The organism is Agromyces cerinus subsp. cerinus, from assembly GCF_900142065.1.
GTDB classification, from domain to species: Bacteria; Actinomycetota; Actinomycetes; order Actinomycetales; family Microbacteriaceae; genus Agromyces; species Agromyces cerinus.
The window spans coordinates 222254-277286 of the sequence record NZ_FSRJ01000005.1; the positions used below are offsets into that span (position 1 = coordinate 222254).

Annotated in this window: 45 protein-coding genes (1 of these 45 only partly in view); 20 read left to right on the forward strand and 25 right to left on the reverse strand. The window is 70.7% G+C overall.

All coding sequences use genetic code 11. The annotated features are described in order from the left end of the window. From BUR99_RS18445 to BUR99_RS18465, 5 genes are all read right to left on the reverse strand, one after another. On the reverse strand, positions 1 to 1096 hold the 5' portion of the coding sequence (locus BUR99_RS18445; RefSeq protein WP_234980915.1) for an anhydro-N-acetylmuramic acid kinase. 74 nt of this gene lie to the left of the window's left edge; only the first 1096 of its 1170 coding nucleotides appear in the window; the start codon lies at positions 1094 to 1096; its stop codon lies off the left edge, out of view. Further along, positions 1093 to 2004: an N-acetylmuramic acid 6-phosphate etherase gene (murQ, locus tag BUR99_RS18450; RefSeq protein ID WP_074261854.1), complete on the reverse strand. Its 912-nt coding sequence runs from the start codon at positions 2002 to 2004 to the stop codon at positions 1093 to 1095. Before murQ ends, BUR99_RS18445 begins: the two co-directional genes overlap by 4 nt. After that, the gene (locus BUR99_RS18455) at positions 2001 to 2888 is read right to left on the reverse strand and encodes an ABC transporter permease (RefSeq protein WP_084184143.1); all 888 of its coding nucleotides are present in this window, start codon (positions 2886 to 2888) and stop codon (positions 2001 to 2003) included. Before BUR99_RS18455 ends, murQ begins: the two co-directional genes overlap by 4 nt. Continuing rightward, positions 2885 to 3856, reverse strand: coding sequence for an ABC transporter permease (locus tag BUR99_RS18460; RefSeq protein ID WP_074261855.1), 972 nt, complete (start codon positions 3854 to 3856; stop codon positions 2885 to 2887). The genes BUR99_RS18455 and BUR99_RS18460 overlap by 4 nt, the downstream gene beginning before the upstream one ends. Positions 3857 to 3930: 74 nt before the next feature. Beyond that, complete coding sequence (locus BUR99_RS18465) at positions 3931 to 5481, reverse strand: ABC transporter substrate-binding protein (protein ID WP_074261856.1); 1551 nt, start codon at positions 5479 to 5481, stop codon at positions 3931 to 3933. Between the two features lie 190 nt (positions 5482 to 5671). On the opposite strand from BUR99_RS18465, the gene BUR99_RS18470 reads away from it, so the two are divergent. From BUR99_RS18470 to BUR99_RS18480, 3 genes are read left to right on the forward strand one after another with little or no spacing between them, the layout of a single operon-like run. Beyond that, positions 5672 to 6577, forward strand: coding sequence for a MurR/RpiR family transcriptional regulator (locus BUR99_RS18470; protein WP_074261857.1), 906 nt, complete (start codon positions 5672 to 5674; stop codon positions 6575 to 6577). Beyond that, positions 6574 to 7737 carry an MFS transporter gene (locus BUR99_RS18475; RefSeq protein WP_074261858.1) on the forward strand — a complete coding sequence of 388 codons (1164 nt, stop codon included), beginning with the start codon at positions 6574 to 6576 and terminating at the stop codon, positions 7735 to 7737. Before BUR99_RS18470 ends, BUR99_RS18475 begins: the two co-directional genes overlap by 4 nt. After that, complete coding sequence (locus tag BUR99_RS18480) at positions 7734 to 10601, forward strand: FAD-binding and (Fe-S)-binding domain-containing protein (RefSeq protein WP_074261859.1); 2868 nt, start codon at positions 7734 to 7736, stop codon at positions 10599 to 10601. The genes BUR99_RS18475 and BUR99_RS18480 overlap by 4 nt, the downstream gene beginning before the upstream one ends. Positions 10602 to 10625: 24 nt before the next feature. Here BUR99_RS18480 and BUR99_RS18485 read toward each other — a convergent pair whose 3' ends face one another. Then, complete coding sequence (locus BUR99_RS18485) at positions 10626 to 11672, reverse strand: NAD(P)-dependent alcohol dehydrogenase (protein WP_200802771.1); 1047 nt, start codon at positions 11670 to 11672, stop codon at positions 10626 to 10628. Positions 11673 to 11774: 102 nt separating this feature from the next. On the opposite strand from BUR99_RS18485, the gene BUR99_RS18490 reads away from it, so the two are divergent. After that, complete coding sequence (locus BUR99_RS18490; RefSeq protein WP_074261860.1) at positions 11775 to 12464, forward strand: TetR/AcrR family transcriptional regulator; 690 nt, start codon at positions 11775 to 11777, stop codon at positions 12462 to 12464. Positions 12465 to 12483: 19 nt separating this feature from the next. Here the strand turns inward: BUR99_RS18490 and BUR99_RS18495 are convergent, their stop codons facing one another. Continuing rightward, the gene (locus tag BUR99_RS18495) at positions 12484 to 14076 is read right to left on the reverse strand and encodes an ABC-F family ATP-binding cassette domain-containing protein (RefSeq protein ID WP_074261861.1); all 1593 of its coding nucleotides are present in this window, start codon (positions 14074 to 14076) and stop codon (positions 12484 to 12486) included. A gap of 115 nt (positions 14077 to 14191) precedes the next feature. Between BUR99_RS18495 and BUR99_RS18500 the strand changes: the two genes are divergently transcribed. The 3 genes from BUR99_RS18500 (at position 14192) to BUR99_RS18510 (ending at position 17053) form a co-directional block, all read left to right on the forward strand. Further along, on the forward strand, positions 14192 to 14533 hold the full coding sequence (locus BUR99_RS18500; RefSeq protein ID WP_074261862.1) for a hypothetical protein: 342 nt from the start codon (positions 14192 to 14194) through the stop codon (positions 14531 to 14533). Between the two features lie 139 nt (positions 14534 to 14672). Further along, positions 14673 to 15926: a hypothetical protein gene (locus BUR99_RS18505; protein ID WP_074261863.1), complete on the forward strand. Its 1254-nt coding sequence runs from the start codon at positions 14673 to 14675 to the stop codon at positions 15924 to 15926. Between the two features lie 92 nt (positions 15927 to 16018). Further along, positions 16019 to 17053, forward strand: a complete 1035-nt coding sequence (locus BUR99_RS18510; RefSeq protein ID WP_074261864.1) for an NADPH:quinone reductase — start codon at positions 16019 to 16021, stop codon at positions 17051 to 17053. 22 nt (positions 17054 to 17075) lie between these two features. Here the strand turns inward: BUR99_RS18510 and BUR99_RS18515 are convergent, their stop codons facing one another. Next, complete coding sequence (locus BUR99_RS18515; protein ID WP_234980916.1) at positions 17076 to 17711, reverse strand: LysE family translocator; 636 nt, start codon at positions 17709 to 17711, stop codon at positions 17076 to 17078. 102 nt (positions 17712 to 17813) lie between these two features. Between BUR99_RS18515 and BUR99_RS18520 the strand changes: the two genes are divergently transcribed. Next, positions 17814 to 18266 carry an Lrp/AsnC family transcriptional regulator gene (locus BUR99_RS18520; RefSeq protein ID WP_074261865.1) on the forward strand — a complete coding sequence of 151 codons (453 nt, stop codon included), beginning with the start codon at positions 17814 to 17816 and terminating at the stop codon, positions 18264 to 18266. A gap of 78 nt (positions 18267 to 18344) precedes the next feature. Beyond that, positions 18345 to 18812, forward strand: a complete 468-nt coding sequence (locus tag BUR99_RS18525; protein WP_074261866.1) for a VOC family protein — start codon at positions 18345 to 18347, stop codon at positions 18810 to 18812. A gap of 24 nt (positions 18813 to 18836) precedes the next feature. On the opposite strand, the gene BUR99_RS18530 is transcribed toward BUR99_RS18525, so the two are convergent. From BUR99_RS18530 to BUR99_RS18560, 7 genes are all read right to left on the reverse strand, one after another. Further along, positions 18837 to 19274 carry a nitroreductase family deazaflavin-dependent oxidoreductase gene (locus tag BUR99_RS18530; RefSeq protein WP_074261867.1) on the reverse strand — a complete coding sequence of 146 codons (438 nt, stop codon included), beginning with the start codon at positions 19272 to 19274 and terminating at the stop codon, positions 18837 to 18839. A gap of 66 nt (positions 19275 to 19340) precedes the next feature. Beyond that, positions 19341 to 20432, reverse strand: a complete 1092-nt coding sequence (locus tag BUR99_RS18535) for a C45 family autoproteolytic acyltransferase/hydrolase (protein WP_074261868.1) — start codon at positions 20430 to 20432, stop codon at positions 19341 to 19343. Between the two features lie 61 nt (positions 20433 to 20493). Beyond that, positions 20494 to 21321, reverse strand: a complete 828-nt coding sequence (locus tag BUR99_RS18540) for an ABC transporter ATP-binding protein (RefSeq protein ID WP_074261869.1) — start codon at positions 21319 to 21321, stop codon at positions 20494 to 20496. Next, positions 21318 to 22148, reverse strand: a complete 831-nt coding sequence (locus BUR99_RS18545) for an ABC transporter ATP-binding protein (protein ID WP_074261870.1) — start codon at positions 22146 to 22148, stop codon at positions 21318 to 21320. Before BUR99_RS18545 ends, BUR99_RS18540 begins: the two co-directional genes overlap by 4 nt. After that, the gene (locus tag BUR99_RS18550; RefSeq protein ID WP_074261871.1) at positions 22148 to 23080 is read right to left on the reverse strand and encodes an ABC transporter permease; all 933 of its coding nucleotides are present in this window, start codon (positions 23078 to 23080) and stop codon (positions 22148 to 22150) included. The genes BUR99_RS18545 and BUR99_RS18550 overlap by 1 nt, the downstream gene beginning before the upstream one ends. Continuing rightward, positions 23077 to 24024, reverse strand: a complete 948-nt coding sequence (locus BUR99_RS18555) for an ABC transporter permease (RefSeq protein ID WP_074261872.1) — start codon at positions 24022 to 24024, stop codon at positions 23077 to 23079. Before BUR99_RS18555 ends, BUR99_RS18550 begins: the two co-directional genes overlap by 4 nt. Before the next feature lie 27 nt (positions 24025 to 24051). Continuing rightward, positions 24052 to 25695: an ABC transporter substrate-binding protein gene (locus tag BUR99_RS18560; protein ID WP_074261873.1), complete on the reverse strand. Its 1644-nt coding sequence runs from the start codon at positions 25693 to 25695 to the stop codon at positions 24052 to 24054. Between the two features lie 159 nt (positions 25696 to 25854). On the opposite strand from BUR99_RS18560, the gene BUR99_RS18565 reads away from it, so the two are divergent. Then, the gene (locus BUR99_RS18565; protein ID WP_074261874.1) at positions 25855 to 26904 is read left to right on the forward strand and encodes a LacI family DNA-binding transcriptional regulator; all 1050 of its coding nucleotides are present in this window, start codon (positions 25855 to 25857) and stop codon (positions 26902 to 26904) included. Positions 26905 to 26996: 92 nt separating this feature from the next. Next, on the forward strand, positions 26997 to 27533 hold the full coding sequence (locus BUR99_RS18570) for a hypothetical protein (protein ID WP_084184145.1): 537 nt from the start codon (positions 26997 to 26999) through the stop codon (positions 27531 to 27533). Between the two features lie 12 nt (positions 27534 to 27545). Here BUR99_RS18570 and BUR99_RS18575 read toward each other — a convergent pair whose 3' ends face one another. Next, the gene (locus BUR99_RS18575; RefSeq protein ID WP_074261875.1) at positions 27546 to 28667 is read right to left on the reverse strand and encodes an ROK family transcriptional regulator; all 1122 of its coding nucleotides are present in this window, start codon (positions 28665 to 28667) and stop codon (positions 27546 to 27548) included. A 159-nt stretch (positions 28668 to 28826) separates the two neighbouring features. Here BUR99_RS18575 and BUR99_RS18580 point away from each other — a divergent pair, with 159 nt between their 5' ends. Continuing rightward, on the forward strand, positions 28827 to 32036 hold the full coding sequence (locus tag BUR99_RS18580) for a putative Ig domain-containing protein (protein WP_143231716.1): 3210 nt from the start codon (positions 28827 to 28829) through the stop codon (positions 32034 to 32036). A gap of 200 nt (positions 32037 to 32236) precedes the next feature. After that, on the forward strand, positions 32237 to 33511 hold the full coding sequence (ectB, locus tag BUR99_RS18585) for a diaminobutyrate--2-oxoglutarate transaminase (RefSeq protein WP_074261877.1): 1275 nt from the start codon (positions 32237 to 32239) through the stop codon (positions 33509 to 33511). Between the two features lie 60 nt (positions 33512 to 33571). Here the strand turns inward: ectB and BUR99_RS18590 are convergent, their stop codons facing one another. Together BUR99_RS18590 and BUR99_RS18595 are read right to left on the reverse strand one after the other, a co-directional pair. Next, positions 33572 to 35161, reverse strand: a complete 1590-nt coding sequence (locus BUR99_RS18590) for an amidohydrolase (RefSeq protein WP_159441013.1) — start codon at positions 35159 to 35161, stop codon at positions 33572 to 33574. A 30-nt stretch (positions 35162 to 35191) separates the two neighbouring features. Beyond that, positions 35192 to 36538, reverse strand: coding sequence for an MFS transporter (locus BUR99_RS18595; protein WP_074261879.1), 1347 nt, complete (start codon positions 36536 to 36538; stop codon positions 35192 to 35194). A gap of 93 nt (positions 36539 to 36631) precedes the next feature. Between BUR99_RS18595 and BUR99_RS18600 the strand changes: the two genes are divergently transcribed. The 4 genes from BUR99_RS18600 to BUR99_RS18615 all read left to right on the forward strand — a co-directional run bounded on the left by BUR99_RS18600 (position 36632) and on the right by BUR99_RS18615 (position 39958). Then, positions 36632 to 37525 carry a LysR family transcriptional regulator gene (locus BUR99_RS18600; RefSeq protein WP_074261880.1) on the forward strand — a complete coding sequence of 298 codons (894 nt, stop codon included), beginning with the start codon at positions 36632 to 36634 and terminating at the stop codon, positions 37523 to 37525. An 89-nt stretch (positions 37526 to 37614) separates the two neighbouring features. Beyond that, positions 37615 to 38376, forward strand: a complete 762-nt coding sequence (locus tag BUR99_RS18605) for a DsbA family protein (RefSeq protein WP_074261881.1) — start codon at positions 37615 to 37617, stop codon at positions 38374 to 38376. Then, positions 38373 to 39251 carry a cytochrome c biogenesis CcdA family protein gene (locus BUR99_RS18610; protein WP_234980917.1) on the forward strand — a complete coding sequence of 293 codons (879 nt, stop codon included), beginning with the start codon at positions 38373 to 38375 and terminating at the stop codon, positions 39249 to 39251. Before BUR99_RS18605 ends, BUR99_RS18610 begins: the two co-directional genes overlap by 4 nt. A 65-nt stretch (positions 39252 to 39316) precedes the next feature. Next, the gene (locus BUR99_RS18615; protein ID WP_074261882.1) at positions 39317 to 39958 is read left to right on the forward strand and encodes a GntR family transcriptional regulator; all 642 of its coding nucleotides are present in this window, start codon (positions 39317 to 39319) and stop codon (positions 39956 to 39958) included. A gap of 14 nt (positions 39959 to 39972) precedes the next feature. Here the strand turns inward: BUR99_RS18615 and BUR99_RS18620 are convergent, their stop codons facing one another. Genes BUR99_RS18620 through BUR99_RS18645 form a run of 6 tightly spaced genes read right to left on the reverse strand, consistent with a single transcriptional unit; the run spans position 39973 to position 48211 of the window. After that, the gene (locus BUR99_RS18620) at positions 39973 to 41238 is read right to left on the reverse strand and encodes a flavin-dependent oxidoreductase (RefSeq protein ID WP_074261883.1); all 1266 of its coding nucleotides are present in this window, start codon (positions 41236 to 41238) and stop codon (positions 39973 to 39975) included. Between the two features lie 45 nt (positions 41239 to 41283). Beyond that, positions 41284 to 43014: a dipeptide ABC transporter ATP-binding protein gene (locus BUR99_RS18625; protein WP_074261884.1), complete on the reverse strand. Its 1731-nt coding sequence runs from the start codon at positions 43012 to 43014 to the stop codon at positions 41284 to 41286. Further along, positions 43011 to 43871, reverse strand: coding sequence for an ABC transporter permease (locus tag BUR99_RS18630; protein ID WP_074261885.1), 861 nt, complete (start codon positions 43869 to 43871; stop codon positions 43011 to 43013). Before BUR99_RS18630 ends, BUR99_RS18625 begins: the two co-directional genes overlap by 4 nt. Continuing rightward, positions 43868 to 44824 carry an ABC transporter permease gene (locus tag BUR99_RS18635; protein WP_074261886.1) on the reverse strand — a complete coding sequence of 319 codons (957 nt, stop codon included), beginning with the start codon at positions 44822 to 44824 and terminating at the stop codon, positions 43868 to 43870. The genes BUR99_RS18630 and BUR99_RS18635 overlap by 4 nt, the downstream gene beginning before the upstream one ends. Before the next feature lie 48 nt (positions 44825 to 44872). Beyond that, positions 44873 to 46531: an ABC transporter substrate-binding protein gene (locus BUR99_RS18640; RefSeq protein WP_074261887.1), complete on the reverse strand. Its 1659-nt coding sequence runs from the start codon at positions 46529 to 46531 to the stop codon at positions 44873 to 44875. Between the two features lie 18 nt (positions 46532 to 46549). Further along, a complete protein-coding gene (locus BUR99_RS18645; RefSeq protein ID WP_074261888.1) occupies positions 46550 to 48211 on the reverse strand; it encodes an amidohydrolase in 1662 nt (553 codons plus the stop codon). A 184-nt stretch (positions 48212 to 48395) separates the two neighbouring features. Between BUR99_RS18645 and BUR99_RS18650 the strand changes: the two genes are divergently transcribed. Continuing rightward, positions 48396 to 49097, forward strand: coding sequence for a TetR/AcrR family transcriptional regulator (locus tag BUR99_RS18650; RefSeq protein ID WP_074261889.1), 702 nt, complete (start codon positions 48396 to 48398; stop codon positions 49095 to 49097). 3 nt (positions 49098 to 49100) lie between these two features. Here the strand turns inward: BUR99_RS18650 and BUR99_RS18655 are convergent, their stop codons facing one another. Next, positions 49101 to 50087: an AraC family transcriptional regulator gene (locus BUR99_RS18655; RefSeq protein ID WP_074261890.1), complete on the reverse strand. Its 987-nt coding sequence runs from the start codon at positions 50085 to 50087 to the stop codon at positions 49101 to 49103. 139 nt (positions 50088 to 50226) lie between these two features. Here BUR99_RS18655 and BUR99_RS18660 point away from each other — a divergent pair, with 139 nt between their 5' ends. After that, positions 50227 to 51066 carry an NmrA family NAD(P)-binding protein gene (locus BUR99_RS18660; protein WP_074261891.1) on the forward strand — a complete coding sequence of 280 codons (840 nt, stop codon included), beginning with the start codon at positions 50227 to 50229 and terminating at the stop codon, positions 51064 to 51066. Positions 51067 to 51323: 257 nt separating this feature from the next. Next, positions 51324 to 54800 (forward strand): glycosyl hydrolase family 95 catalytic domain-containing protein, encoded by a 3477-nt coding sequence (locus BUR99_RS18665; RefSeq protein WP_084184146.1) that lies wholly within the window; start codon positions 51324 to 51326, stop codon positions 54798 to 54800. The last annotated feature ends 233 nt before the right edge of the window (positions 54801 to 55033 follow it).

Here is a 55033-nt window from a genome sequence, read left to right on the forward strand (position 1 = left end):
GCGTGATGGTGCCGAGGATGCGCGGCGCGCGAGCCCCGGTGCCGCCCGGAACCGTCGCCGGGATGCCGTGCAGGGTGCACCAGCCGATGAGCGCGAAGGCGATGGCCTCCTTGCTGTCGGCCGGCGCGCCGAGCTCGTCGGCCAGCACGACCTCGACCTCGGGCAGCGCGGCGCGGAGCCCGTCGAGGATCAGCGGATTGCGGCATCCGCCGCCCGAGGCCGCGAGGAAGCCGATGCCCGCCGCCCGCACGTCGCGGGCGACCGTCCGCACCGTGAGCTCGGTGAGCGTGCGCACGAGATCGGCGACCTCGATCGAACGACCCAGGCGGGCCTCGGCGTCGCGCACATAGGCGAGGTGGAAGTGCTCCTTGCCCGTGCTCTTCGGCGCCGTCAGCGCGTAGTACGGGTCGGCGAGCAGCAACGCCAGGAGTTCCTCGTCGACGGTGCCGGTCGACGCGATACGGGCGTCGTCGTCGTAGCCGAGGTCGTTCAGGCCCTCGTCGACGACGACGGCGTCGACGAGCGCGTTCGACGGACCGATGTCGTAGGCGACGAGCGAGTCCTCGCCGACGACGGTCATGTTCGAGATGCCGCCGAGGTTCAGCGCGGCCGAGACGCCCGAGCGGTCGCGCAGCAGCAGTTCGTCGAGGAAGGAGACGAGCGGAGCGCCGTGGCCGCCGGCGACGATGTCGCGGATGCGCACGTCGGAGACCACCGGAACGCCGAGCAGCTCGGCGATCCACGCGGGCTGGCCGATCTGGAGCGTGCCGAGCGCGTGCGCGCCGTCGACCCAGTGGTAGACGGTCTGGCCGTGCGAGGTGACCGCGTCGACCCCGCCGACCGCGTCGCGCGCGGCGAGGGCGGCGTCGGCGAAGGCCTGGCCGATCAGCGTGTCGAGCTCGCAGATCTCGGCGAGCGTCGTCGGCGCGGGAGGCAGGGCGGCGATCAGCCGCTCGCGCAGGGCCGGCGCGTAGGGGGTGGTGGCGTCGTGGAGCACGCGCCCCGAGAGCACGCCGTCGCGTTCGGTGAACTCGACGACCGCGACGTCGATGCCGTCGTGCGAGGTGCCGGAGATCATGCCGAGAACGCGCATCATGCACCTTCCATCGCGGGTCGGAGCCTGCCGCCCGCAACCGCCAGGCGCGCCTCCGCCTCGGCCTGCGAGAGGCCGCGGGCGAGCACCAGCACCGAGGTCTTCACGTCGTAGTCGTTGCCCTCGAGCGTGGCCTCGGCCTCATCGCGCGGCACCCCGGCGATCTCGGCGACCATGCGCACCGCACGGTCGCGGAGCTTGTGGTTCGTCGGCTTCAGGTCGACCATGAAGCTGCCGTAGGTCTTGCCCTGCTGCACCATCACGATCGTCGAGAACATGTTGAGCACGAGCTTCTGCGCCGTGCCGGCCTTCAGCCGCGTCGAGCCCGTCAGCACCTCGGGGCCGACCGCCACCTCGATCGGGAACTCGGCAGCCGCGCTCAGCGCCGTGTCGACGTTGCACGAGAGCCCGACCGTGAGGGCGCCGAGCGCGCGAGCGCGATCGATGGCCGCGATCACGTAGGGCGTGCGGCCGCTCGAGGCGATGCCGATGACCGTGTCGAGCGGTCCGATCCCCGCCTCGTCGATCGCGGCGGAGCCGGCGTCGGCGTCGTCTTCAGCGCCCTCGGTGGGGGTGACGATGGCGGAGGCGCCGCCGGCCATGATCGCGAAGACCAGCTCGGGCGGCGTGCTGAACGTGGGCGGGCACTCCGAGGCGTCGACCACGGCGATGCGGCCCGGCGTGCCGGCGCCGACGTAGACGAGGCGCCCGCCTCGCGACATCCGCTCGCTCGCGGCCTCGATCGCCGGAACGATCTGCGGCAGGGCGCGGTTGACGGCGCCGGGCACCGTGGCGTCGGCCTCGTTCATGGCCGCGGCGATCTCCGCGACGCTCATGCGGTCGAGCTCCGCGTAGCGCGGGTTGCTCGCCTCGGTGGCGAGGTTCGCCAGGTCGTCGTCGAGCGTGCTCATTTCTTTCCTCTGTTTCTGGGGTCGAGTGCGTCGCGCAGACCGTCTCCGAGGAGGTTCAGTCCGACGACGAGGAGGACGACGACCACGCCGGGCGCGATCATGGTCCACGGCGCGATGCCGATGAGGGTGCGCGCCTCGAAGATCATGGAGCCGAGCGACGGGGCCGGCGGCGGGGTGCCGAGGCCGAGGAAGCTCAGCGAGGCCTCGGTCAGCACGGCCCAGGAGAGCGACAGCGTGACCTGCACGATGATGATCGAGGTGATGTTCGGCAGCACGTGGCGGAACATCACCATCGAGCGGCTCTGGCCCGTGCTCGTCGCGGCCTTCACGTACTCGATCTCGCGGAGCGAGAGCACCGGCCCGCGGGTCACGCGGATGAAGATCGGCACGTACACGATCGCGATGGCCACGGCGATCGTGAACCAGTTGCGGTCGAAGACCGAGGCGAGCGACAGCGCGAGGAGGAGCGGCGGGAAGGCGAACAGCACGTTCGTCACGCCCGAGATCACCCCGTCGGAGACACCGCGGTAGAATCCGGCGACGAGACCGCAGAAGGTGCCGACGAGCGTGGCGAACGCCACCGCGACGAGCGAGATGAGCGCCGAGTTGGCGACACCCGCTGCGACGCGCGAGAACACGTCGCGGCCGAACTGGTCGGTGCCGAACCAGTGTTCGGCCGACGGCGGCTGCAGTCGGGCCGGCGGGTCCTGCGCGATCGGGTCGTAGGGCAGCAGGCCGAACGCCGAGAGCAGGCTGAGCACGCCCAGCACGATGACGATGATGAGGCCGACGAGGCCGCTCCGGCTGCGGAGGAGGAGGCGAACGCGCTCCATGGTCCGCCCGCCGCCGGGAGCGAGGGTCGCGGTCTGGGTGATGTCGGTCATGCGGCACGCACCCTCGGGTCGATCATGCGGTAGAGCACATCGGTCAGCAGGTTCACGATCACGAACGAGAGCGCGATGATCAGCACGGTGCTCTGCACGAGTGCGTACTCCTTCTGCTGGATGCCGAGCAGCACCTGGCGGCCGATGCCCGGCAGCGAGAAGATCTGCTCGACCACGACGGCGCCGCCGAGCAGGTAGCCGAACTGCAGGCCCGTCATCGTGACGATCGGCACGAGCGCGTTGCCGAGCACGTGCTTGGCCTGGAGCCGGCGGGGCGGAACGCCCTTCGCCTTCGCCGTGCGGATGAAGTCGTTCGAGCGGATCTCGAGCACGGCGGTGCGCGTGGTGCGCATGATGGGGGCCGCGATGCCGAAGCCGAGCACGATCGAGGGCAGCAGCATCTGCTGCAGGTTCAGCCAGGGGTTGTCGACGAAGTACGCGTAGCCCTCGCCGTTGGGGTTGTACCCGAAGCTCGAGGCGAGCACGGCGAGCAGCGTCGTCGCGAGCAGGAACGCGGGGATCGAGAGACCGGCGAGGCCGACGACCTGTCCGAAGGCGTCCCGGGGAGAGTCGGGCCGCGATGCCGAGAGCATGCCGAGCGGGATGCCGATGAGCAGCGCGAGCACGATCGAGAAGATCGCCAGCTCGATCGTGACGGGCAGCGACTGCGCCGTCAGTTCGAGCACGCTCTGCTGCGCACGGGCCGAGAAGCCGAGGTTGCCGGTGAAGATGTTGCCGAGCCAGCTGAAGAACTGCGCGATGAGCGGCTGGTCGAGACCGTAGTACGCCTCGAGCTGCTGTTGCTGTGCGGGCGTGAGGGCCGCGGCCTCGGTGCCGAGGCCGGCCGTGATCTGGTTGCCGGGGATCGCCCGCAACATGATGAAGACGAACACGGCCACGCCGAGCAGCGTCGCCAGTGCGGCGAGGATGCGCCGGAGCACCGGGTTCCTGAAGAGTCGTCGAAGCATGGTCTTCCGTGGGTTGAGCGGAGTCGAGCCGAACGGCGCGGCGCAGGTGTGGGGGCGCCGCGCCGTTCGGGGTCTTAGTTGACCGTCGTGGTGCGGAGGTACTGCAGCGAACCGTTGGCCATGGGCGTGAAGCCCTGCACCTCGGACGAGGCTGCGGTGTAGGAGTAGCTCGTGAAGAGCCAGATCCACGCGGCGTTGTCTTCGAGGTTCTCCGAGATCTGCGCGTAGATGTCCTTGCGCTCATCGGGGTCGGAGCTCTGCTTGCCCTCGGCGAACAGCGCGTCGAGCTCGGGCGAGCTGTAGCCGGCGACCTGGTTCAGGTTGCCCGTGCTCGTGAAGTAGCGGCCGTACATGCCGTCGGGGTCGGGGCGTCCGCCGTTCAGGGCGACGGCCGCGTCGAAGTCGGCGGCGATCCAGCGGTCGACGAAGGCGCCCGACTCGAGCACCTCGAGTTCGAGGGTGATGTTCGCCTCGGCCAGCTGGGCCTTGAGGTTCTGCGCCTCGTTGACGCTCGTCGCGTACTCGCCCTGCGAGACGATCGTCTTGATCGTCACGCCGTCGGACTTGCCGGCCTTGTCGAGGTACTTCGCGGCCTTGTCGAGGTCGCGCTCGGGGCAGGGGCGGGCGTCGGGGTCGGAGCGGTATGCCGGCGACGTGATCGGGCCGGTCACCTCGCCCTCGCCGAGGGCGGCGGTGTCGAGCACCTCCTGGCGGTCGACGGCGCACTGGATCGCGAGACGCACGTTGACGTCGGCGAGGTCGCCGCGACGGGCGTTCAGCTGCAGCGCGTGGTAGCTCAGCTGGGGGGTCTTCTCGACGGAGACCGTGCCGCTCTCGGCGGTCTGCGCGACGAGCGGGTCGTCGAACACCGCGAGCTGCACGTTGCCCGACTGCATGGCCGAGACGATCGAGGACTCGTCGGGGATGACGCGGAACTCGACGGTGTCGAGCTTCGCGGCGTCGCCCCAGTAGGCGTCGTTCTTGGCGAGCGTCAGCGATTGGCTGGCCTTGCGGTCCTCGAGCACGAACGGCCCGGTGCCGTTCGGCGTGGTGTTCAGCTCGGCCTCGGTGTCGTCGGAGGAGAGCATCGCCATGTTGATGACGGCGAGGTTCGCCGGCAGGGCGGCATCGGGCGCGCTCAGCGTCAGCACGACGGTCTGCTCGTCGGGCGTCTCGATGCCGGCGACCGACGCGAGCGAGGTGCGCGCGACGGCTGCGGTGGCCTCGGCCGCGATGGCCTCGAGCGAGAACTTCACGTCTTCGGAGCCGAAGGTGGAGCCGTCGGCGAAGGTGACGCCCTCGCGCAGCGTGAAGGTCACCGTGAGGCCGTCCTCCGACGCCTCCCACGACTCGGCGAGCCCGGGCACGACGTTGAGGTCGGCGTCGAACTCGGTCAGCGTGCCGTACAGGTTCTGCAGCACGTTGACGGCCTGGAACTGCGTGGCCTTCCAGGGGAACAGTGTGTCGGGGTCGCTCGTGACGCCGACGACGAGCGAGCCGCCTGCCGCACCTGCTTCGGTGGGCGAGGGCTTCGCCGAGCTGCAGCCGGTGATCGTCAGTGCGACGGCCGCTGCCAGGCCGACCGCTGCGAGGGCGCCGCGTGCACCGCGGTTGCCTCCGTTCATGGGGGAACTCCTCAGGGCTAGGTGCTGCCTCGTCCGGGTGGTACTGCGCTGTGTGCGCCGGGTCGAAGAGCATCGATGATCTCAGTAGGTCACAAAAGTACATCACATCAGCTAGGCATGTAACAAAATTTCTTCTAGGGTGGTGTCACCGCCCCGACGGGGCATCGAGTGTCGTCGACGAGGAGAGCTGATGCCCACCCACGAGCCCAGGGCCGACGAGCCCGGCCAGCGCCCCGTGCTCGTGCGCATCCGGGCGATCCTGCCCGAGCTGCGCCCGAGCGAGCAGCGCATCGCCTCGCTGTTCGTCTCCGAGCCCGCGCTCATCGCCGAACTCTCGATGGCCGAGCTCGCTGCGCGCTGCGACACCTCGACCACCTCGGTCGTGCGCTTCTGCAAGCGCATGGGCTACGAGCACTTCAAGGCCCTCCGCATGGACGTGCTCCGCGACGTCGCACGCGAGACGTTCGAGACCGCGGGGCTGCCCGAGATCTCGGGCGACATCGACCGCGACGACACCCTCGACGACATCGTGGCGAAGGTCTCGATGGCCGAGACGCTCTCGATCGCCGACACGGCGAAGGTGCTCGACATCGACGCCCTGCAGGCCGCCGTCGACGCGGTCGGGGCGACCCCGCGCGTCGACATCTTCGGTGTCGGCGCGAGCTCGTTCGTCGGCCTCGACCTGCAGCAGAAGCTCACCCGCATCGGCCGCACCGCGCTCAACTGGTCCGACCCGCACGCCGCCTGGACCTCGGCGGCGACACTCCGCCCCGGCGCGGTGGCGATCGCCGTCTCGCACAGCGGCGGCACCGTCGACACGGTCGAGTTCCTCGCGATCGCACGCGCCGCGGGCGCCACGACGATCGCGATCACCAATCACGATCACTCCCCGCTCGCCGAGCAGGCCGACATCGTGCTCACCACCGCCGCCCGCGAGACCGGGTTCCGCTCGGGTGCGCTCGGCAGCCGCATCGCACAGCTCATGGTCGTCGACTGCGTCTTCATCGGCGTCGCCCAGGCCAGCTACGACCAGTCGATGGAGGCGATCCGCAACACCTACGCGGCGGTGCACCACCTCCGCGCGCTTCGCCGGTGACCCCGGCGATCCGAGGGCTCTACGCCGCGTTCGCCGGGCTCGGTGCGACCGCGGCGGCGATCCCGGCGGTGCTCCCCTCGGTCGAGCAGGGCGTCGGGACATCCGTCGTCTCTGCCGTCCCCGCCCTGTTCGGCGGCCTGCTCGTCGGCGTGCTCGCATCGAGCGTCGTGCTGCGCCGGGTGCGGGCCCTGCATCTCGCGGCGATCGGATGCCTCGTGCAGGCCGTCGCGCTCTGCGGCGCCGCCCTCGCCGGCACCGCGCCGGCGTTCATCGCCTTCGCCGCGCTCGCCGGCGTCGGGTTCGGACTCACCGAGGCCTCCGCGAGCGTCGCCTCGAAGGCCGCTTCGACCTCCTCGGCGGCCGCCATCCTCACCGCGCTCACGGCGACGGTCGCCGTCACGGCGGCGCTCACGCCCCTCCTCGTGGCCCTGGCCGCGGGCATCGAGCGGCCACCGCTCGTGCTCCTCGTGGTCGCCGCCGCGCAGCTCACCGCCGCCGTCGCGCTCCTCGTCGGCGCCCGCGGCAGCGCCGCTCCGGCCCGTGGCGAGCGCCGTCGCGGTCTCCGTCGTGCGAGCGTGCTCGCGCTGCTCCCGCTCGCGATCGCGCTCCCCCTCTACGTCGGCGTCGAGACTGTGTTCGCCGGGTGGTCGGCCGTGATCCCGGCAGGACTGCTGCGGGTCGACCCCGCCGCCGCCGCACTCGGCACCTCCGTCTTCTGGGGGCTCATGGCCGTCGGCCGGTTCGCCTCGTCGGCGATGCTGCGGCACGGCGTCACGACGCGTCGCGCTCTGCTCCTCGGCACGCTCACCGCCGCCGGGGTGCTCGGCGTCGCGGCGGTCGTCACCCCGACCGCCCCGGCGTTCGGCCTCGCCGCGATCGCCGTCGCCGTCGTCGCCCTCGCCCCGACCTACGCCCTCACGGTGGGGCTCGCGCTCGACCGCCTCGACGACGACGAAGCCGCGAAGGCGACCGGGGTGCTCGTCGCCTGCGGCGCGGCCGGCGGCAGCTTCGTGCCCGCCGCGATCCTGTTCCTCACCGACGATCCCACCGCGTCCGCGACGTTCGTCGCGACCGCCGTCATCTGCCTCGTGGTCGCCGCCCTCTCGGCGATCCCCGTCCGCACCATCAGCCCAGCCGTCTCAGGAAGCCGCACCGCATGACCGTGTCCGCCACCGCCCACCGCTCCGCCGTCGACCCCGGCGATGACCGACTCGCCGCAGAACTCGGCCGAGTGCTCGGCACGACCGCCTCGCCGACGTCGACGGCCGCGGATGTCTCGGTCGCCGAGTTCGATCGCATCGTCGCGGGCGTCGACGCCTCGCATGTGCTGCTGACCCCCGCCGCCGTGGTCACCCCGCGCAGCCTCGAGCAGGTTGCGGCCGTGCTCCGCTTCGCGGCCGATGCCGGGCTCGGGGTCACCGTGCGTTCGGGCGGCACCAGCCTCTCGGGCCAGGCATCGACCGACGGCATCCTGCTCGACACGCGCACCGCGTTCCGCCGCATCCAGCCCGAGGCCGGCGGCGAGCGCGTGCGCGTGCAGCCCGGGGCGACGGTGCGGCAGGTCAATGCCCGGCTGCTCCGCCACGGCCGCAAGCTCGGGCCCGACCCGGCCAGCGAGATCGCCGCGACCGTCGGCGGCGTGATCGCCAACAACTCGAGCGGCATGGCCTGCGGCACGCACCACAACAGCTACCGCACGCTCGCCTCGCTCACCTTCGTCCTGCCGAGCGGCACGATCGTCGACACCGCGGCGCCCGATGCCGACCGGCGGCTCGCCGACGCCGAGCCCGCGCTGCACGCGGGTCTCGCCCGACTCCGCGACCTCGTGCGCGACCGTGCAGACCTGCGCGCCGAGATCGAGCGGCAGTACCGCGGCAAGAACACGATGGGCTACGGCCTGAACTCCTTCCTCGACTTCACCGAACCGGTCGAGATCCTCGCGCACCTCATGGTCGGCAGCGAGGGCACGCTCGGCTTCGTCGCCGAGGCCGTCTTCGACACCGTGCCGATCGCCTCGAGCGTCGCCACGGCGCTCGTCGTGTTCCCCTCGCTCGACGCCGCCACCGGCATCCTGCCGGTGCTCGTCGAGACCGGCGCCGCCACCATCGAGCTGATGGATGCCGCGTCGCTTCGCGTGATCCAGGCCGACCCCGCGGCATCCGGCATCATCGACGACGTCTCGATCGACGGGCACGCCGCCCTGCTCGTGGAGTACCACGGCCGCGACGACGACGACCTCGCCGAGCAGCTCGTCCGGGCCGCCGCCGCGCTCTCGGCTGCCGGCGCCCCCGCGCTCGAGGTCACCCGCGATCCGAAGGAGCGCGCTCGGCTCTGGCACTTCCGCAAGGGGCTCTACGCGGCGATCGCCGGCGCCCGGCGCCCGGGCACCACCGCGCTGCTCGAGGACATCGCCGTGCCCGTCGAACGGCTCGCGGCGACGTGCGCGGCGCTGCAGACGCTCTTCCACCGCCACGGCTATGCCGATGCGGTGATCTTCGGGCACGCGAAGGACGGCAACATCCACTTCCTCCTCACCGAGGACTTCACCGCAGCCGACGCGATCACGCGGCAGGAGCGCTTCACCGAAGAGCTCGTCGACCTCGTGCTCGGCGCCGGCGGCACGCTGAAGGCCGAGCACGGCACCGGCCGGATCATGGCGCCCTTCGTCGAACGCCAGTTCGGCGCCGAGCTCTACGCCGTCATGCGCGAGGTCAAGGCGCTCTGCGACCCCGCCGGCGTGCTGAACCCCGGCGTGCTGCTCACCGACTCGCCGACCGCGCACCTCGAGCACCTGAAGCTCACGCCCGAGGTCGAGTCGGAGGTCGACCGCTGCGTCGAGTGCGGCTACTGCGAGCCCGTGTGCCCGAGCAAGGACGTCACGATCACGCCGCGCCAGCGCATCGCGGTGCGCCGGGCGCGCGCCGCCGCGAAGCACGCCGGCGACACCGACCTCGACGCACGCCTCGCCGCCGCGGAGGAGTACGCCTCGGTCGAGACCTGCGCCGCCGACGGCATGTGCCAGACGGCGTGCCCCGTGATGATCAACACCGGCGACCTCGTGCGGCGCCTGCGCGAGCAGGAGGCGAATGCGCCGACCCGCACGATCGCCGGGGCACTCGCGAAGACCTGGGGCCCGGTGACTCGGGGCGCCGCGCTCGCCCTCACCGCCGCGAAGGCCGTGCCGCCGATCGCCACCGCGGCCAGTGCCGCCGGCCGCGCGGTGCTCGGCGCCGACGTCGTGCCGCAGTGGTCAGCCGACCTGCCTCGCGGCGGGGCGAAGCGCGCCCACGCCTCGGCCGCCGCCGGCGACGTCGTCTTCTTCTCGGCCTGCGTCGGCTCGATGTTCGGCCCGGCCGACGACGGCATCGGCGCGGCATCCGCCTTCCGCCTGCTCTGCGATCGCGCCGGGGTCGAACTCATCACGCCCGACGGCATCGACGGGCTGTGCTGCGGCACCCCGTGGAAGTCGAAGGGACTCGCCACCGGCTACGCCACCGCGATCGAGCAGACGGTGCGCGCGCTGCTCGCCGCCTCGGACGGCGGGCGCCTGCCGATCGTCTGCGACAACTCCTCCTGCACCGAGGGCCTCGTGCACGCGCTCGAGAACGTGGGCGAGCTCGACGGCGCGCCGGTCTCGCTCCGCATCGTCGACGCGGTCGACTTCGCGGCCGAGCGGCTGCTGCCCGCACTCGACGTCGGTGAGCGGCTCGATTCCCTCGCGCTGCATCCGACCTGTTCGAGCACGCGACTCGGTTCGAACGACCACCTGCGGCAGCTCGCGAACGCGGTGGCCGTCGACGCGGTGGTTCCGGATGCCTGGGGCTGCTGCGCCTTCGCGGGCGACCGCGGCATGCTCCACCCCGAGCTGACGGCATCCGCGACCGCGGCGGAGGCGGCGGAGCTCGCCGAACGCGACTTCGACGCCCACGCCTCGTGCAACCGCACGTGCGAGATCGGCATGACGCGCGCGACGGGCGAACCGTACGTTCACATCCTCGAGCTGCTCGAGCGCGCGACCCGCTGAGGTCGATGCCGTGAGCGCTCCGGCTCAGCCGATGCGGAGCACCACGCTCCCCCGCTTGCGGCCGGTGTCGACGTAGCGGTGCGCCTCGACGATGTCGTCGAGGTCGAAGGTACGGTCGATGACGGGTCGCAGCTCCCCTGATTCGGCGAGCGCCGCGAGTCGCTCCATGCCCGCTCGGCCCATGCGGCCGCCGCGGTGGTCGACGACGAGCCCGCTTCGGCGGGCCTGCATGCCGGCGGCCAGCATGCCGGGCAGGTCGGCGATGACGAGCAGCAGAGCCCCGCCGGGCGTCAGCAGGTGGGCGACACGACCGAACGGCGCATTGCCGACGCACTCGACGATCACGTCGTAGTGCGGGCCTTCGGAGCGAGCCTCGCCGGATCGTCCGCGCGCCGCGAAGTCCTCGCGGGTGTAGTCGACGACCTCGCTCGCCCCGAGCGAGCGCACGAGGTCGGCGTTCCGCCCGCTCGTCACGGCGGTCACGTGCGCGCCCCTGGCCGCCGCGAGCTGCACGACGGCCGTGCCGACTGCGCCCGAGGCGCCGTTCACGAGCACACGGGTGCCGGGCCCGATCGTCACCCCGTCGAGGTAGCGCAGGGCGGTGTGCCCGCCGAACACGATCGCGGCGGCCTGCTCGAACGAGAGGTTCGCGGGCTTCCGCGCGACCTCGCCCTCGGCGTCGACGACGACGAACTCCGCATGGCAGCCCATGCCTGCACCGCGCATCACGATGACCTCATCACCGGGCGCGAATCGGGTGACGCCCTCGCCGACTCGCTCGACGACGCCGGCGGCCTCCATGCCGAGCACGGGCTTCCTGGGGCGGAACCACCCGATCATCGGCCCGACGACCACTCCCAGCCCCCGCGGCACTCGGCGGCTCCGCAGTCGATGGTCGGCGATGCTCACCGTCGAGGCGCGCACACGCAGGAGAAGTTCGCCGGGCCCTGGCTCGGGCGTCGGCACCTCGGCGACGTGCGCGACCTCGGGTCCGCCGAAGCGCCCGATGACCGCGGCACGCATCGTGATCGGGGTGACGGAGGTCGCCGGCTGGAATGATTCCGTGGACATGTGCTGCTCCCTTACGTTGTAAGACTTACGGCGTAAGATACGCCGCGGATGCCACCGCGTCCAGTCCCGGAGGACGATTGCCTGACGTTGTAAGGTGAAGACATGCCGCAGCGGTCCGTCGTGCGCCCCCAGCTCACTCGAGAGAGCGTGCTGCAGACAGCCCTGCAACTGGCCGACCGCGACGGCATCGAGGCGCTGACGATGCGCGCGCTCGCCGAGCAGCTCGGCGTCGAGGCGATGTCGATCTACTACCACCTGCCGAACAAGGACGCGATCCTCGACGGCCTCGTCGAAGTGGTCTTCGCCGAGATCGAGCAGGAGGTCGGCGGGTTCGCCCCTCCCCCTTCGACGGATGCGTCGAACTGGGCGCCGGCGCTCCGCGAACGCATCCTCGGTGCGAGGCGCGTGCTGCTGCGGCATCCGTGGTTGCCGAACGTCATGAACGCGCGCGGCGCCTCAGGGCCCAACGCCATGCGTCACGTCGACGGCGTCGTCGGCATCATGCGGGCCGGCGGCATGTCGCACGACCTCATCCACCACTCGCTGCACGCCATCGGCAGCCGCATGTACGGCTACGTGCAAGAACTCAGCGACGACGGGGCGGCCCCGGCACCGGTCGAGCTCGAGCAACTCGCCGCCCTCGCGCCGCACCTCGCCGCGATGCTCGCCGAGGTCGTGCACGACGATCCCGAGTCGACCCTCGGCTGGTGCGACGACCAGACTGAGTTCGAGTTCGGGCTCGACCTGCTGCTCGAGGGGCTCGAGCGGCGCCGGGCGGCGCAGCCCGCCTGAGCGCTCGGAAGGACTCGGCTCAGAGCGCTCCGGTCGCCGCCGTCTCGATGACGCTGGGCGTGCCGTCGAAGACGAGCAGCCGGTCGGCGAGCTTGTCGACGAAGAACCGGTCGTGGCTGACCACGATGACCGCGCCCGGGAAATGCGTGAGTGCCCGCTCCATGACCTGCGTCGAGGTGATGTCGAGGTGGTTCGTCGGCTCGTCGAGCACGATCACCGCCGCCCCCGAGAGCAGGCACTGCGCGATCGCGACACGAGCGCGCTGACCGCCCGAGAGCGTACCGATCTTCTGCTTGAGGTCGGCCTCCGAGAACTGGAGCATCGCGAGGAATCGGCCCACGCTCTTCTTCGTCGCGGTGAACGCGAGCGAGTCGGGGTAGGCGTTCACCGCGTGCCCGACCGTGTCTTCGAGATCGAGCTCGGCGTAGACCCGGTTGTACGAGACGTACCTGGCGCCCTTGGCCCAGCGCACGGTGCCGAAGTCGGCCTCGGTCTCGCCGGTCAGCACGTCGAGCAGCGTCGACTTGCCCGAGCCGTTCGAGCCGAGCACCGCGACCCGGTCGCCGCGGCGCAGGTCGAACGAGAGGCCCTCGAAGAGCGGCGCACCGCCGAAGCTCTTCGTCAGCCCCGTCACCGTGAGCAGGTCGTTCGAGACCCGCAGCCCCTCGTAGATGCCCGTGATGATCTGATCGATCGGGCGGGGCGCCTGCCGCTTCTTGATGTCGGCGAGACGGCGGGCGACCGCGTTCGACGGGTTGCGCGCGGCTTCGCGGCGTGCTGCCGAGGCCGCCTGCTCGTAGGCGAGCAGCTCCTCCTCGTGCGCGAACTGCTTCTCGAGCATCTTCAACCGCGACTGCTTCGCGTGCACGTACGCCGAGTAGTCGCCCTCGTACTCCTGCAGGCGGTAGTTCTCGAGCTCGATGATGCGGGTGACCACGCCGTCGAGGAACTGGCGGTCGTGCGAGACCACGAGCACGGCGCCCGCGAAGCCCGAGAGCCAGTTCTCGATCCACTTCACGCCGTCGAGGTCGAGGAAGTTCGTCGGCTCGTCGAGCAGCAGCACGTCGGGCGACTGCACGAGGATCTGCGCGAGCGCGGCGCGGTTGCGCCATCCGCCCGACAGGCGCCCGACCGACAGGGCGCGGCGCTCCTCGTCGAAGCCGAGGCGGGTGAGGACCGTGTCGATCGTGGTCTCGTAGGTCCAGCCGCCGATGTGGTCCATGCGCTCGAAGAGCTCGCCCTGCTCGGTCAGGATCCGCGTCATCGCGTCATCCGACATCGGCTCGGCGAGCGCCATGCCGATCTCGTCGAGGCGGGCCTGCGTCTCGTGCACCTGCGCGAAGTGGCCGCTCAGGATCTGCTGGATGCTCTGCTCGCCGTCGAGCTCCGAGAACTGCGAGAAGTACCCGATCGTGGTGCCGAGCGTGACGTCGCGGGTGCCGCCGCTCGGCTCGCGCCGCCCGAACACGACCTCGAGCAGGCTCGTCTTGCCGGTGCCGTTCTTGCCGATGAGGCCGACCCGGTCGCCCTGCTTCAGCTTCAGGAACGCCTCCTTCAGCACCGGGCGTCCGTCGAACTCGATGCTGACGTCGTTCAGGCGGATCAGGCTCACTGGTGTCCTTGCGGTGAAGAGGTGGAGAAGTTCGGCGAGACGGATGCCTCGAGCCGCGCGCCCACTCTACCGACGCCGCCTGCGCGGCAACCCAGCCGCATGCGACGATCGGTGCATGGCGCATCGGGAACCCAACGATCTCGGCAGCATCGCCCTCTCGGACGAGGGCCTCGCCGTCACCACGAGCGGCTCGCCCGAGGTGCTGGTGCCGTGGGACGAGATCGACTCGGTCGCAGTGGACGTGACAGAGATCATGGGCGAGGTGCACCGCGCCGTCGTGTTCGACCACGTCTCGGGCGAGTTCTTCGAGATCTCGGACCGGGCCGACGGATGGGAGGAGGCGATCGAACACCTCGGCGACCACATGGCCCTGCTCGTCGACGCGCCGCTCGAGGTCTGCCGCGAGGCCCGCCCCGACGCCGAGCCGATCGAACTCGCCCGCCGCCGGGAGGGCTGAGGCCGGGCACGCAGCTGCGCCTGACAGCGAGGCGCTCACCGCCGAGACCGGCTCCACCGGAGCGACCGGGATCATGCCGAGGGCTGGTGCGCCGTCTGCGAGAGGAGCAGACTCGCAGGCGAGACCGCCGGGAGGAACCATGGGCGACGCGCAACCACCGCCACCTTCACCCGACGAACGATTCGCGCCCGTCTTCGGCGCCGCGGCGTTCGAGGGAGAGTCCCCGGGCGCCATCAGCAGCCGCGCCGGCCACTTCCTCGCCATGGGCACCGCGGCCTTCGGGTCGAGGGAGCAGACCGCCGATGTGCGCGATGACGCCGAGGCGCTCGGCGTGCCGTTCGTCGTCCCGGCGACCGATGACGATCTGCTCTGGAGCGAGCAGTCGAACCTCGACCAGCTCACCCGATTCGCGCTGCAGGACCACGGGGCATCCGACGCCCGCGACTGGAGCGGTGGGGCACCACCTCGCGCCGACGACGAACTCGCGCTCTGGCAGAACGTCGAACTCACGCACTCTGTCCCGTCGCTGCTCGCTCTGCTGAACCACTCGCGCGGCAGCGAGCACGAGCTCCAGCGCGTCGCCGCCGCGACCGCGCTCCGCACCTTCAGCAGCGGCGCGCTGGCTGCGGCCGACGAGGTGCTCGCCGCCGCGACCGCCTCGGCCGACGAGCACGTGGCCGCGATCGCGAACACCGCATTGCGTCGAAGCGACGGCGGCGGTTCGGAACCGGCGAGGCCGACGCGCGCTCCGACGGGCGGCGGCGCTCCCACGGCCTTCGCCCACGCAGAGGTCAGCCTCGCCATCCACGGCACGTGGGCCCAGGTCACCGCAGACCCCTGGTACGCGCCGGGAGAGCCGCTGCACAACCACATCCTGGTCGCCTCGACCCCGAACCTCTATGACGAGGACACCTACTACACGTGGAGCGGCGAGTACTCGCAGGCCGCCCGGGATGCCGGCTCGGCCGAGCTGCCGATCTGGAGGGACGCGCTCGCCCTGCCCCCGTTCGACACCGTCTTCGCCCACAGTCATGGCGGCAACGTCGCACTGACCGCGGCGGCCGACGGCGAGCGGATCCGCATGCTCGTGCTCATGCACACCCCCGCCCTCCCGCGGTCGGATGCGCAGTGGGCAGCGATCAGGGGGCACGTGGGGCGCACGGTCGTGATGCGGACCCGACTCGACCACGTCGTGCTCGCCGACGGCCTGGTCAACGGGAGTTCGCAGCGCTTCGACCAGAACAAGCTTCCGCATCATCCGGTCGTACTGCACTGGGCGAACGCCGACGCCTGGTTCTCGCACACCTTCTTCACCGAGGTCGGCAAGTGGCTGCAGTACGACCTCGCGGGCACGGTCCGCAGGCAGCATCGCTACGCAGAACAACTCGTGTAGTCGGCGGCAGGCCACCGGATGCGACCTCCGACTCGAATCGCGATCGCGGCACGGATCGGAAGGTTCTCGGCGCCCGCGGCGTTGGCCACTGCATGAGAGCGATCGCGTACGCCAAGACCGGGAACTCGTCCGTACTGCACCTCGTCGAGCGGGAGGCGGCCGAACCGGGCGCCGGAGAGGTGCGCGTGCGCATCGCCGTGTCGGGTGTCAACCCGACCGATTGGAAGGCGAGGGCCGGTTCGCGGCCGGGCGTGGCGGCGCCGTTCGCGGAGGTCGTGCCGAACCAGGACGGCGCCGGCATCGTCGACGCCGTCGGCCCCGGCGTGCCCGGGTTCGCGGTCGGCGACCGGGTCTGGGCCTACCTCGCCGCGCACGAACGGCCGTCCGGCACCGCGCAGCAGTTCGCGGTGCTCTCGGCCGAGCACGTGGTGGCCCTGCCGGATGCCGCGGGCTTCGACCTCGGCGCCTCCCTCGGCGTTCCCGCCATGACCGCGCACCGCGCGCTCACCGTCTCCGAGGCGGGTCCGTCGCGACTCGGCCCCGGCGCGCTCGACGGCCGCACGGTGCTCATCGCCGGCGGCGCGGGCGCCGTCGGGCACGCGGCCATCCAGCTCGCCCGCTGGTCGGGAGCCACGGTCATCACGACGGTGAGCTCGCCCGAGAAGGCCGCGCTCGCGACCGCGGCCGGAGCCCACCACGTCGTGAACTACCGCACCGACGACGCTGCGGCCGCGATCCGCGCCATCGCCCCGCACGGCGTCGACCAGGTCGTCGAGGTCTCGCCCGCCCGCAACGCCGGGCTCAACGCGAGCGTCATCGCGAACCACGGGTCGATCGCCGTGTACGCGACCGACGGCGGCGCCGAGATGACCCTCGACGTGCGCCGGCACTTCGCGCTCAACGTGCGGTACCAGTTCCTGCTGCTCTACACCGTCGGCCAGGACGCCCTCTCGGCCGCCGCCGAGGACATCGGCCGTGCACTCGTCGACGGCGCACTGCCCGTCGGCGAGGGCGCCGGCCTGCCGATCACCCGCTTCCCACTCGAGCGCACGGCCGCGGCGCACGACGCCGTCGAGGCCGGCACCGTCGGCAAGGTGCTCATCGACGTCGACCCCGACATCGCCTGATCCCTCCCCGGGCGAGCGACGCTCAGCCGAGCAGGTGCGACAGCTGCTCGACGACGAGCACCACGGCGAGCACGACCATCGCGGCGCCCGAGATGCGGGAGACGAGTCGCATGGCCGACGGCCGGGCACGCAGCACCGTGCGGGCGCCCATGCCGACGACGAGGTAGACGAGCGCGCAACTGCCGACGAAGATGAGGCCGAGCACGGCCAGCTGCACCGGGATCGGCCAGGCGCCCGCGGCATCCGTGAACTGCGGCAGCAGCACGACCAGCACGAGCAGCCCCTTCGGGTTCAGGCCGCTGACGCCGGCGCCCTGCACGAGGCGCAGCCACGGCCGCGTCTCCGCTCCCCCGCCGGGGGCTGCGCCCGCGACCGGCCCGGGCGGCTCGATCAGCACGCGAATGCCGAGATACGCCAGGTACGCCGCGGCGGCGAAGGTGAGGCCGCTCAGCACCCACGGCATCGCCGCCACGGCCGCGCCGACGCCCACGGCCACCGCGGCCACCGCGGCGAGATAGCCGATGAGGATTCCGGAGAGCGCGGGCAGGATGCTGCGGTCGCGCAGCCCCGAAGCGATGATGTACGCCCAGTCGGGGCCCGGCACGAGCACCATGAACGTCATCATCGCCCAGCAGGCGAGCAGCAGTTGGGTGTTCACGCTGGCCTCCCTTCGACGGATAGGACGAAGGTAGGCGAGAACCGCGAGCAGCCGCTGCCGCATTCACCCCCGATCAGGTGGCCACGTGGAAGAATCCACTCCATGGACGCCATCGATCGGAGAATCCTTGCCGAACTGCAGCAGGACGGCCGGCTGAGCCTCACCGACCTCGCCGCGCGCGTGCAGCTGAGCATGTCGCCGACCCACCGGCGGCTCCACGCGCTCGAGGCATCCGGAGCCATCAGCGGCTATCGCGCCGTGATCGATCCCGAGGTGGTCGGGCTCGGCTTCGGGGCGCTCGTGTTCGTCACGATGGATCAGGCGAACCGGGCGACGATCCCCGCGTTCGATGCCGCCGTCGCCGAGATCCCCGAGGTGATCCAGGCCCTCCGGCTCTTCGGCGACCCCGACTACCTGTTGCGCGTCGCCGTACCCGACCTGCCCGCGTACCAACGACTGTGGGACGAGCGGCTCTCGGCGCTGCCGGGCGTGCGCCGAGTCGAGTCGACGCTCGTCATGAAGACGATCGTCGACGATCGGCCGCTGCCGATCTGAGGAGGCGGACCCTCGACGGCGTCGGGAGGTCGGCGTACCGTGGCCCGCGAAGCGAACGCCCGAACGAGGAGGTTCCCGATGGCCGAGCTCTCACCTGTCCAGCCGTGCCTGTGGTTCGCCGACCAGGCGCGCGAGGCGATGACGTACTACGTCGACGTCTTCCCGAACTCGCACATCACCCGCATCGACGAGTACCCCGACGAGTCGCTCGACGAGCACTTCGCGGGCATGACGGGCAAGGTGCTGAGCGGCGCGTTCACCCTGAACGGCATCGACTTCGTCTGCCTCGACGGCGGCCCGCTCTTCGTCTTCAACGAGTCGATCTCGTTCGTCGTCTCGTGCGCCGACCAGGCCGAGATCGACTACTACTGGTCGAAGCTCTCGCACGTGCCCGAGTCGGAGCAGTGCGGCTGGTGCAAGGACCGCTTCGGCGTCAGCTGGCAGGTCATCCCCGCGAACATGGGCGAGCTGACCCGGCGGCCCGAGCAGATCCAGGTGATGATGGCCCAGAAGAAGGTCGTGATCGCCGAACTCGAGAACGCCTGAGACGACGGATGCCGCGGCGCGCCGTCACCGGGCGGCCGTGGCCTCACCGGGTGGGTCGGCGACCTCGCTCGAACGAGTCAGCACGAGCGCCGCGGGGAACCGTCCGACCACCGCCCGGAGCGCCGGCCTCGACAGCGCCGCCGCCTCCGTCGGCTCGACGATTCGGGGCGCGGTCGCCCGATGGTCTCGACCCTTCCACCTGATGGTGGCCCCACCGGCGGCGAGCACGTTGCGGGCCCAGTTGGTCTTCGCACCCCACGGCAGGCCGATGAGGAAGACGCCCTCCGACACCGTCGGCACGAGCGCGATGGGCGTCGCGTAGGCGGTGCCGCTGCGGCGGCCGTGGTGGTGGATGATCGCCCAGAGGGGCACCCACCGGCGCCCGGCCAGTGCTCGGGCGACCGGCTCGCTCGTCCGCACGGCCCATCGTGGCGGGCCCTGCTTGCGGTCGGAGTCGCTCATCACTCCAGCATCCGCCCTCCGGGCGGATTCCGCACCGGCGACCTCCTGCCTGAGACCTCGCCGAGATCAGGCCGACGCGACGAGGGTCCGCCAGTCGCTCGCTCGTGCATCGATCGGGGAGCCGTTCGCGACGCGGGCCGTGCGCGCAGCCGGGTCGAGCTGCACGGTCGCGAGGGTCGCCCAGCGCTCGCCGAAGGGCAGTGTCAGGTCGGGGCGGTGGCACAGGAGCGGCTGCCCGGGGTCGGAGTAGAGGAACGCGAGCAGCTCATCGTCGGTGCGCGGCTCGGGGTAGTCGGCGAGGCGGCTCGCGATGAGGTCGAAACGCTCGCCGGAGTCGGGCTGGTAGATCTCGGTCTTCTCATCGGCCTGCGCCTCGCGGCTCAGGAAGTGGTTGGTGCGCACGACCACGCCGTCGACGGGTTCGACCACGAACACCCCGATCGGCGTGATGTCGGTCGTGACGACGCGCTCGGCGTCGAGCAGGGTGAACGAGCTCGAGGCGCTGCGGGGCGCATCGCGCACGAGCTCGACCGCCTCTTCCACCGAGGCCGCCTCCTCGAGCACGGTCGCCGACAGCACGTGCACCGGCACACCGCCGGCGCCGTCGGTGCGGTGCCCCAGGATGTTGAAGTGCAGCGCGAGTCCGGCACTGTTCACACCGATCTTGCCGAGCATCCCGTGCTCGGTGAGGCCGGCGAAGTCGTAGCGGCCGCCTCGCGTCTCGTGGGTGTGCCATTCGCCGTCGAGCTGGTGATGCCAGTCCCACGTCTGCAACCCGAAGGTGCGCACGGTGCCGTCGCCGAGCTCCACCCGGCGCCCGATCGTCGAGCATTCGCCCGGAGCCGCGCCGACACCCTGCGAGAGGATCTCGGTGCGGGCGTTCAGCGCGTAGACGTGCCACGGTTCGACGGCCGCGCCGGCGGCGATGCCGTCCATCTCGGCGAGGCGGTCGGGGCGCCACTCGGCGACGGCGTCGGCGCAGCGCATCGCGAGCTCGCGCACTTCGGCCTCATCGAGCTCGTACTTCGCGAAGAGCTCGAGATACGTCCGCAGTCCTGCGGGCAGGGCGGCGCTGAGCTGCAGGCCCCGCTCACGACCGCGTTCGAGTGGGTCGCTGCCGTTCGCGACGACGTGCAGGCGGTCGGTGATGCTGTGCAATGGATCGTTCCTTCGGATGTGCGTGGTTCGGCGGCACGACGGTGCGCCCGTCGGCCGGGTTTCAGATCTGCTGGGCGAGCTCTTCGATGACCCCGCGGCGCGGGACCCAGCCCGGCCGGGGCGCGCACTCGAGCAGCAGCCGGGTGTAGGGATGCGCGGGGCGGTCGAGGATCTCGTCGACCGTGCCCCGCTCGACGATGCGCCCACGGCGCATGACGATGACGTCGTCGGCGACGGCGCGCACCACGGAGAGGTCGTGGGTGATGAACAGGTAGGTGAGGCCCTTCTCCTCCCGAAGGCGATCGAGCAGGTCGAGCACCTGCGCCTGCACCGAGACGTCGAGTGCGGAGACGGCCTCGTCGAGCACGATGATCTCGGGCTCGGCCGCGAGGGCGCGCGCGATCGCCACCCGCTGCTTCTGGCCGCCTGAGAGCGCCGTGGGCCTCGCATCGGCGTGGCGCTCGGTGAGGCCGACCTCGGCGAACAGTTCGAGCACGCGAGCCCGGCGCTCGGCGCGGTCGAGGTCGGGTCGGTGCACGCGCAGCATCTCGTCGATGGTGGCGGCGACCGGCAGCGACCGGTTCAGCGAGCCCTGCGGGTCCTGGAAGACCATCTGCACGAGCTTGGCGCGGGCCCGCAGGCGTGATCTCGACGTGGTCGGCCTGACCTCGGCGCCGTCGATGCGAACCTCGCCGGCATCGGCGGACTCGAGCCCGACGATGACACGGGCCAGCGTCGACTTGCCCGACCCCGACTCGCCGACGACGGCGAGGCACGTGCCCCGACGCACCCCGCACGAGACGTCGTCGAGCGCAGTGACACTCGATCGACGACCGAGATGGAAGGTGCGGCGCAGGCCTACCGCTTCGAGGATGAGATCTGCGCTCATACGTCGGTCTCCGTTCCGTTCGGCAGTACTGGCGCACGCCCCTCCGGGTGCAGCAGCGGCCTCGCGGCCATCAATGCGCGCGTGTAGTCGGTCTTCGGCCGATCGCGGATCTCCTCCGGGGTTCCGATCTCGAGGATCGCACCGTCCTTCATGACCGCGAGCCGGTCGCAGATCGCGGCCGCGAGATCGAGGTCGTGCGAGACGAAGATCATCGAGAGTCCGTGCTCGCGTCGCTTCTCGTCGAGGATCGCGACGACCTCGGCCTGCGTCGTGACGTCGAGCGCCGTGGTGGGCTCGTCGGCGAGCAGCAGCCGGGGTTCGCCCGAGATGGCGCCGGCGATCACGACGCGCTGCAGCAAGCCGCCCGACAGCTGGTGCGGGTAGGAGCGCAGCACCCGCTCCGTGTCGGTGATGCCCACCTGCCGCAGCAGCCCGGCGGCGCGCGCCTTCGCCTCCGCCTTGGGGATGCCCCGCGCATCGGCCATTCCCTCGATGAGGAACCGTTCGACGTGGAGCACCGGGTTGAGCGCGCCGTGCGGGTTCTGCGCGATGAGGGCGAGTTCGTTGGCACGGACCTTCCGCAGCTGCTCGCCGCTCGCGGCGAGCAGGTCGGTTCCGCCGAGTTCGATCGAGCCGCCGACCTTCGAGCCCGGCGGTTCGATGCCGAGAATGCACTTCAGCGTCATCGACTTGCCCGAGCCCGACTCGCCGACGAGGCCGAGCGCTTCGCCCTGGCCGAGCGAGAACGAGTTCCCTCGCAGGATCTCGGTCTCCTGGCCCGTGTCGGGGTCGGTGACGGCGAGCGTCAGCCCTTCGACGTTCAGCATCAGCGCGTCCTTCCCGCAGCGCGGCGTCCGCCGAGCTGCTCGCCGACGTAGCCGAGTGCGGCCACGGTGATCACGATCGCGAGCCCCGCGAAGACGCTCTGCTCCCAGTACCCCTGCAGGAGCGAGGCCTGCCCGTTCGAGACCATGAGGCCCCAGTCGGGCGTCGGCGGCTGCACGCCGAGTCCGAGGAAGGAGAGTGCGGCGAGGTCGATCATCGCGTAGCCGAAGTTGATCGTCATGCCCGTGAAGATCTGCGTGCGCACGTTCGGCAGGATGTGGCGCACGGTGATGAGGAAGCCCGAGATGCCCTGCAGCTGCGCCGATGCGACGTAGGGCAGGTTCCGTTCCCGCAACGCGACCGATCGGATGACGCGGGCCGAGTAGGGCGTGAAGCCGATCGCGAGCGCGATCGAGGCGGTGAGGAGCGAGGGTCCGAAGATCGCGACCGCGAGGATCGCGAGCAGCATGTTCGGGAACGCGAAGAGGATGTCGAGGATGCGTCCGATGAACGCGTCGACCCGGCCGCCGAACCACACCGCGGTGAGCGCGAGCGTCACGGCCGCAGCGGCGGCCACGAGCACGACGACCGTCGGACCGATGAGGCTCGTGCGCGCTCCCCAGATGATGCGCGAGAAGATGTCGCGACCCGACTGGTCGGTGCCGAACCAGTGCTCGGGGCTCGGCGGCAGGTGCCGGTCGACGACCGAGCCCGCGTACGGGTCGTACGGCGCGATGAGCGGCGCGAAGATCGTGGTGAGCACCACGACCGCGAGCACCCCGACGCAGACGAGGCCGAGCGTCCCGAGGCGCCGGCGCATGCGGTTCCAGCCCGAGACCGGGCCCTCGAGGCGCTGCCGGCGCACCGCCTGCACCGAGACGGTGTCCTGACCGACGGTGTTCACCGGCGGCTCCATGCTGGTCTGCCGACTCATGCCGACACCTCCCTGGCCAGACGCACGCGCGGATCGATGACGGCGTAGAGCAGGTCCACGATGAGATTGATGAGGCCGAACGCGAGCACCATGATGAGTGCGATCGCCTGCACGACGGCGAAGTCCTTCTTCTGCACCGAGTTCACGAGCAGTGATCCGATCCCGTCGAGGGTGAATGCGTACTCGATCACGAACGCGCTCGCCAGCAGGCCGGCGATGTTGGTGCCGAGCACGGTGGTGACCGGCAGCATCGAGTTGCGGAGCGTATGGCGACCGAGCACGATGCGCTTGGGCACACCGCGCGCGATCGCCATGACCACGTGCTCCGAGCCCTGCTCCTCGCGCACGGCGGTGCGGGTGATCCGTGCGACGACCGCGATGGCCGGGAACGCCAGGGCGATCGCCGGCAGCGTCAGGTGCCAGATGCGGTCCGTGAAGCCCTCCCCCGATCCCGAGACCGGGAACCAGCCGAGGTTCGACCCGAACACCGCCATCAGCACGAGTGCCGCGAAGAACGTCGGCACGGCGAACCCGAGGTTCGACCCGAACACCACGATCTTCTCGAAGGCTCCCGAACGCGTCGCCGCGAGCACCCCGAGGCCGACGCCGGCGAACACGATCAGGATCGCCGCGTACGTGGCGAGGAAGAGGGTCGTGGGCAGGCGCGACTCGACGAGCGTCGAGACGTCCTGCTGGGTGACGAGCGACCTGCCGAAGTCTCCGTGGAGCACGTCGACCAGCCAGTTCCAGTAGCGGACGAGGAAGGGATCATCCAGCCCGTACTGCGCTCGGATGACCTCGAGCACCTCAGGGGTCACGGTGCGGCCCTGGACGAGGAACTGCTCAGGGCTTCCCGGAGCGAGGTACATCCCGCTGAACACGATGAAGCTGGAGACGAGCAGTACCAGCGCGAGCGCGATGATCCGTTTCAGTACGTAGAGCATGGACGATCCCTTCCCGTGCGCACCCGGCTACTCGGCCGAGCCGAGGTCGGCGGCCCAGGGGTAGTAGAGGTAGATGAAAGAGGCGGGAACCCCGGTCACCGCCTTGTCGAGGTAGAGCCGCACTGCGAGGTCGTTGATCGGCACCCAGGGCTGCTGCTGCATGACGAGGGCCTCGGCATCGACCGTGAGCTCGGCCCGCTTCTCGGGGTCGCTCTCGGCGTAGGCGGCGTCGATCGCGGCATCGATCGCCGGGTCGGAGAAGCCGGAGTAGTTCTGCTGGCTTCCCGTGTAGGCGACGTTGTCGAGGTGGGCGAGCGGCGACGGGCTCGACAGGTAGTTCGTGGTGACGAAGCCGTCGTATCCCTTGCGGGCCTCGGGGTCGGAGAAGAACGCGCCGAACTGCGCGCTCGGCACACCGGTCGGCTCGAGGGTGAGCCCCAGCTCCTTCGCCCCGTTCGCCATCTCGTTGAGGATGTCGGCGTAGAACGCGCGCTCGCTCGGGTAGGCGATCTTGATCGGCTGCGAGAGGTCGACGGTCGCGGACTCCAGCTCGGCCTTGGCGGCCTCGAGGTCGTGACTCAGGTCGGGCAGCTCGGCGTCGCGCTGCTCGGCGACGTCGGGGTAGCGGTTCCACGGCCCCTGGGGCACGATCGAGCGCGACGGCGTGCCGGTGCCCTCGTAGACGGTGTCCGCGATGGCCTGGCGGTCGGTTGCCCGGGTGAGCGCGCGCCGAACGGCGGGGTCGCCGAACGTGCCGTTGCCGGTCGAGATGATCGCCATGATCTGCATGCCCTGTCCGTAGGACAGCGCTCCGGTGCTGCTCGAGGAGAGCTGGCCGAGCGCCGGCAGCGGCACGTCGTACGATCCCTGGATCTCTCCGGTCGAGAGGCCGGTCGCGATGGCGGTGGGGTCGACCACGAAGCCGATCTCGACCTCCTTCGCCTTGGCGCGCTTCTCGGCGTTCCAGTACCCGTCGTAGCGGTCGAGCGAGATCGACTGGCCCTGCTTCCATTCGCCGACCTGGAACGGACCCGTGCACATGACGCCGGCCTCGGGGTTGCCGTAGTTCTCTCCGGCCGCCTCGCGCTGCTTCTGCTGCACGACGGCGCCGAGGTTCGTCGAGAGCTCCTCGTCGAGGATGGTGTTCGGTTCAGACAGCGTGAGTGTCACCTCCCACTCGCCCGTCTGCTCGATGCCGGTGACGTCGGCGAAACTCGACGCGAGGTAGCTGCCCTCGGCCGGGTCGAGATGACGGTTCAGGCTGTAGGCGACGTCAGCGGCGGTCATCGGCGTGCCGTCCCAGAAGGTGACGTCGTCGCGGATCTGGAAGACGTAGCGCGTGCTGTCGTCGAGGACCTCGAAGCTCTCGGCGAGGTTCGGCTCGACCGAGAAGTCGGGCTGCATCTGGAACAGCGACTCGCAGAGGTTCGAGATGATCGTGTTCTCGGGGTAGTTGAACGCCTTGACCGGATCGAGCGTCGCGAGCTCGCCGTACGTCGAGTTCCACTTGACCGTGTCGACCTCGCCGGTCGCGGCGGGCGTGACCTGCAGGAGCTCGCCCTCGTCCAGTGCCGTCGCGGAGTCGTTGCCCCGATCCGCAGTGCAGCCTGCGAGCGCCAGGCTCGCGACCGCGAGGAGCGCGATCGATGCTCTCGTCGTTCCGGTTTTCACTGTGTCCTCCTGAGCTTCTTCGTTGAATCCCTCGCCGATGAGGCGATGAGCTACGGCGACGATAGCTGATGAATCGATTCTTGTAAATCGATTCTCTGAATCGATTTCTTTCCGGGATTCCGCTCGCGATCGACACGGATGGGTTGCTACGCTTGCCCGATGTCCCTCGAAGCCGCGCGGCCAACGATCAACGACGTCGCCGAGCGCGCCGGCGTCTCGCGGACGACGGTCTCGAACGCGCTCAACGGCAAGGGCACGATCGGCGAAGCCACCATCGCGCGGGTCAGACGCGTCGCCGATGAACTCGGCTACGAGCCGAATGCGGTCGCACGCGGGTTGCGACAGTCGAAGCTCGGGGTGATCTCCCTGCTCATCCGCCCGCTCGAGTCGCTCGACACCGCGATGCCCGAAGGCGTCGACTACTTCCTCCGGTTCGCCGGCTCCGCCGCCCTGGCCGCGATGGATCACGGGTACTCGCTCATGCTCATCTCGGACCCGTCGAAGCCCGGGGCCCCACCGTCCTCGCTCGCGGCCGACGGATGCCTCGTCGAGGCCCCGATCCGGAACGACCCCGCGCTCAGCCTCCTCGATCGCAAGCGGATCCCCTTCGTGGCGATCGGCGTCGACCCGGCGCGCCCCGATGCCTTCCCCGCGTTCGTGCAGCAGACCGAGGGCGAGACGGCCCGAGTGCTCGACCACCTGCACGAGGCCGGCGCTCGGCGGATCGCGCTCGTGACCGGCACCGACGAGAACGCCTGGAACGTGTTCGCGCGAGACGCCTACGAGCAGTGGACGGCCCGGCACGGCGTCGAGGCGATCCACCGCTCCATCGACGAGACGCTCGGCGTCGAAGGCGGGCGCATGGTCGCGCACGAACTCCTGTCGGGCGCGACCCCGCCCGACGGCGTGTACTGCCTGACCGGTCGACATGCGGCCGGATTCGTCGCAGGAGCCCGCGAACTCGGCATCGATGTCCCGGAGGATCTCGTCGTCGCCGCCGGTTCCGACGCGGTCATGAACCGCACATCGTCTCCGACCATCACCGCGCTCGACCTCCGGCCCGTCGAGACAGCACGACTCGCCGTAGACGCCTTGATCCGCATCCTCCAGGACGAGCCCGTCGACTGGTCGAGCCTCGACCCGACCAGCGAACTCGTGGTCCGCGAGTCGACGTCACGACGTCGTGGTGACGGGCCCGCGCAGGCCTGAGCTTCCGGGCGGCCTCCCAGCGCATTCGCACGCTCGCGGCTCCGCGCTGCAGATCCCCCCGCTCTTGCGTCCACGGCGGTGCCGCTGCGAGCATGGCAGGCACCGACGACTGGAGCCCGATGTCCGAGACCCTCGACCGACAGCCGGGCACTGAGCTGTCCACCCTGCCCGGAGCCCTGATCCTCCGACGCACCCGCAGCCTGCTGTACTGCGCACTCGGCACCGGCCTCGTCTACGGATTCCTCAGCACTGCCTCGCGGAGCCTCTGCCCCGGTGGGATCACGGACGACGGCGGGTTCATCGACAACGACGGCCGACCCACCGAGGTCGCGCAGTACTGCGTCGACGTGACGATGCGGCCGAGCTCCATCGTCTACGTCGCGATCGCCGTCATCGTGCTCGTCGCGATCACCCGGGTGCTGAAGTCCTCCGCGAGCGAAGCAGCCGCCCTCCGCACGCTCGATCGTGCGGCCATCCTGCTCGTCGCGGTCACTGCGGTGTGGCTGGTGATCACGCACGTCTCGTTCTGGATGATCCCGGTCGACCGATGGAATGGCGGGGAGTACTTCCCCCTCCCGTTCACGTTCGGCACCATCGACGTCGACATCGCGCCGCTGCGGCAGGGCTGACCTCCGGCGTCGTCAGGAGGCGACCCGACGTCGCTCCCGCCCGGCGTCGAAGAGCCAGGCGTCGACGTCGTTCAGGGCGAGCCGGAGCGCGCCGAGCACGCTGACGTCGGTGCCGAGCACCGAGGCCACGACCTCGACCGGGAAGAGGCATGCCGCGTCGAGGCGCGTCTGGAGCGGCCGGATGAGCCGGTCGCCGACCCCGGCGAGCTCGCCCGCGATGATGAGCCGGGGAGTGTCGAGCACCGTCACGAGCGTGATGAGGCCGAGCGCGAAGTGCTCGATGAACTCGGCCAGCGCGGCGCGACTGCGCTCGTCGTCTCCCCCGTCGAGCACGCCGCCGGCGCTCGCGAACTCCCGCAGGGCGGCAGCGGCCCGCGGCCAGCCGAGCTCGGGCAGTCCGCCGATCTCGCCGGAGGCCCCGTGGCGCCCGAGGTAGGGCTTGCCGTCGATCGTGATCGCCGCCGCCATCGTCGTGCCGGCGAGCACCGTGACCGACGCGTCGAGGTCGGCGCCCGCCCCGAGCCAGTGCTCGGCGAGCGCTGCGCACCGGGCGTCGTTGCCGACCGAGACGGCGGCCTGCGGGAACATCCGCTCGAATGCGCCGGCGATGTCGGTGCCCGCCCAGTCGGCCAGGCGGGAGCTGCGCACGACGGTGCCGCTCGCGTCGACGATGCCCGTCGTCGAGACGGCGATCGCCCAGAGCTCGGTCGGGGTGCGCCCGTGCTCCGCGAGCAGCGCCGAGACCGCGGCCGTCATCGCCGCGAGCCGGTCGGCGGCGGGCAGGTCGGCGTCGAGGCCACGCGCGCTGCGAGCGAGCACGACCCCGTCGAGGTCGGCGAGCATCAGTCGCAGTTCGTGCACGCCGAGTTCGCAGGCGACGACGAGTCCGGCATCCGCTCGGAACGCGAACCGCTTCGCCGGCCGACCGACCGGGCGGTTGGAGACCGCCTCGGGCGCGATCGCGACCACCAGGCCGTCGGCGATCAACTCGGCGACGGCGTCTTCGACCGTCGGCCGTGACAGACGCGTCGACTCGCCGAGCTCGGTGAAGCTCAGCGAATCCGCCGCACGCAGTCGGCGGAGCACCGCCACACCGTTCTGGCGCTTCACGAGCGGGCTGCTCCCAGCAATCATCGGTCTTCCTCGTCCGTCGGGGATTGACAGGCATCTACTGAACTGCTTGACTCCCACCGTAATTATTAATACTAACTGAATAATTAATCTGGGAGACGGCGGACGCAGTCGCGGCACGCCGGCAGTTCACTTGTCCAAGTATCTTCCTCGGGAGTTTCAATGAAGAGACATCCAGCGCTCCAAGCGCTGACCATCGCATCGGTCGTCGCCGTGGCGACCACCGGTGCCGTGAGCTCGGCGGCCGCCGCCGAAACCGCGGCACCGGCTGCCTCCGACGGCATCACGGTGACCGCCGGAACGCTGTCGATCGGCCTCGACGCTGCAGGCGCCGTCACGAGCCTCGTCGACCAGCGTCTCGGCGAGAACCACCTCGCCGCCGACAAGCAGGCACCCCTCGTGAGCCTCGTCATCGACGGCGTGCAGGAGGTTCCGACCGATGTGTCGCGCGACGGCGACACGCTCGTCTTCTCCGACGACTCCGTCGGCTACGAGATCGAGGTCGCGATCGACGCCTCGGCGAGCTACACCACGCTCGAGGTCGTCGACGTGCGCGCGCCCGAGAGCGCCGACGTCGAGTCGCTGCTCTGGGGTCCGCTGCCCACCTCGATCACCGAGACCGTCGGCGAGACGGTCGGCGTCGTGCGCGACGGCGACTTCGCGATCGGCGTGCGGCCCCTGAACGACCACACCGAGGGCGGATGGCCGCAGGAGTACCAGGAGTTCGGCTGGCAGAGCGAGATGAGCTCGAACCCCTCCGACCTCGAAGTGGCCCCGCTCGAGGAGTGGAGCGTCGCGGGCGTCGCACCATGGGGCACGGCGCTCCGCGCCTTCAGCTTCGACTACAGCGAGGAGCGCTCCCGCACGCAGCCCGGTGGCTTCCGGATCCCCGTCGGGCCGCTGCCCGACTCGACGGTCGTCGGATCGAAGGTCGCCGTCTTCGGCAGCACTCCATCGATGGTGCCGACCGTACTGTCGACCATCTCGAAGGGCGAGTCGCTCCCCTACCCGACGATCGACGGCCAGTGGCAGAAGGTCGCCCAGGCGACCTCGCAGTCGTTCCTCGTGCTCGGCGACCTCCGCACCTCCACGCTCGACTCCGCCGCGAAGTACGCCGAGGCCGCCGGTCTCGAGTACCTGTACTCGCTGCCGAACGCCGCCGGACCGTGGAAGGCCACCGGCCACTACGAGTTCGACTCGTCGCTCGGCGGCAGCGACGCCGCGGTCGCCGACTTCGTCGACCGCGCCGATGAGCTCGGCGTGAAGGTGGGCGTGCACACCCTCTCGGACTTCGTCGCGTCGAACGACGCCTACGTGCAGCCCGCCCCCGCCGACGAGCGTCTCGCACTCGGCGGACGGGCCGAGCTCACCCGCCCGCTCTCCGCGAGCGATCGGGTGCTCTACCTCGACGACGACACCCTGCTCGCCGCGGGCGCCCAGGGCAAGAAGCTCCGCATCGGCGACGAGTTCATCGACTACGGCTCGTTCCAGCAGGTCGGCGACGAGTGGGAGGTGACCGGTCTCACGCGGGGTCGCTGGGGCTCAGCCGCCGCCGCCCACGACTCGGGCGCGACCGCGGCACGCCTGCTGCAGAACCAGTACGGCGGCGCCCTCGGCGATCTCGGCATCATCGAGGAGATCTCGACCCGCTTCGCCGACATGTGGAACGGGACCGGCATCCGTGCCATGTCGTTCGACGGTCTCGAGTCCGCCTCGCAGTCGGGGCTCGGCAGCTACGGCATCGCCCGCATGGTCAACGACACGTACGCGCAGATCGACGACCACGACGGATTCATCTCCGAGACGAGCCGCATGACCTCGAATGCCTGGGACGGCCTGTCGCGCGCCAGCTGGGGCGAGGTCGCGTCCACGAGCATGGACCAGGTCTTCATCAACAACGAGTTCTACCACGACAACTACCTGCCGCCGATGATGGGCTGGATCCACCTCTCGGGCAATGAGAGCCTGCTGAGCATCGAGGGCAAGCTCGCTCGCGCGGCCGGTCTCGACGCCGGCACCGGGCTCCAGACCTCGGTCTCGAGCCTCGCCAACGGCGGCGCGCAGACGACGCTCGTGCTCGACGCGATCAAGCAGTGGGAGACCGCGCGCAACCTCGGCGCCTTCACGGCAGAGCAGCGCGAGGCGCTCCGCGACCGGTCGACGAACTGGCACCTCACCATGGTGTCGGCCGACCGCGAGTGGTCGCTGCAGCAGCTGGATGCCGCGGGCGCACCGATCGGCGAGCCGCAGTCGGTCTCGGTCCCCGAGCCGGCGATCGTCACCGAGTCGCTGACGGATGCCGAGGACGGCACGCTCTACGGCCAGGTCGTCGAGTCCAACTCGCCGGCGACCATCCGCTACGAGGTCACCGCGGGCTCGCTTCCGAAGGGCCTCGAGCTGAACGCCGACACCGGCGGCATCATCGGCATCGCCGAGAAGCCCGGTTCGAGCCGCTTCACGGTCACCGCACGCGGCAGCGCCGGCATCGCGGACTCCTCGAAGGAGTTCACGCTGCAGGTGCGACCGTTCACGCCGCGGGCCGACCTCGAGCTCGAGATGCCGCTCGAGCCGAGCGCCCCGGCCACCGTGACGGTGACGAACGCGGGAACGCACGCGATGAAGAACGTGCGCATCGAGGCCTCGGCCGGCAACGGCTGGGCGATCTCGCCCGAGCTCCAGACCGTCAAGAAGCTCGACGCGGGCGAGGCCGTCACCGTCGAGCTGCAGCTGACCGAGCAGGATGACGCGTCGCGCACGATCTCCGTGAAGACCCGCGTGCTCTTCGACGCCCCGGGCTCGAAGGACAACGAGCTGACCCGCTCTGCGAAGATCGAGCTCCCGCTCGCGAACATCGCGGCGGCCTACAACCGGGTCTCGATCTCCGATGACGCCGCACCCCGCACGGCCAACTTCGACGGCTCGGGCAACAGCTACTCGGCACAGGCCCTCGCGGCGGCCGGCCTCGTCGCCGGCGCCGAGTTCGAGCACGACGGGCTGTCGTTCACCTGGCCGTCGGCGGTCGGCGCGCCGAACAGCGTGGCGGGTTCCGCGACGTTCGAGGTCAGCGGCGACGGCACCAGGCTCGGCCTGCTCGGCAGCGCCGTCGGCCCGCAGGTGGGCACCGGCACGATCACGTACCGCGACGGATCCACCCAGCCGTTCGAGGTCGCCTTCAACAACTGGGCGGGCGATGAGGCCGAGGACGCCGTGGTCTCGTCGCGCTACCGCAACACCCCGTCGGGTCCCGCGAACCACGGGTACTACTACCGCGTGTTCTTCGACTCGGTCGAGCTCGACCCGGCCAAGGAGGTCTACACGATCACCCTGCCGGCGAACGCCTCGATGCGCGTGTTCTCGGTCGCGATCGGCTGACGCAACGCCGACGCCGCATGAGGGCGGGCCGACCGGTCTCCGGTCGGCCCGCCCTTCTGTCACGCCGAGCGGATGCCTCGTCCCGGACGCATCGGCCGCGAGGCATCCGCTCGCTCGTGCCCGGCCGATGCACCTGCCATCCAGCCGTACGATCTAGGCTCGAAGCACCGTCACCCGAACTGCAGAAGGAGCATGCCGCCATGAGCGACGCCGCGAACCTCGACGTCTTCGACCGCCGCGAGTCGGAGGTGCGCGGGTACGTCCGCGCGTTCCCCACTGTCTTCGACCGTGCGAGCGGCTCGACCCTCGTCGACGCCGACGGCCGCGAGTACCTCGACTTCTTCGCCGGTGCCGGTGTGCTGAACTACGGGCACAACAACCCCGTGTTCACCCGTGCGCTCATCGAGTACCTCGAGCGCGACGGCATCATCCACGGCCTCGACATGGCGACCTCGGCCAAGCGCGCGTTCATCGAGGCGTTCGAGCAGTACGTGCTCGCGCCGCGCGGCCTCGACCACAAGCTGCAGTTCACCGGTCCGACCGGTGCGAACGCCGTCGAGGCGGCGCTCAAGGTCGCCCGCCAGGCCACCGGCCGCTCCAACGTCGTCGCGTTCACGAACGCGTTCCACGGCCTCAGTGTCGGCGCCCTCGCGGCGACCGGCAACAGCACCTATCGCGAGGCCGCGGGCATGCCGCTCGGCAACGTGACGCGCCTCCCCTACGACGGCTACCTCGGCGCCGACGTCGACACGCTCGACCTGTTCGAGAAGATGCTCGGCGACCCCGGATCGGGCCTCGACCTGCCCGCCGCCGTGATCGTCGAAGCGGTGCAGGGCGAGGGCGGCATCAACGTCGCGAGCGTGCCGTGGCTGCAGCGCCTGCGCGCGTTGACCGCCGAGCGCGGCATCCTGCTCATCCTCGACGAGATCCAGTCGGGCGTCGGCCGCACCGGTTCGTTCTTCGCCTTCGAGGCCGCCGGCATCGTGCCCGACATCGTCACCGTCTCGAAGTCGATCTCGGGCTCGGGCCTGCCGATGTCGCTCGTGCTGCTGCGCCCCGAGGTCGACGTATGGAAGCCGGGCGCCCACACGGGCACCTTCCGCGGCAACAACCTCGCCTTCGTGTCGGCGCGCGTCGCGCTCGAGACCTACTGGGCCGACGCCGAGTTCACCGACGCCGTGGCCGCCAAGTCGGCGCTGCTGCGCGCGGAGCTCGAGGCGATCGCGGCCGAGTACCCCGAACTCGGCTTCGTGGTGCGCGGCCGCGGCCTGATGTACGGCCTCGCCTGCGACGCCGACCGCGCGCTCGCCGGCCGCATCTCGAAGGAGGCGTTCACGCGAGGCCTCGTCATCGAGACCTCGGGCGCCTTCGACGAGGTGCTGAAGTTCCTGCCCGCGCTCACGATCACCGACGACGAGCTGCGTCGCGGTCTCGCGATCGTGCGCGAGAGCCTCGCTGCGGTGCGCTCGGCCTGATCACGGATGCTCCGGGGCGGGCGCGTCCCCCGACGCCCGCGCCCCGGAGCGGCACTCGTGTCACTCCCCGCTGTGCACGAGCCTTCCACCGGTGAACGTCGCCCGCACGGGGATCTCGGAGATCCCCTCGGGGTCGGTGCGACGAGGGTCGGCGCCGAGCGCCACGAAGTCCGCGAGGAATCCGGGTGCCAGGCGCCCCTTGCGCGCCTCTTCGCCCGTCGCCGTCGCTGAACCGGTCGTATAGACGCCGATCGCCTCCTCGACGGTGATCGCCTGGGATCCCCCGACCCGCGCACCGTCGACCCCCCTTCGCGTCACCATCGACTGGATCGCGCCGAGCGGCTGGATCGGGCTCGCCGGGTGGTCGGTCGACGCGGCGACGGGCACCCCGGCGTCGAGGAACGCCCGGTGCGCGAACAGCCGCTCGACCCGGTCCGCGCCGTACCACTCCTCCAGCCGCCCGCCGTAGAAGCGCGCGTACGCCGAGAACGGCACGACCGTCAGCCCGAGCCCGGCGATCCGCGCGATGATCTCGTCGTCGACGATGCTGCAGTGCTCGATGCGGTGGCGCACGCCGGTCTGCACGGTGCGCGCTGCAGTCTCGTATGCCTGCAGCAGCATCCGGATCGCGACGTCGCCGTTGGCGTGGATCGCGAGCCGGTTGCCGTCGCGGTGCACGCGCCCGACCAGTGCGTCGAGCTCCTCCTGCGTGCTGATCAGCATGCCGTGGTCGTGCGTGCCGCCGAACGGCTCGGAGACACGGCAGGTCCGCCCGCCGATCGCGCCGTCGACGAACGCCTTGACGCCCGCGACGCGCAGCCACTCGTCGCCGAAGTCGGTGCCGAGCCCGAGCCCGCGGTACTCCTCGTAGCGTTCCGCGGCGAGGAGCATGGCCACGCGGATGCCGCGGCCGCCCTGCGCCCTGGCCATCGAGTGGATCTCGAGCTGCTGGGGCCCGACGAACGCGTCGCACGTCGAGGTGATGCCGACGGCGTTCCATTCGGCGACCACCCGCGCGTACTCCGCCATGACATCGGCGGGCTCTGGCGTCGGCAGCGGTGCGAGCGCGTCGCCCGGCCGGCTGACGTACCGGCCGAGGAGCGCGCGCTCGTAGACCCGGCCGTCGAGCCGCCCGTGCGCGTCGCGCCCGTAGCTCCCACCCGCGATGTCGGGGGCGTCCTCGGCGACGCCGAGCTCCTCGAGCGCACGGCTGTTGAGCACCGCCCAGTGGGCCGACACGTGCCGCACGATCACCGGCGTCGTCGGGGCCGCCGCGTCGAGCATCGCCCGATCGATCCGACCGGTCACCGAGTCGTCGTAGTTGCCGGCGAGCACCCATCCCCGACGCGACGCCGCGCGGTCGCGGACCGCGTCGAGCAGCCCTTCTGCGCCGATGACGCTCGCCGGCGAGACATCCAGGTCGAGACGGGACTGGACGGTGTCGGCGAGGTGCGCGTGCGCGTCATTGAACCCCGGCACGACGACCGCATCCCCGAGATCGACGACCTCGGCGCCCGGGTACCGATCGCTCAGTTCAGCGAAGGTGCCGCTCGCGCTGATCCGCTCCCCGGCCACGGCGAGCGCCTCGGGCCGGGTGCCGTCCTGGCTGATGATCGTTCCGGCTCGGTACAGCACCGGGCTCTGCCTCATGTCGACCTCCATAGATTCAATTCCCGCCGTTCATGCGGATGCCGTCACGGCCGGCTCGACCGCGTCATCCGCCGTGGCCGGCGCGGCCTGCGCCGTCGCCAGGGGCTTCCTGCGCAGTCGCTCGGCCAGGGCCGCGGTGCAGACGAGGCTGATGGCGATGAGCAGGATCTGGTAGCCGGCGACGCCCCAGATCTCGTTGCCGAAGCCGGTCAGGAGCGACTGGGCGACGAGCGGTGTCGCTCCGCCGACGATGGTGGCGCACAGCTGGTAGGCGATCGAGAGACCGGTGTAGCGGACGGCGGGCGGGAATGCGCCCGCGAGGAATCCCGCGAGCACCGCGAAGTACGAGGCGGTCATCACGGTGGTCAGCGCGAGGCCGAACGTGATCGCGGCCGGGTCGCCGGTGTTGATCAGCAGGTACGTCGGGATCGTGACCAGGAGACTGCCCGTCAGGGTGATGAGCATGAGCCTGCTGATGCCGATGCGGTGCGCGACGATCGCGGCCACCGGTTGCACGAAGAACTGCAGGATCGCGATCACGAGCAGGATGTTGAGCACGGTGGGCCGCGGCACCTCGAGGATCCCGGTCGTCCACGACAGCGTGAAGGTGTTGTTGAAGTACGCGATGGCGATGCCGATGGCGCTCGCACCCATGCCGAGGAAGATCGAGGCCGGGGCGACCTTGAAGACCTCGACGATCGGGGCCCTCGCCACGGTGTGCGACTTCTTGAGCTCGGTGAACGCGGCGGTCTCCTCGAGGTTCAGGCGCACGAGGAGCGCGACGAGCACGAGCACCGCCGAGAAGAGGAACGGCACGCGCCATCCCCATGCCATGAACTGCTCGTCGGGCAGTCGGCTCACGAGGAGGAAGGCGAGCGTGGCGAGGATCGACCCCGCAGGCGAGCCCTGCTGCACCCACATGCCGGCCAGACCGCGCCGACGTTCGGGGCTGTTCTCGGTCGCGAGGGTCACTGCACCGCCCCACTCGCCGCCGAGGCCGAGCCCCTGCAGCGCCCGCAGCACGACGAGCAGCACCGGCGCCCAGACGCCGATGGTCGCGTAGCCGGGAAGCACGCCGATCAGGGTCGTGGCGATGCCCGTCAGCAGCAGGGTCGCGACGAGGGTGCCGCGTCGGCCGAAGCGATCGCCGAGGTGGCCGAAGATGAGTCCGCCGATCGGGCGGGCGATGAAGCCGACCCAGAAGGTGGCGAATGCGGCGAGCAGGCCGACGGTCGGCGATGCCTCGGGGAAGAAGACCGGCCCGAACACGAGCGCGGCTGCGGTGCCGAACAGGAAGAAGTCGTACCACTCGATCGTCGTCCCGACGAAGGTGGCGGCGGCGGTCTTGATCTCGGTCGACCGTGTCGACGATGACATGGTGTCTCCTGGAAACGGGGCACCTGCGGCCCGGGTCCCACCATCACATCAGTCGAGGCCTATGCTGTCGAATGACACTTTCTTTGGATATCCATGTTGAACGCGCATAACCTCCCCGACCTCCGCGTGCTGGCGCATTTCCTCACGGTCGTCGAAGCCGGCTCGGTGACGAGAGCCGCATCGATGCTGCGCATCACGCAGCCGGCCCTGTCCCGTCAGATGCAGCAGCTCGAGCAGCGCCTCGGCACGCGATTGTTCGACCGCACGACGACGGGCGTGCGACCGAGCTCCGCCGGCCTCACGCTGGTCCCGCTCGTGCGCAGCCTCATCGATCGCGCGGAAGGGGTGCAGCGCGCGGTCGAACAGCTCACCGCCGACGCCCCCGTGCGGTTCAGGGCCGCCTGCCCCGAGGCCACCGTGCGCGGGGTGATCGCGCCGTTCGTCGCCGAGACGTCCGCCCCGATCACCGGTACGGAGATCGACCTCGCGGTGCGCGTCTACGACCACGTCATCGGCCGCAGCGCCGACCTGGCGGTGAACACGCTGCCGCCGCCGCTCGGCCTCGAGTCCGAGCTCATCGACTCGGCACCCGTCCAGGTCCACGTGACGCCGGGGCATCCGCTCGCCGAACTGGAGTCGATCGACGCGAGCGACCTCGTCGACGCATCGATCATCGTGCTCGCCTCGGGCTCGGGCCTCCGGCAAGTGGTCGATCGCGCCCTGTGGCCGGTACGGGACCGGATCACGATCGTCGCCGAACCGTCGTCGTCCGATCTCGCGATGGCGCTCGCGTCGACCGGGGCCGGCATCTGCATCGACGTCGTCGGACCCCAGTTCGGACTCGTCGGGCGCACCTTCACCTCCGATCGGCAGCGGGTCATGATGCCGATCTACGCCGCCTGGGAGGCCGACCACTTCGCCGCGGACCAGCTGCGCTCGCTCGCCGGCGCGCTGACGGCGTGGTCGAGCGGGCGCGTCCGCGACTGACGAGCCGAGCACGACGCGCCATCCGGCGCCCTCGCACGACGATTCCGCGTTCAGGCTCGTGTTGGATTCAACATGTATCCTAGGCCGCGATGTCCACGAACACGCCTGCCCCGAAGCCCGTCCACCCGCTCGCGCGCAAGCTCCGCTTCGCCCGCATCCTGAACGTCGTGCTCGGCGCGATCGCCGCATTCCTGCTCGTCGTCGTGATCGCGCTCTCGGTGCCGAGCGCCGCACAGTCACCCGCCGACGCGGCGCAGCCGCCCGCCTCGGACACCGGCTCGGGCACGGGCACCGGCGCGGAGATCGCCACTCGCGACCCCGACGACCCGCTCGCGATCGGCGACGTCGACGCCCCCGTGGTGCTCGTCGAGTGGGCGGACTTCCGCTGCCCCTTCTGCGCCGTCGTGACCAACGAGACGTTGCCGGTCATCTTCGAGGAGTACGTCGACAAGGGACTCGTTCGCTACGAGTTCCGCGATGTCGCGTTCTTCGGCGACGAGTCGATCGACGCCGCCGTCGCCGCCCGTGCCGCGGGCGAACAGGGCAAGTTCCCCGAGTACCTCGAGGCCGTCTTCGCTGCCGCACCCGAGAAGGGCCACCCCGACATGCCCCGCGAGAAGCTCATCGGCTTCGCCACGGAGGCCGGGGTGCCCGACCTCGCGAAGTTCGAACAGGACCTCGACCGAGCCGACCTCCGCGATGCGGTGCTCGCGAGCACCGCAGAGGCCCAGAAGCTCGGCGTCACGAGCGTGCCGTTCTTCGTCGCCGGCGACCAGGCGATCGCCGGTGCGCAGCCGATCGAGAACTTCCGCGCCCTCCTCGACGAGCAGCTGGCCGCGGCCGGCAAGTGATCGACCTCGGGCTCGCGGGCGCCCTCGTCGGCGGCGTCCTCACCCTGCTGAGCCCCTGCTCGGTGATGCTGCTGCCGGCGTTCTTCGCCTACGCGTTCACGAGCCCGAGCCGACTGATCGCCCGCACCGGGGTCTTCTACCTCGGTCTCATCACGACCCTCGTGCCGATCGGCGTGCTCGCCGGCACCGTCGGCGCGTTCGTCAGCACGAACCGCACGACCCTCGTGACGGTCGCCGCGATCGTGATCATCGCGCTCGGCGCGGTGCAGCTCGCCGGCATCCCATTGCCCGCATTCACCCGCAGCGGGTCGGCAGAGGGCACCGGCGTGGCATCCGTCTACCTGCTCGGCACCGTCTACGGGCTCGCCGGGGTGTGCGCAGGGCCCCTGCTCGGCTCAGTGCTGGCGCTCGCCGCGCTCGGCGGGCAGCCGCTCTACGGCGGTGTCGTGCTCGCGGTCTTCGCGCTCGGCATGACGGTGCCCCTCTTCGTGCTCGCCGTCGCGTGGTCGCGGTCGCCGCGGCTCCGCGGCATGCTGCGCCCGCGCACCGTGCGCATCGGGCGTTGGACGAACACCTGGACGCAGATCGTCGGGGGCCTCCTCGGCATCGGCATCGGCGTGCTGCTCATCGCCACCGAGGGCACCGCCTCGCTCGGCGGCGTGCTCGGCGCCTCGCAGCAGTTCGCGGTCGAGAGCTGGGTGCTGGAGCGCACCGCGGGCGTGCCCGACTTCGTCTTCGCCGCGGTCGCGATCGCCGCGCTGGCGTGCGCGTGGGGCATCCACCGATGGCGCGGCCGGGCGGCACGGCGAGCGGATGCCTCGGGCACCGACTCCCCCGAGGCGGCCGGCGTCGCCCGCGAAGGCGACGGTTCATGACCGAAGCCGCCGGCACGATTCCCCCAGCGGATGCACCGGGGCCGCGGCCCGGCCATGATGGTGGAATGCCGACCGTCGACAGCGCCGCAGAGCGCGCCCGCACCGCGATCCGCGCCGGGATCCTCGACGGCACCCACCGGCCCGACACGATGCTCAGCGAGAACGAGCTCGCCGCGCAGCTCGGCATGAGCCGCACGCCCGTGCGGGCCGCGCTCACCCGGCTGCAGGACGAGGGCTGGATCACGATCTACCCGAAGCGCGGCGCACTCGTGCGATCGCTCAGCGACCCCGAGATCGCCGACCTCGCAGACGCCCGGCTGATCCTCGAGGCCGCCGGGGTGCAGCGCGCGACCACGGCGGCACGGCAGGCACTCGCCGACCGGCTCGAGCCGACACTCGTCGCACAGCGTGCCGCCCTCGAGGCCCGCGACCTCGACGGCTTCGTGACCCTGACGATCGCCTTCCATCGCTCGTTCGTGGAGGCCGGCGGCAATCGCACCCTCGCCGAGATCGGCGACCGGCTCACCGCGCGGCAGCGGCTGCTGCTGAGCGCCCACCGGGATTCGCTCTTCGAGCGGTCCGACCAGGTCATCGACGAGCATCGCGCCCTCATCGAGCGGCTGCGCGCCGACGACCCCGCCGGGTTCGCCGAGGCCCTGCGCACCCATCTGATGGACACGCACGGCCCCGAACTGGGCCCGATCTAGCTGGTGGGTGCGAGTCAGTCGTCGGCGGGCACCGGCACCGTCAGGCTCGCCCGCTCGTTCAGCAGCTCGGGCACGAAGCCCGCCGCCTGCTTGTAGCGGTTCGCGATCTCGGCGCGCTCGGCGTAGGGCACGACGAGTTCGATGTCGCCGAAGCCGCCGGGAGCGCGCTCGTAGGCGAGCTGCATGACCTGCTCCGGTCCCATCGATCGGTTGCTGAGGGTGAGCGCCGTCGTACGGGGACGGCGCTCGGCCTCGTACGCGCCGAGCGCGTCGTCGATCGAGTCGACCGTGCCGACCTGGAACGCCAGTGTGCGGGCGTCGATGATGGCCTGCGACGCACCGTTCGAACCGATCGGGTACATTGCGTGCGCGGCGTCGCCGAGCAGCGTCTGCGAGCCGAAGGTCCAGCGCTCGACCGGGTCGCGATCGACCATCGGGTACTCGAGGATCTCGTCGGCGGCGGAGATAACTGCCGGCACGTCGAGCCATCCGAAGTCCCAGTCGGCGAAGCGGCCGAGCACCGCGCTCGGGTCGGCGCCGCGGTTCCAGTCGCTCGCACCCGGCTCGGGGTCTTCGGAGCGGTACTCGGCGATGAAGTTCACCGTCTGGAGGCCGTCGTCGCCGACCGCCGACAGCGGGTAGGCCACGAACTTCTGCATGGCATCGCCCGCCATGATCATGGTGAGCCCGTCGAGGTAGGGCCGCACGCGAGCCGTGCCGCGCCAGAGGATCAGGCCGTTCCACACCGGCGCACCCTCGTCGGGGTACTGCTGGCGGCGCAGCGCGCTGTGGATGCCGTCGGCGCCGATCACGACGTCGGCCGTCACCCGGGTGCCGGCGTCGGGCCCGCCGACGACGGCGACGCTCGTGCGCCCGCCCTCGCTGCGGGCGTCGCCGACCGGGCTGCCGAGGCGGATCGCGTCGGCGCCGAGCCGCTCGAGCACGGCGTCGCGCAGCAGCAGCTGCAGGCGGCCCCGGTGCACCGAGTACTGCGGCCAGTGGTACCCGGCCGCCCGCCCGCGCGGCTCGGTCCAGATCTGCTGACCGTGTCGGTTGAAGTACGAGAGGGTGCTCGTGGCGACGCCGAGCTCGGCGAGCTCGTCTCCGAGCCCGAGCTCGGTGAGCTCGCGCACGGCGTGCGGCAACAGGTTGATGCCGACGCCGAGCGGCCGGATCTCGGACACGGACTCGTACAGGGTCACGTCGTCGATGCCCGCCGCGTGCAGCGAGAGCGCCGTCGTCAGGCCGCCGATGCCGGCGCCCGCGATGAGGACGTTCATGGTGTGGTTCTCCAGTTCGATGGTTCGAAGTCGACGCCGACGCGCTCAGTTCTGCGCGACGGGGTCCTCGAGCTCGCTCGCCTCCGCGGCGACGGCCTCGAGGTTCCACTCGGGTCGCGGCACCGAGTCGATGAGCAGTCGCGTGTAGGGATGCTGCGGGTTGCCGAGCAGCTCGATCGTGCGGCCGCGTTCGACGATCTCGCCGGTCTTCATGACGACGGTCTCGTCGCAGAGTCGGCGCACGACCGCGAGGTCGTGGCTGATGAAGAGCACGGTGAGTCCGCGCTCGCGGCGGATCTCCTCGACGAGGGAGAGCACCTGCGCCTGCACCGACACGTCGAGCGCGCTCGTCGCCTCGTCCATGACGAGCACGTCGGGTTCGATCGCGAGCGCCCGGGCGATCGCGACGCGCTGCCGCTGGCCGCCCGAGAGCGTGCGCGGCCGAGCCTGGGCGTGCACGTCGCCGAGACCGACCTGCTCGAGCAGCTCGATGACGCGCGCCCGTGCATCCGTCGTGCTGAGGTTGCGGTGCAGTCGCATGGCGTCCTCGATCGCCTTGCCCGCCGTGATGCGCGGGTCGAGCGACAGGTACGGGTCCTGGAAGACCATCTGCACCGAACGGGCGTGCTCCAGCCGCTCGACCCGCGAACTCGGCACCGAGGTGCGTTCGCGACCGGCGATGCGGATGTCTCCCGTGTCGGCCTGCTCGAGGCCCACGATCATGCGGGCGAAGGTCGACTTGCCCGACCCCGACTCGCCGACGACGCCGAGGGCGCCGCCGCGCGGGATCTCGATCGAGGCGTCGATGACGGCCCGCACCGGCTCCTTGCCGCGGCGCACGTACGTCTTCGAGATGCCGCTCGCCGAGAGCATCGCCTCGACGGGTGCCGGCGTCGCAGATGCCGAAGCGGATGCCGCGGCATCCGCCGTCGAGGGAACCGCGTCCGAGGTCGTCGCCGAGGCGTCCGCGCCCTGATCGGCCGTCGCGGCGGAGTCTCGCGCGACGACGATCGTCGGCGTGGCCGCGACGAGTCGCTTGGTGTACGCCGCCTGCGGGTTGCTGAACACCTGGCGCGCGTCGCCCTGCTCTTCGACCCGGCCCGCGCTCATCACGTAGACGCGATCGCAGATCGAGGCCGCGAGGTTCAGGTCGTGGGTGATGAAGAGCATGCCCATGCCGCGGCTCGCGCGCTGCTCGGCGAGCACACCGATGATCTCGGCCTGCGTCGTGACGTCGAGCGCGGTCGTCGGCTCGTCGCAGATGAGCAGTCGCGGCGAGCTCGTGAGCGCGCCGGCGATCATGACGCGCTGCAGCATGCCGCCCGAGAGTTCGTGCGGGTACTGGTTCATGTGCTCTTCGGGGCGCGGCAGGCGCACCGCCTCCATGAGCGAGATGGCGACGGCCTTCGCGTCGGCCGCCGAGCGGCCTTCGCAGAGACGCATCGTCTCGGTGAGGTGGTCGCCGACCGTGCGCATCGGGTTGATGCCGGCCCGCGGGTCCTGGAAGATCATCGATGCACGCGTGCGACGGAGGGCCAGCAGCTCGCTGCGGCTCGCGTCGAGCACCGACTGGTCGAGCAGCTGCACCGAACCGCCCATGGTCGCCCGGCTGGGCAGGAGGCCGAGCACCGAACGAGCGGTGAGCGATTTGCCCGAGCCCGACTCGCCGACGAGGCCGACGGTCTCGCCTTCGGCGACCGTGAGGCTGATGCCGTCGAGCAGTCGCTTGCCGTTCGGCAGGTCGAGCGTGAGCTCGGAGATGTCGAGGAGTGTCATGCGGGGATCTCGCCTCCGATGCGGTCCGAGAGTTCTTCGCCGATCACGTTGACCGCGACGACGACGAGCACGATCGCGACCGCGGGCACGAGTGCGGGAAGGAAGTAGCCGCCGATGAGGCCCGCCTGGGCCTCGTTGACCATCGCGCCCCAGTCGGCGGTGGGCGCCTGGACGCCGAGGCCGAGGAACGAGAGGGCGGCGAGCTCGGCGAGCACGTAGCCGAAGTTCAGCGTCGACTGCGCGCCGACGATCGGCATCACGTTGGGCAGCACTCGGCGCAACGCGATGAACCCGCCGCCGAAGCCCTGCACGCGATACGCCGCGACGTACGGCCGAGAGCGCTCGGAGGCGATGAGCGACCGGGTGAGGCGTGCGACGAACGGCGCGTACGCGATGCTCATCGCGACGACCGGGGCGACGAGGCCCTTGCCGAAGAGCGCGACCGCCATGATCGCGAGGAGCAGCGCCGGGAAGGCGAAGATCACATCGAAGATGCGGCCGAGCACGGAGTCGATCCAGCCGCCGCGCCAGCCGGCGAGGAGGCCGAGCAGGATGCCCACGATCGTCGAGAAGACGACGACGAGCAGCGGCGCGAGGAGCGCGGTGCGCGCACCGAACATCATGCGGCTCAGGGTGTCGCGGCCGAGCGCGTCGGTGCCGAGCCAATGAGCCGGGCTCGGGCCCGCCTGGATGTTCAGCAGGTCGACCTGGTTCGGCGGGTACGGCGCGATCAGCGGGGCGAAGATCGCGGCGAGCGTCACGACGCCGAGGAACACGGCGCTGATGAGGAACGTGGTGCTCGAGCGCCGCACGCGCGGGGCGCGCAGCACCTTCATGGCCATGGTGGGGGTGGTCATCGGGCACCAGCTCCTGCAGCGGCTCGGGGGTCGATCCAGGGTTCGAGCACATCGATGATGGCGTTCACCACGACGAACGCCGTGACGATGAGCAGCACGATCGCCTGCACGACCGGGAAGTCGAGGCGGTCGACCGACTGCACGAGGAGCGTGCCGATGCCGGCGAGGCCGAACGCCGCCTCGACGATCGAGCTCGCGACGAGGAGGCCCGCCACGAGCACGCCGCTGACGGTGAGGATCGGACCGATCGAGTTGCGGAAGACGTGGCGCCGGATCACGGTGCCGCGCTTGAGCCCGCGGCTGGTGGCCACCTCGACGTGCTCACGGCCGAGCTGTTCGACCATGGACGACCGGGTGACCTTGCCGACGAGCACGACGAACACGATCGCGAGCGCGATCGACGGCAGCACGAGGTGGTACGCCATGTCGAGGAAGCCTTCGCCGGAGCCGAACGACGGGAACCAGCCGAGCTGCACCGCGAAGACCGCGATCAGCACGATGGAACCGACGAACGACGGGATCGCGCCGAGCACGGTGAGGCCGATGAGCACGGCCCGGTCGAGCACCTTGCCGCGGTTCAGCGATGCCACGATGCCGGCGGTGAGGCCGACGACGGCGATCATCGTGCCGGCCATGACGACGAGCATGAGGGTGACGGGCAGGCGATCGCCGATCACCTCGGAGACATCCTGCCGGTACTGCAGCGAGCGCCCGAAGTCGCCCTGCAGCACGCCGGTCAGCCAGTTGAGGTACTGCTGCCACGGCGGCAGGTCGAGCCCGTACTGGGCCGTGACCTGCGCCACGGCCTCGGGGCTGGGCTTCCGACCGCGCAGCAGGAAGCTGACGGGGTCGCCGGGCACGAGGAACCGGGAGAAGAAGACGAGCAGTGATGCAAGGAAGAGCGTGAGGAGCAGGGCGCCGAGCTTGCCCGCCACCCGGCGGAACGTGGTCATCGGATGACCGCCGCTCCGCCGAGGTGGTTCAGGCTGCGCCCGTCAGTGCTAGCGTGCGCCAATGGTTGCTGCCCAGGGGTAGTACAGGAAGGCGACCGACGGTGCGACACCGGTGATGCGCTCGCCCATGAACAGGGTCACGGGAGCCTCGAACATCGGCAGCCACGGGAGCTCCTCGTTCGCGATCTGCTGTGCCTCTGCGGTCTTCTCCGAGCGCGCGGCGGGGTCTTCGATCGCGAGTGCCTCGTTGACGACGGCGTCGAACTCGGGGTTCGACCATTCGCCGTAGTTGCTGAACTCGCCGGTGCGCAGCACGCTGTACATCTCGAGCGGGTCGGGGCTCGAGAGGTACCACGAGGTGTAGAACAGGTCGACGCCCTCGCGAGCGCTCGGGTCGGAGAACAGCGCGGTGTACGCGTTCGGCGTGACGGTCTCGATGTTGACCTTGAGGCCGATCGACTCCGCCGCTGCGGCGGTGGCCTGCGCGTAGACGTTGAAGTCGCTGCTGATCGGGGCGGTCACGTAGGTGAGCTCCTCACCGGCGACGCCGGCCTCCTCGACGAGCTTCTTGGCCGCTTCGATGTCGTACGGGTACTCCTCGACGTCGCCGAACGCCGTGGCGATCGCCGCGTCGCTCGCGCCGTCCCAGACCGACTCGGTCGTGAGCACGTCGGTGGTGGTGCCGTAGCCCTTGACCGCCGCGTCCACGATGCCCTGGCGATCGAGCGCCATGAGCAGCGCCTTCCGCACCCGCACGTCGCCGAGCGGGCCGTCGAGGTCGGAGATGATGATGTTGTTGACCGCGGTGTTCAGGCCGAAGAGCATGTCGCCCTTGTCGGACTCGCGGAGCTGGGGAACGGCGTCGGCGGGAATCATCCAGCCGCCGTCGACCTCGCCCGACTTCAGCGCGTTGGTGCGGGCGTTGGCGTCGTTCATGAAGATGAACTTGACCTCGGCCGAGCGGGCGGTGAGCTCGGGGTCCCAGTAGCCGTCGTAGCGCTCGAGCGTGAGGGACTCGCCCGACTGCCACTCGCCGAAGCTGAACGGGCCGGTGCAGTTCACGCCGCCGGTCGAGTTGCCGTAGTCGGCGCCCGTCTCGGCGAGCGTGGCCGCGGACTCGATGACACCGGCGGAGCCGCCCATGCCGAGGTTGAACTGCGAGTCGGGGCCGGTCATCGTGACGGTGACCTGCATGTCGCCGGTCTGCTCGATCGAGGCCACGTTCTGGTAGTTCGTGTACCACGACGAACCGACGGCGGGGTCGAGGTGACGGTTCATCGAGACGACGACGTCGTTCGCGGTGAGGGGGGTGCCGTCGTGGAAGGTGACGCCGTCACGGATCTCGTAGACCCAGGTCTCGGGCGTCGGGTGCGCGACGGACTCGGCGAGGCCGGGCGACAGCGTCCAGTCGGGGTTCAGCCGCATGAGCGACTCGCAGACGTTCGCGAGCACCATGTTGTCGGCGTAGTCGAACGCGTAGGCGTAGTCGAGCGAGTAGGGCTCGGCGTAGTTCGCCCACGAGAACGAGTCGAGGTCACCCGAGGGCGCGTCGGTCTGCGCGGTGAGCTCCCACTCGGCGGGCTGCGCCTTCTCGGGTTCGGCACCGGAGCAGCCGGTCAGGACCAGGGCTGCTCCGAGCCCGGCGGCGACGATCGACGCGACGCGACGACCGGTGCCTCGGGAGGGCATGACAGGGGACGGGGACATTTTGGCGGCTCCTCTTGGTCAGGCAGTGCGGGTGAAGGCGGACGTGCCCTCGATCCAAGTGGAGGTCACCGTCGCGCGGTGGATCTCCTCCTTGGGGAGGCTGAAGGGGTTCGGTTCGAGCACGATCAGGTTCGCGAGGTAGCCCTCGCGGATGTACCCGGTGTCGTGGTCGCGGTGGTTCACGTAGGCGGAGCCGGAGGTGTAGGCGGCCATCGCCGTCTCGAGGTCGAGGCGCTGGTGCTCGCCGCCGAGCGGCCCCGCGTCGAGGCCGGGGGCGATGCGGGTGACGGCGATGTGGATCGCGTCCATCGGGTCGGCGCTCGACACCGGCCAGTCGCTGCCCGCCGCGAGGCGGGCCCCGTTGCGCACGAGGTCGCCGAAGGGGTATTGGCGCGCCTCCTGACCGTCTTGCAGGAACGGCAGGGTGAGGTGGTCGATCTGGTCTTCGTGGGTCGCCCACAGCGCCTGCAGGTTCGCGACGGCGTCGAGCTCCGCGAAGCGCGCCGTGTCGGCCTCGGCCACGATCTGCAGGTGCGCGAGATGGTGGCGGCCATCGGATGCCCCGTTGGCGGCGCGTGCCGCCTCGACGGCGTCGAGCGCCTCGCGAACCGCACGGTCGCCGAGCGCGTGCATGTGCACCTGCATGCCGGTCGCGTCGATGGCGGTGACGGCCTCCTGCAGCAGCTTCGGGTCGACGAACGACAGCCCGCTGTTGTCGGTGTCGTGGCCGTGACCGTCGCGGTACGGGGTGAGCATCGCCGCGGTCTGGTTCTCGGCCACGCCGTCGACCATGATCTTCACGGTGCCGAGCGAGAGCTTGTCCTCGCGCCCGAGGGCGACGATCTCGGTCTGTGCGGCGACCATGCCGGCGAGCTGCTCGAGGCCTTCGGAGCGCTCCCACCACTGGGCGCCGACGACGTGCACGAGGAGCTTGTCCTCGGCGAGCGCGCGCCGGTAGGCACCCATGGGGTCGCTGACGCCGGATGCCTGGCCACCGACCATCGCGTCCTGCCAGCCGGTGATGCCGAGGGCGATGAGCTCCTCCTGCGCCTTGAGCAGACCCCGGTAGACGAAGTCCTCGTCCTCCTCGGGACGCACGTGCGCGAAGAGTCCGCTCGCACCCTCGTGGAAGGTGCCGGCCGGGCTGCCGTCGGCCTCCCGCTCGATGCGACCGTCGACGGGGTCGGGCGTCGTGGCGTCGATGCCGGCGAGGCGGATCGCGGCGCTGTTGGCCCAGGAGCTGTGGTGGTCGCGGCTCATGAGCAGCACCGGCCGGTCGGGAACGACCGCGTCGATCAGTCCGCGCACGGGCGCGCCTCCCGGGAAGTGGTCCATCGACCAGCCGCCACCGAGGATCCAGGCCTCGTCAGGGTTCGCGGCCGCGTACGCGGCGATCGTCGCGACCGCGTCGTCGGCGTCTTCGGCCTCGGTGAGGTTGCACTGCAGGAGCTCCACCCCGCCGCCGACCGGGTGCACGTGCGCGTCCTGGAAGCCGGGGCTGAGCAGTGCGCCGTCGAGCTGGACGACCTGCGTTCCCTCGCCGATGAGCGCCTGCGCCTCGGCCTCGGGAACGATCGCCGTGATGCGATCGCCGGTGACGGCCACGACGTGGCCCTGAATTGGTTGGCCGGTTCCGGTGAACACGGCCCCTCCGGTGAACAGCACATCGGCAGCTGACACGTCGCCCTCGCTTCCTCGTCGAACGGGTTGGTGAAGGTGACGTTAGCGACGCCTCAGCACTGCTGTCAACTGTGTTGACAACATTGCGTGCGCATTCGTTATGCTGACGTTATCGAGCGCGGCTCACGTCCGAACGGACCGTTGAGCGTGGCACGATGGACTTCGAACTTCGAGGAAGAGGGCGATGACGACAGCGACAGGCTCCAACCGTGGCGGTGCCGCGCGCGCGTCGAACGGACGGGCTCGCCTCGACCGCGATTCGATCGTGGCCGCGGGCCTCGAGTTGGCCGCGACCTCCGCGACATCGACGATCTCGGTGCGCGAGCTCGGTGCTCAGCTCGGCGCCGACCCGACGGCGATCTACCGCCACTTCCGCAGCAAGGAGCAGCTCATGGAGGCGCTCCTCGACGAGCTGACGCTGCGCGCCATCGCCGAGGTGACCGCCGAGAAGTCCGACTGGCGCGAACGCCTGCGCCAGCTCGCGAGCGCCACGCTGACGAACTACTCGGCGCACCCCGCCATCGGCGCCGAGGCGATCGTGCTCACGACCCACGGGCCGGGCGAGCTCGAGGCCATCGAGATCATGCTCGAGTCCTTCGCCGAGGCCGGCCTCACCGGCGACGACGTCGTGCGGCACTACGCGTTGATGGCATCCCACGTGCTCTCGAGCGCCGCGGGCATCGCACGCGGTCGCGCCGAACGCGGCGACGGCCCCGAGCCCGGCCCCTGGTTCGACGGCCCGATCCTCGCCGACCCTCGTCGATTCCCGCTGATCACGGCCTTCAACAGCGAACTCGCGGACCTGAAGGACGTCGACCTCTTCCTGCTCGGGGTCGAAGCCGTCATCCAGTCGGCCGAACTGACGGTGGCGCGCAACGCGCAGTAGCGCCTACCGGATCGGCGCCGGACGAAGCGCCGCGATGCCGAACGGCGCCCCCTCGCGACGCACCGCCCCGGGGGTCGAACCGTGGTGCCGCTTGAACGCGCGACCGAACGAGGCCTCCGAGGTGTACCCGACCCGACTCGAGATCGACGCGATCGTCTCGGTCGTGCGGGTGAGCTCCGCGTGCGCCTGCTCGAGGCGCCAGCCCGCGAGGTAGCGCATCGGCGGTTCGCCGACGAGCGTGGTGAAGCGCTCGGCGAAGGCCGACCGCGACATGTTCGCCTCCCGTGCGAGCTCGACGAGGGTCCAGTCGTGATCGATGCGGGCGTGCATGCGGCCGAGCGCGCGCCCGATGTGCGGGTCCCGGAGGGCGGCGAGCCATCCGGTGGCCGCCGGGTCGGAGGTGCGCAGCCACGATCGCAGTACCTGCACGACGAGCACGTCGGCGAGGCTCGTCATGACCGCCTCGCCGCCCGGCTGGATGCTCTCCGCCTCTCGCGCCAGCAGTCGCAGCACCGCCTGGAACGCGCCCGCCTCGCCGTCGTCCCACGAGTCGACCCTGATGAGGCCCGGGAGCTCCTCGAGCATCCGCGCAGAGAGGGGGCCGTCGACCTGCAGCACGGCATAGGCGATCTGGGTGCGGTCGCCGCCTCCCCCGAAGCGCATGTGCTCGTAGGTGTCGCCGATCTGCTCGACGGGGATGTCGAAGATCGGCGTGCTCGAGGCATCCGCTGCACTGAGCAGGCGGTGCGATGCACCGTGCGTGATGAGCGCGGCGCTGCCCGCCTCGAGCGCGTGCCGCTCGCCGTCGATCTCGAGCACGCACCGGCCGGCGAGCACGACCGGAAGCGTCATGAACCCCTCGAGCTCCGGGAACTCCACGCCCCACGGCGCCGTGAGCTCGGCGCGGCAGTAGAAGGCGCCGGTGAACCGGATCTGGTGGAGGCCGTCGCCGAGCTGATCGCCGACGGCCGGGCTGCGCGGGTTGACCATGCGTCCAGCGTGGCATGCCGATCCGCCGAGGGTCCCAAGATCTGGACGCTCGGCACAAGAATTCGGCCATTGAGCGATTGTGCGTCCTGCTCGCCCGGTCGAAGGTGGATTCACCATCACCCACCGAAAGGACACGATCATGTCAACGAACTTCGCCGTCATCGGCGCCACCGGCAAGACCGGTCGTCGCGTCGCCGACCTCCTCGAAGCAGACGGTCGCACCGTGCGTCGCCTCGCCCGCGGCACGAGCCCGGCGTTCGACTGGGAGCGCCCGGAGGGGTGGGCAGCCGCACTGCAGGGCGTCGACCGCGTGTACGCGGCCTACGTTCCCGACCTCTCCGGCCCCGGCTCCGAGGCCGCGATCACCCGCTTCGTCGAGATCGCCGAGGCGGCCGGTGTGCAGCACATCGTGCTGCTGTCGGGCCGCGGAGAAGACGGGGCGCGTCGCTGCGAAGACATCCTGCTCTCCTCCAACGTGCCCGCCACGGTCGTGCGGGCGAGCTGGTTCGCGCAGAACTTCACCGAGGGCATGCTCGCCGATGCGGCCGTCAGCGGGGTGCTGGCGCTTCCGGCCGGAGGAGTGCGCGAGCCGTTCATCGACGTCGACGACGTGGCGGCGGTCGCCGTCGAGGCGCTCACCGGCACCGGGCACGCGGGCCGCGTCCACGAGGTGACCGGCCCGGAGTCGCTCACGTTCGCAGAGGTCGCGGCGATCCTGTCGGAGACCACGGGGCGCGAGATCGTCTACGTGCCGATGGGATTCGACGAGTTCCGCGTCGCGGTCGCCGCCGAGGAGGGCGAGGCCGTCGCGAACCTCCTCACCGAGCTGTGCCGTGAGACCTTCGACGGCCGCAACGTGGCCCCGACCGCCGGCGTGGCCGCAGCGCTCGGCCGGCCGCCGCGCGACCTGCGTTCGGTGCTGCAGGAGGCCGCGATCGCCGCGCCGACCGGCGCACCGGCGCACACCGTCGGGTCGTAGCGCGGATCGACGGCCGGGCGCTGCGCTGCCCGCCTCCCCGGCGTCCTCCTCGACCCGTTCGAGCAGGTCGCCGGGGCCGGGAATCGGGCACGCGGCACATCGGGTCGAGCGTCGTGGAGCACTCCGACCGGACGGCCCCGCCTCCCCCTTGTGTATCGGGCGCACCCTCCGGCAATATAGGGCGGGGCAAGGATCAAATAGGATATTTGCCTCGCTGATCAAGAACGCCGACCAATGACGTCCCGGAGGTTCCATTGATGCTCAACCACGACCTGCCACGCCGACGAGTGCTCCAGATGGGCGGCCTCGCCGCTCTGGCGCCGCTCGTCCCCGACCTGCTGACCGCGCAGCCGGCGGCGGCCGCCGCGATGCTCTCGAGCCGACGGGCGGCGGCCGGTGCGCTCGCGCTGCCCGGCATCTCCCCGAAATCGCTCTGGTACGGCGTACCGGGCACCGACTGGGCCTCCCAGGCCCTGCCGATCGGCAACGGCCGGCTCGGCGGCATGCTGTTCAGCCACCCCAGCGAGGAGGTCGTCCAGTTCAACGAGCAGAGCCTCTGGGGCGGCGTCAACGACTACGACAACGCGTTGATGGGCCAGTCCGAGACCGCGTTCGACACGAGCATGACGGGCTTCGGCTCGTACCGCGACTTCGGCACCGTGAAGATCGCGTTCGGTGCCCGCCCCGTCGTCACCGCACCCGGCGGCCCGTACCAGGACTCCACCTCGAGCCAGACCGTCGCGCAGACCTACGACGGCGACCCCGTCTCGAAGTGGTGCATCATCGCTCCGCCCGCCCATGTGCTCTGGCAGGCCCAGCTTCCGGCACCCGCCGTGGTCTCGGCCTACAGCTTGACGAGCGCGGCCGACGTGGCCGCCCGCGACCCGCAGGAATGGACCCTCCTCGGTTCCGACGACGGCACCGCATGGACGACGCTCGACTCGCGCACGGGCGCACCGTTCGAACAGCGCCTCCAGACCAAGACCTACGAGTTCCAGAACACCACCGCCTACCGCTTCTACCGCTTCGACTTCGTGCCGAAGGCGGGGGTGAGCCACTTCCAGGTCGGCGAGATCGGCCTCGTCGGCATCGACATGGCCGGCGGCGGTCTCGTCTACGCCACCTCGCCGAGCGGGCACTCCTCCGACGCCGACCGCGCCCTCGTGCGCAGCGTCGACGGCGACCCGACGACCGCGTGGAAGGTCGACGACGTCGGGTCCGGCGCCAGCTGGCAGCTCGAGCTCCCGACGAAGCAGGCCCTCACGAGCTACGTGCTCACGAGCGCAGTCGATCAGCCCGAACTCGACCCCCGCGACTGGCGGCTCGAAGCGTCGAACGACGGCCTCACGTGGCAGGCGCTCGACACGCAGGCAGGCGTCGCGTTCGCCGCGCGAGGCGAGGCGAAGACGTTCGCCTTCGCGAACACGACCGCGTACTCGCTCTACCGCCTGACGTTCAGCGCGCCGGGCGCCTTCCAGCTGGCGGGCGTCGCCTTCCTGCGCTCCGGCTTCGACACGCGCACCCGCAGCGTCGTCACCGACTACCGCCGGGCGCTCGACACGGCGGTCGGCGTGCACGTCACGCAGTTCGCCACGCCGGGCGGCCGAGTGCTGCGCGAGTCGTTCGCGAGCCGGGCGGCCGACGTCTTGGTGCTGCGCTACACGACCGATGCCTCCGTCGGGCTGACCGGCGAGATCAGCATCACGTCGGGTCAGGCCGACTCGCCGACCACCGCCGACGCCGCAGCCCGCCGAATGGGCTTCCACGGCGTGATGGGCAACGGCCTGAAGCACGCCGCGACGCTCCAGATCGCCGAGACCGACGGCGAGGTGACCGCGACCGCGTCGACCCTGAAGTTCACCGGAGCCACCACCGTCACACTGGTGCTCGACGCCCGCACCGACTACAAGCTGAGCGCGGCCGACGGATGGCGCGGCGCCGAGCCGCAGCCGCTCATCGATGCGGCGATCGCCGCGGCATCCGCTCGCCCCTTCGCCGAGCTGCGCAACGAGCACACCACGCAGGTCGCCGCACTCATGTCGCGGGCCGTCGTGAAGTGGGGCGAGTCGGATGCCTCGGTGCAGGCGATGCCCACCGGCGCGCGCCTCGAGCGCTACAAGACCGGCGCAGCCGACCCCACGCTCGAACAGGCCATGTTCGACTACGGGCGCTACCTGCTGATCAGCTCCTCGCGCCCGGGCGGACTGCCCGCGAACCTGCAGGGACTCTGGAACAACAGCAACCAGCCGCCGTGGGCCGCCGACTACCACACCAACATCAACGTGCAGATGAACTACTGGGCGGCGGAGACCACCGCCCTGCCCGACTCGCACGAGGCGCTCGTGGGGTTCGTGAACCAGGTCGCCGTGCCGAGTCGCATCGCGACGAAGCACGCGTTCGGCCAGGACACGCCCGGCTGGACCGCGCGCACCTCGCAGTCGATCTTCGGCGGCAACGCATGGGAGTGGAACACCGTCGCGAGCGCCTGGTACGCCCAGCACCTCTACGAGCACTGGGCATTCACGCAGGACCGCGCCTACCTCGAGGAGATCGCCTACCCGATCATCACGGAGATCTGCCAGTTCTGGGAGCACCGGCTGAAGGAGCTGCCCGACGGCACCCTCGTCTCGCCGAACAGCTGGTCGCCCGAGCACGGTCCCCGTGAAGACGGCGTCATGTACGACCAGCAGATCATCTGGGACCTGTTCCAGAACTACCTCGACAGCGCCGACGCGCTCGACGTCGACGCCGACTACCGCGCCATCATCGCCGACCTGCAATCGCGGCTCGCGCCGAACAAGATCGGCAGCTGGGGTCAGTTGCAGGAGTGGCAGACCGACCGCGACGACCCGAACAGCATCCACCGTCACACCTCGCACCTCTTCGCGGTCTACCCCGGGCGCCAGATCACCACGGCCACTTCCGAGTTCGCCGACGCGGCGCTCGTCTCGTTGAAGGCGCGCTGCGGTGAACGCGAGGGCGTGCCGTTCACCGCGGCCACCGTGTCCGGTGACAGCCGGCAGTCGTGGGCGTGGCCATGGCGAGCGGCCCTCTTCGCCCGTCTCGGCGATTCCTTCCGCGCCCGCGAGATGGTTCGGGGCCTGCTCAGCTACAACACGAGGACGAACCTGTTCTGCGTGGCGTCGGGGGTCTTCCAGATGGACGGCAACTTCGGCATCCCCGCCGCGATCACCGAGATGCTGCTGCAGAGTCACGACGGCGTGATCCGCCTGCTGCCCGCGCTGCCCGAGGAGTGGGCCGCCTCCGGCTCGTTCACCGGGCTGCGGGCCCGCGGCGGTTACGAGGTCAGCGCCGAGTGGCAGAACGGAGAGGTCACCTCGTTCACCATCGTCGCCGACAAGGCGCCGAACGCGAGCCCGGTGACCGTGCGGGTGAACGGGGAAGACCGCCAGGTCACCCCGGTCGACCCCACGCCGTCGCCCGAGCTGGATGTGGAGGTGACCGCCGGCACGCGCATCGTCGGAGGCAAGGTGCTGATCGCCATGAAGGCGACGAACCACTCGCCGGTGCCGGTGGCGCTGAAGGTGATCTCGGCGTACGGCACGAAGACGTTCGGCTCCGTCGCGCCGGGCAAGAGCGCCGCGCACGCCTTCACGACCCGCAAGACGAGCGTCTCAGCCGGCACGGTCACCGTGCAGGCGACCGCGACCGTCGACGGCGCGCCCGTGACGACGTCGGTCGACGCCGGATACGACGCCGCATCCGCCGGCTGAGCGCACGACCCGATTCACTCGAACCCGATCACCCCCCATCACGAGGAGACATGAAATGAGCAAGTCAGGATTCGCCGCACGATGCACCGCGGTCACGATCGGCACCGCACTGCTGGTCGGCGTCGCCGGCATCGCAACGGCAGAAGAGAACCACGGCGACGCCGGCGTCGACGTCAACGTCGCCATCACCGAGATCACCCAACCCGGCGTCCTCGCCATGACCGTCGCCGACA

Excerpts from the sequence above, each read along its gene's own strand:
- BUR99_RS18505 (WP_074261863.1), top strand. The coding sequence starts at position 14,673 with ATGGGCGACGCGCAACCACCGCCACCTTCACCCGACGAACGATTCGCG.
- BUR99_RS18490 (WP_074261860.1), top strand. The coding sequence starts at position 11,775 with ATGCCGCAGCGGTCCGTCGTGCGCCCCCAGCTCACTCGAGAGAGCGTG.
- BUR99_RS18660 (WP_074261891.1), top strand. The coding sequence starts at position 50,227 with ATGTCAACGAACTTCGCCGTCATCGGCGCCACCGGCAAGACCGGTCGT.
- BUR99_RS18550 (WP_074261871.1), bottom strand. The coding sequence starts at position 23,080 with ATGAGTCGGCAGACCAGCATGGAGCCGCCGGTGAACACCGTCGGTCAG.
- BUR99_RS18470 (WP_074261857.1), top strand. The coding sequence starts at position 5,672 with ATGCCCACCCACGAGCCCAGGGCCGACGAGCCCGGCCAGCGCCCCGTG.
- BUR99_RS18565 (WP_074261874.1), top strand. The coding sequence starts at position 25,855 with ATGTCCCTCGAAGCCGCGCGGCCAACGATCAACGACGTCGCCGAGCGC.
- BUR99_RS18540 (WP_074261869.1), bottom strand. The coding sequence starts at position 21,321 with ATGAGCGCAGATCTCATCCTCGAAGCGGTAGGCCTGCGCCGCACCTTC.
- BUR99_RS18655 (WP_074261890.1), bottom strand. The coding sequence starts at position 50,087 with ATGGTCAACCCGCGCAGCCCGGCCGTCGGCGATCAGCTCGGCGACGGC.
- BUR99_RS18480 (WP_074261859.1), top strand. The coding sequence starts at position 7,734 with ATGACCGTGTCCGCCACCGCCCACCGCTCCGCCGTCGACCCCGGCGAT.
- BUR99_RS18590 (WP_159441013.1), bottom strand. The coding sequence starts at position 35,161 with ATGAGGCAGAGCCCGGTGCTGTACCGAGCCGGAACGATCATCAGCCAG.
- BUR99_RS18545 (WP_074261870.1), bottom strand. The coding sequence starts at position 22,148 with ATGCTGAACGTCGAAGGGCTGACGCTCGCCGTCACCGACCCCGACACG.
- BUR99_RS18485 (WP_200802771.1), bottom strand. The coding sequence starts at position 11,672 with ATGTCCACGGAATCATTCCAGCCGGCGACCTCCGTCACCCCGATCACG.
- BUR99_RS18570 (WP_084184145.1), top strand. The coding sequence starts at position 26,997 with ATGGCAGGCACCGACGACTGGAGCCCGATGTCCGAGACCCTCGACCGA.
- BUR99_RS18500 (WP_074261862.1), top strand. The coding sequence starts at position 14,192 with ATGGCGCATCGGGAACCCAACGATCTCGGCAGCATCGCCCTCTCGGAC.
- ectB (WP_074261877.1), top strand. The coding sequence starts at position 32,237 with ATGAGCGACGCCGCGAACCTCGACGTCTTCGACCGCCGCGAGTCGGAG.
- BUR99_RS18630 (WP_074261885.1), bottom strand. The coding sequence starts at position 43,871 with ATGACCACCCCCACCATGGCCATGAAGGTGCTGCGCGCCCCGCGCGTG.
- BUR99_RS18605 (WP_074261881.1), top strand. The coding sequence starts at position 37,615 with ATGTCCACGAACACGCCTGCCCCGAAGCCCGTCCACCCGCTCGCGCGC.
- BUR99_RS18600 (WP_074261880.1), top strand. The coding sequence starts at position 36,632 with ATGTTGAACGCGCATAACCTCCCCGACCTCCGCGTGCTGGCGCATTTC.
- BUR99_RS18625 (WP_074261884.1), bottom strand. The coding sequence starts at position 43,014 with ATGACACTCCTCGACATCTCCGAGCTCACGCTCGACCTGCCGAACGGC.
- BUR99_RS18510 (WP_074261864.1), top strand. The coding sequence starts at position 16,019 with ATGAGAGCGATCGCGTACGCCAAGACCGGGAACTCGTCCGTACTGCAC.
- BUR99_RS18635 (WP_074261886.1), bottom strand. The coding sequence starts at position 44,824 with ATGACCACGTTCCGCCGGGTGGCGGGCAAGCTCGGCGCCCTGCTCCTC.
- BUR99_RS18455 (WP_084184143.1), bottom strand. The coding sequence starts at position 2,888 with ATGACCGACATCACCCAGACCGCGACCCTCGCTCCCGGCGGCGGGCGG.
- BUR99_RS18640 (WP_074261887.1), bottom strand. The coding sequence starts at position 46,531 with ATGTCCCCGTCCCCTGTCATGCCCTCCCGAGGCACCGGTCGTCGCGTC.
- BUR99_RS18665 (WP_084184146.1), top strand. The coding sequence starts at position 51,324 with ATGCTCAACCACGACCTGCCACGCCGACGAGTGCTCCAGATGGGCGGC.
- BUR99_RS18465 (WP_074261856.1), bottom strand. The coding sequence starts at position 5,481 with ATGAACGGAGGCAACCGCGGTGCACGCGGCGCCCTCGCAGCGGTCGGC.
- BUR99_RS18575 (WP_074261875.1), bottom strand. The coding sequence starts at position 28,667 with ATGATTGCTGGGAGCAGCCCGCTCGTGAAGCGCCAGAACGGTGTGGCG.
- BUR99_RS18620 (WP_074261883.1), bottom strand. The coding sequence starts at position 41,238 with ATGAACGTCCTCATCGCGGGCGCCGGCATCGGCGGCCTGACGACGGCG.
- BUR99_RS18595 (WP_074261879.1), bottom strand. The coding sequence starts at position 36,538 with ATGTCATCGTCGACACGGTCGACCGAGATCAAGACCGCCGCCGCCACC.
- BUR99_RS18525 (WP_074261866.1), top strand. The coding sequence starts at position 18,345 with ATGGCCGAGCTCTCACCTGTCCAGCCGTGCCTGTGGTTCGCCGACCAG.
- BUR99_RS18615 (WP_074261882.1), top strand. The coding sequence starts at position 39,317 with ATGCCGACCGTCGACAGCGCCGCAGAGCGCGCCCGCACCGCGATCCGC.
- murQ (WP_074261854.1), bottom strand. The coding sequence starts at position 2,004 with ATGAGCACGCTCGACGACGACCTGGCGAACCTCGCCACCGAGGCGAGC.
- BUR99_RS18580 (WP_143231716.1), top strand. The coding sequence starts at position 28,827 with ATGAAGAGACATCCAGCGCTCCAAGCGCTGACCATCGCATCGGTCGTC.
- BUR99_RS18520 (WP_074261865.1), top strand. The coding sequence starts at position 17,814 with ATGGACGCCATCGATCGGAGAATCCTTGCCGAACTGCAGCAGGACGGC.
- BUR99_RS18555 (WP_074261872.1), bottom strand. The coding sequence starts at position 24,024 with ATGCTCTACGTACTGAAACGGATCATCGCGCTCGCGCTGGTACTGCTC.
- BUR99_RS18530 (WP_074261867.1), bottom strand. The coding sequence starts at position 19,274 with ATGAGCGACTCCGACCGCAAGCAGGGCCCGCCACGATGGGCCGTGCGG.
- BUR99_RS18460 (WP_074261855.1), bottom strand. The coding sequence starts at position 3,856 with ATGCTTCGACGACTCTTCAGGAACCCGGTGCTCCGGCGCATCCTCGCC.
- BUR99_RS18650 (WP_074261889.1), top strand. The coding sequence starts at position 48,396 with ATGACGACAGCGACAGGCTCCAACCGTGGCGGTGCCGCGCGCGCGTCG.